This is a genomic window from Nitrospiraceae bacterium, assembly GCA_035623075.1.
Taxonomy (GTDB): Bacteria; Nitrospirota; Nitrospiria; order Nitrospirales; family Nitrospiraceae; genus DASPUC01.
The window spans coordinates 1-56,459 of record DASPUC010000023.1; the positions used below are offsets into that span (position 1 = coordinate 1).

General features: G+C 57.8%; 60 protein-coding genes. 48 read left to right on the forward strand and 12 right to left on the reverse strand.

Annotated elements, in window-relative coordinates:
• The coding region (locus tag VEI50_06115; GenBank protein ID HXX74683.1) for a hypothetical protein at positions 1 to 335 on the forward strand (335 nt) is incomplete at its 5' end.
• Positions 336 to 484: 149 nt separating this feature from the next.
• Here the strand turns inward: VEI50_06115 and VEI50_06120 are convergent.
• Positions 485 to 2,311, reverse strand: a complete 1,827-nt coding sequence (locus VEI50_06120) for a M3 family oligoendopeptidase (protein HXX74684.1) — start codon at positions 2,309 to 2,311, stop codon at positions 485 to 487.
• Positions 2,312 to 2,424: 113 nt separating this feature from the next.
• On the opposite strand from VEI50_06120, the gene VEI50_06125 reads away from it, so the two are divergent.
• Together VEI50_06125 and VEI50_06130 are read left to right on the forward strand one after the other, a co-directional pair.
• Positions 2,425 to 2,781, forward strand: coding sequence for a hypothetical protein (locus VEI50_06125; protein ID HXX74685.1), 357 nt, complete (start codon positions 2,425 to 2,427; stop codon positions 2,779 to 2,781).
• A 3-nt stretch (positions 2,782 to 2,784) separates the two neighbouring features.
• A complete protein-coding gene (locus tag VEI50_06130) occupies positions 2,785 to 3,633 on the forward strand; it encodes a hypothetical protein (protein ID HXX74686.1) in 849 nt (282 codons plus the stop codon).
• A gap of 57 nt (positions 3,634 to 3,690) precedes the next feature.
• Here VEI50_06130 and VEI50_06135 read toward each other — a convergent pair whose 3' ends face one another.
• Positions 3,691 to 4,008, reverse strand: a complete 318-nt coding sequence (locus VEI50_06135) for a tetratricopeptide repeat protein (protein ID HXX74687.1) — start codon at positions 4,006 to 4,008, stop codon at positions 3,691 to 3,693.
• A gap of 11 nt (positions 4,009 to 4,019) precedes the next feature.
• Here VEI50_06135 and VEI50_06140 point away from each other — a divergent pair, with 11 nt between their 5' ends.
• From VEI50_06140 to VEI50_06175, 8 genes are all read left to right on the forward strand, one after another.
• Entirely contained in the window at positions 4,020 to 5,057 is a 1,038-nt protein-coding gene (locus VEI50_06140; protein ID HXX74688.1) for a histone deacetylase, read from the forward strand.
• Positions 5,054 to 6,343, forward strand: a complete 1,290-nt coding sequence (locus VEI50_06145) for a multiheme c-type cytochrome (GenBank protein ID HXX74689.1) — start codon at positions 5,054 to 5,056, stop codon at positions 6,341 to 6,343. The genes VEI50_06140 and VEI50_06145 overlap by 4 nt, the downstream gene beginning before the upstream one ends.
• 33 nt (positions 6,344 to 6,376) lie before the next feature.
• Positions 6,377 to 7,258 (forward strand): sulfurtransferase, encoded by an 882-nt coding sequence (locus VEI50_06150; GenBank protein ID HXX74690.1) that lies wholly within the window; start codon positions 6,377 to 6,379, stop codon positions 7,256 to 7,258.
• A gap of 99 nt (positions 7,259 to 7,357) precedes the next feature.
• On the forward strand, positions 7,358 to 7,705 hold the full coding sequence (gene smbP / locus VEI50_06155) for a small metal-binding protein SmbP (GenBank protein ID HXX74691.1): 348 nt from the start codon (positions 7,358 to 7,360) through the stop codon (positions 7,703 to 7,705).
• 74 nt (positions 7,706 to 7,779) lie between these two features.
• The gene (locus tag VEI50_06160) at positions 7,780 to 8,568 is read left to right on the forward strand and encodes a nitrilase-related carbon-nitrogen hydrolase (protein ID HXX74692.1); all 789 of its coding nucleotides are present in this window, start codon (positions 7,780 to 7,782) and stop codon (positions 8,566 to 8,568) included.
• 60 nt (positions 8,569 to 8,628) lie between these two features.
• A complete protein-coding gene (locus tag VEI50_06165; protein HXX74693.1) occupies positions 8,629 to 9,192 on the forward strand; it encodes a YqgE/AlgH family protein in 564 nt (187 codons plus the stop codon).
• Between the two features lie 105 nt (positions 9,193 to 9,297).
• Positions 9,298 to 10,551, forward strand: coding sequence for a CsgG/HfaB family protein (locus VEI50_06170; GenBank protein HXX74694.1), 1,254 nt, complete (start codon positions 9,298 to 9,300; stop codon positions 10,549 to 10,551).
• Positions 10,552 to 10,585: 34 nt separating this feature from the next.
• Positions 10,586 to 11,965 (forward strand): DUF3422 family protein, encoded by a 1,380-nt coding sequence (locus VEI50_06175; protein HXX74695.1) that lies wholly within the window; start codon positions 10,586 to 10,588, stop codon positions 11,963 to 11,965.
• A gap of 128 nt (positions 11,966 to 12,093) precedes the next feature.
• On the opposite strand, the gene uvrA is transcribed toward VEI50_06175, so the two are convergent.
• Complete coding sequence (gene uvrA, locus VEI50_06180) at positions 12,094 to 14,886, reverse strand: excinuclease ABC subunit UvrA (protein HXX74696.1); 2,793 nt, start codon at positions 14,884 to 14,886, stop codon at positions 12,094 to 12,096.
• 215 nt (positions 14,887 to 15,101) lie between these two features.
• Here uvrA and VEI50_06185 point away from each other — a divergent pair, with 215 nt between their 5' ends.
• Complete coding sequence (locus VEI50_06185; GenBank protein HXX74697.1) at positions 15,102 to 15,680, forward strand: hypothetical protein; 579 nt, start codon at positions 15,102 to 15,104, stop codon at positions 15,678 to 15,680.
• Positions 15,681 to 15,769: 89 nt separating this feature from the next.
• Here VEI50_06185 and VEI50_06190 read toward each other — a convergent pair whose 3' ends face one another.
• The 4 genes from VEI50_06190 to VEI50_06205 all read right to left on the reverse strand — a co-directional run bounded on the left by VEI50_06190 (position 15,770) and on the right by VEI50_06205 (position 19,982).
• A complete protein-coding gene (locus VEI50_06190; GenBank protein HXX74698.1) occupies positions 15,770 to 16,294 on the reverse strand; it encodes a PilZ domain-containing protein in 525 nt (174 codons plus the stop codon).
• A gap of 374 nt (positions 16,295 to 16,668) precedes the next feature.
• The gene (locus VEI50_06195) at positions 16,669 to 17,688 is read right to left on the reverse strand and encodes a hypothetical protein (protein ID HXX74699.1); all 1,020 of its coding nucleotides are present in this window, start codon (positions 17,686 to 17,688) and stop codon (positions 16,669 to 16,671) included.
• Positions 17,689 to 17,697: 9 nt separating this feature from the next.
• Positions 17,698 to 18,414, reverse strand: a complete 717-nt coding sequence (locus VEI50_06200; GenBank protein ID HXX74700.1) for a CPBP family glutamic-type intramembrane protease — start codon at positions 18,412 to 18,414, stop codon at positions 17,698 to 17,700.
• An 8-nt stretch (positions 18,415 to 18,422) separates the two neighbouring features.
• Positions 18,423 to 19,982, reverse strand: coding sequence for a TolC family protein (locus tag VEI50_06205; GenBank protein HXX74701.1), 1,560 nt, complete (start codon positions 19,980 to 19,982; stop codon positions 18,423 to 18,425).
• Positions 19,983 to 20,070: 88 nt separating this feature from the next.
• Between VEI50_06205 and VEI50_06210 the strand changes: the two genes are divergently transcribed.
• A complete protein-coding gene (locus VEI50_06210) occupies positions 20,071 to 20,481 on the forward strand; it encodes a hypothetical protein (protein ID HXX74702.1) in 411 nt (136 codons plus the stop codon).
• A gap of 81 nt (positions 20,482 to 20,562) precedes the next feature.
• Here VEI50_06210 and VEI50_06215 read toward each other — a convergent pair whose 3' ends face one another.
• Positions 20,563 to 22,119, reverse strand: coding sequence for a M28 family peptidase (locus VEI50_06215; protein HXX74703.1), 1,557 nt, complete (start codon positions 22,117 to 22,119; stop codon positions 20,563 to 20,565).
• A gap of 172 nt (positions 22,120 to 22,291) precedes the next feature.
• On the opposite strand from VEI50_06215, the gene VEI50_06220 reads away from it, so the two are divergent.
• The 5 genes from VEI50_06220 (at position 22,292) to uvrB (ending at position 27,426) form a co-directional block, all read left to right on the forward strand.
• On the forward strand, positions 22,292 to 22,546 hold the full coding sequence (locus VEI50_06220; protein HXX74704.1) for a hypothetical protein: 255 nt from the start codon (positions 22,292 to 22,294) through the stop codon (positions 22,544 to 22,546).
• A gap of 1 nt (position 22,547) precedes the next feature.
• Entirely contained in the window at positions 22,548 to 23,366 is an 819-nt protein-coding gene (locus tag VEI50_06225) for a hypothetical protein (GenBank protein ID HXX74705.1), read from the forward strand.
• Positions 23,367 to 23,634: 268 nt separating this feature from the next.
• Positions 23,635 to 23,934 (forward strand): RNA-binding protein, encoded by a 300-nt coding sequence (locus tag VEI50_06230; GenBank protein ID HXX74706.1) that lies wholly within the window; start codon positions 23,635 to 23,637, stop codon positions 23,932 to 23,934.
• A gap of 150 nt (positions 23,935 to 24,084) precedes the next feature.
• The gene (locus VEI50_06235) at positions 24,085 to 25,392 is read left to right on the forward strand and encodes a DEAD/DEAH box helicase (protein HXX74707.1); all 1,308 of its coding nucleotides are present in this window, start codon (positions 24,085 to 24,087) and stop codon (positions 25,390 to 25,392) included.
• A gap of 24 nt (positions 25,393 to 25,416) precedes the next feature.
• Positions 25,417 to 27,426: an excinuclease ABC subunit UvrB gene (uvrB, locus tag VEI50_06240; protein ID HXX74708.1), complete on the forward strand. Its 2,010-nt coding sequence runs from the start codon at positions 25,417 to 25,419 to the stop codon at positions 27,424 to 27,426.
• On the opposite strand, the gene VEI50_06245 is transcribed toward uvrB, so the two are convergent.
• Positions 27,423 to 27,683, reverse strand: a complete 261-nt coding sequence (locus tag VEI50_06245) for a DUF4321 domain-containing protein (GenBank protein ID HXX74709.1) — start codon at positions 27,681 to 27,683, stop codon at positions 27,423 to 27,425. The two genes, uvrB and VEI50_06245, sit on opposite strands and share 4 nt — an antisense overlap.
• A gap of 224 nt (positions 27,684 to 27,907) precedes the next feature.
• On the opposite strand from VEI50_06245, the gene ffh reads away from it, so the two are divergent.
• The 11 genes from ffh to VEI50_06300 all read left to right on the forward strand — a co-directional run bounded on the left by ffh (position 27,908) and on the right by VEI50_06300 (position 36,682).
• The gene (gene ffh, locus VEI50_06250) at positions 27,908 to 29,254 is read left to right on the forward strand and encodes a signal recognition particle protein (protein HXX74710.1); all 1,347 of its coding nucleotides are present in this window, start codon (positions 27,908 to 27,910) and stop codon (positions 29,252 to 29,254) included.
• A gap of 116 nt (positions 29,255 to 29,370) precedes the next feature.
• Entirely contained in the window at positions 29,371 to 29,655 is a 285-nt protein-coding gene (rpsP, locus tag VEI50_06255) for a 30S ribosomal protein S16 (GenBank protein HXX74711.1), read from the forward strand.
• Positions 29,656 to 29,668: 13 nt separating this feature from the next.
• On the forward strand, positions 29,669 to 30,196 hold the full coding sequence (gene rimM / locus VEI50_06260) for a ribosome maturation factor RimM (protein ID HXX74712.1): 528 nt from the start codon (positions 29,669 to 29,671) through the stop codon (positions 30,194 to 30,196).
• Entirely contained in the window at positions 30,186 to 30,986 is an 801-nt protein-coding gene (gene trmD, locus VEI50_06265) for a tRNA (guanosine(37)-N1)-methyltransferase TrmD (GenBank protein HXX74713.1), read from the forward strand. The genes rimM and trmD overlap by 11 nt, the downstream gene beginning before the upstream one ends.
• Positions 30,973 to 31,404 carry a 50S ribosomal protein L19 gene (gene rplS, locus VEI50_06270; protein HXX74714.1) on the forward strand — a complete coding sequence of 144 codons (432 nt, stop codon included), beginning with the start codon at positions 30,973 to 30,975 and terminating at the stop codon, positions 31,402 to 31,404. The genes trmD and rplS overlap by 14 nt, the downstream gene beginning before the upstream one ends.
• A gap of 53 nt (positions 31,405 to 31,457) precedes the next feature.
• A complete protein-coding gene (locus VEI50_06275; protein HXX74715.1) occupies positions 31,458 to 32,099 on the forward strand; it encodes a ribonuclease HII in 642 nt (213 codons plus the stop codon).
• 51 nt (positions 32,100 to 32,150) lie between these two features.
• Positions 32,151 to 32,537: a YraN family protein gene (locus VEI50_06280; GenBank protein ID HXX74716.1), complete on the forward strand. Its 387-nt coding sequence runs from the start codon at positions 32,151 to 32,153 to the stop codon at positions 32,535 to 32,537.
• A 7-nt stretch (positions 32,538 to 32,544) separates the two neighbouring features.
• Positions 32,545 to 33,213 (forward strand): cell division ATP-binding protein FtsE, encoded by a 669-nt coding sequence (ftsE, locus tag VEI50_06285; protein ID HXX74717.1) that lies wholly within the window; start codon positions 32,545 to 32,547, stop codon positions 33,211 to 33,213.
• Positions 33,210 to 34,109, forward strand: a complete 900-nt coding sequence (gene ftsX, locus VEI50_06290) for a permease-like cell division protein FtsX (GenBank protein ID HXX74718.1) — start codon at positions 33,210 to 33,212, stop codon at positions 34,107 to 34,109. Before ftsE ends, ftsX begins: the two co-directional genes overlap by 4 nt.
• Entirely contained in the window at positions 34,106 to 35,290 is a 1,185-nt protein-coding gene (locus VEI50_06295) for a peptidoglycan DD-metalloendopeptidase family protein (GenBank protein ID HXX74719.1), read from the forward strand. The genes ftsX and VEI50_06295 overlap by 4 nt, the downstream gene beginning before the upstream one ends.
• Before the next feature lie 24 nt (positions 35,291 to 35,314).
• Positions 35,315 to 36,682: a S41 family peptidase gene (locus tag VEI50_06300; GenBank protein ID HXX74720.1), complete on the forward strand. Its 1,368-nt coding sequence runs from the start codon at positions 35,315 to 35,317 to the stop codon at positions 36,680 to 36,682.
• Here the strand turns inward: VEI50_06300 and VEI50_06305 are convergent.
• Entirely contained in the window at positions 36,679 to 37,137 is a 459-nt protein-coding gene (locus tag VEI50_06305) for a histidinol-phosphatase (protein HXX74721.1), read from the reverse strand. The genes VEI50_06300 and VEI50_06305 overlap by 4 nt on opposite strands.
• Positions 37,138 to 37,263: 126 nt before the next feature.
• On the opposite strand from VEI50_06305, the gene thiS reads away from it, so the two are divergent.
• The 13 genes from thiS (at position 37,264) to VEI50_06370 (ending at position 49,696) form a co-directional block, all read left to right on the forward strand.
• Positions 37,264 to 37,530 (forward strand): sulfur carrier protein ThiS, encoded by a 267-nt coding sequence (gene thiS / locus VEI50_06310; GenBank protein ID HXX74722.1) that lies wholly within the window; start codon positions 37,264 to 37,266, stop codon positions 37,528 to 37,530.
• Positions 37,527 to 38,303, forward strand: a complete 777-nt coding sequence (locus tag VEI50_06315; GenBank protein HXX74723.1) for a thiazole synthase — start codon at positions 37,527 to 37,529, stop codon at positions 38,301 to 38,303. Before thiS ends, VEI50_06315 begins: the two co-directional genes overlap by 4 nt.
• A gap of 53 nt (positions 38,304 to 38,356) precedes the next feature.
• Positions 38,357 to 38,992, forward strand: coding sequence for a thiamine phosphate synthase (gene thiE / locus VEI50_06320; protein HXX74724.1), 636 nt, complete (start codon positions 38,357 to 38,359; stop codon positions 38,990 to 38,992).
• A gap of 287 nt (positions 38,993 to 39,279) precedes the next feature.
• The gene (gene arc, locus VEI50_06325) at positions 39,280 to 40,893 is read left to right on the forward strand and encodes a proteasome ATPase (GenBank protein ID HXX74725.1); all 1,614 of its coding nucleotides are present in this window, start codon (positions 39,280 to 39,282) and stop codon (positions 40,891 to 40,893) included.
• 11 nt (positions 40,894 to 40,904) lie between these two features.
• Positions 40,905 to 42,404, forward strand: a complete 1,500-nt coding sequence (gene dop / locus VEI50_06330; protein HXX74726.1) for a depupylase/deamidase Dop — start codon at positions 40,905 to 40,907, stop codon at positions 42,402 to 42,404.
• A 33-nt stretch (positions 42,405 to 42,437) separates the two neighbouring features.
• Positions 42,438 to 43,265 carry a proteasome subunit beta gene (prcB, locus tag VEI50_06335; GenBank protein ID HXX74727.1) on the forward strand — a complete coding sequence of 276 codons (828 nt, stop codon included), beginning with the start codon at positions 42,438 to 42,440 and terminating at the stop codon, positions 43,263 to 43,265.
• Between the two features lie 2 nt (positions 43,266 to 43,267).
• Complete coding sequence (gene prcA, locus VEI50_06340) at positions 43,268 to 43,954, forward strand: proteasome subunit alpha (protein ID HXX74728.1); 687 nt, start codon at positions 43,268 to 43,270, stop codon at positions 43,952 to 43,954.
• A 293-nt stretch (positions 43,955 to 44,247) separates the two neighbouring features.
• Positions 44,248 to 45,624 carry a Pup--protein ligase gene (pafA, locus tag VEI50_06345; GenBank protein HXX74729.1) on the forward strand — a complete coding sequence of 459 codons (1,377 nt, stop codon included), beginning with the start codon at positions 44,248 to 44,250 and terminating at the stop codon, positions 45,622 to 45,624.
• On the forward strand, positions 45,621 to 46,625 hold the full coding sequence (locus VEI50_06350) for a M23 family metallopeptidase (GenBank protein HXX74730.1): 1,005 nt from the start codon (positions 45,621 to 45,623) through the stop codon (positions 46,623 to 46,625). The genes pafA and VEI50_06350 overlap by 4 nt, the downstream gene beginning before the upstream one ends.
• A 164-nt stretch (positions 46,626 to 46,789) precedes the next feature.
• Complete coding sequence (locus VEI50_06355; GenBank protein HXX74731.1) at positions 46,790 to 48,193, forward strand: dicarboxylate/amino acid:cation symporter; 1,404 nt, start codon at positions 46,790 to 46,792, stop codon at positions 48,191 to 48,193.
• 185 nt (positions 48,194 to 48,378) lie between these two features.
• On the forward strand, positions 48,379 to 48,834 hold the full coding sequence (locus VEI50_06360; GenBank protein HXX74732.1) for a hypothetical protein: 456 nt from the start codon (positions 48,379 to 48,381) through the stop codon (positions 48,832 to 48,834).
• Between the two features lie 320 nt (positions 48,835 to 49,154).
• Complete coding sequence (locus VEI50_06365) at positions 49,155 to 49,385, forward strand: addiction module protein (GenBank protein HXX74733.1); 231 nt, start codon at positions 49,155 to 49,157, stop codon at positions 49,383 to 49,385.
• Positions 49,382 to 49,696, forward strand: coding sequence for a type II toxin-antitoxin system RelE/ParE family toxin (locus tag VEI50_06370; protein HXX74734.1), 315 nt, complete (start codon positions 49,382 to 49,384; stop codon positions 49,694 to 49,696). The genes VEI50_06365 and VEI50_06370 overlap by 4 nt, the downstream gene beginning before the upstream one ends.
• Positions 49,697 to 49,893: 197 nt before the next feature.
• On the opposite strand, the gene VEI50_06375 is transcribed toward VEI50_06370, so the two are convergent.
• A complete protein-coding gene (locus tag VEI50_06375) occupies positions 49,894 to 50,151 on the reverse strand; it encodes a hypothetical protein (GenBank protein HXX74735.1) in 258 nt (85 codons plus the stop codon).
• Between the two features lie 177 nt (positions 50,152 to 50,328).
• Between VEI50_06375 and VEI50_06380 the strand changes: the two genes are divergently transcribed.
• A complete protein-coding gene (locus VEI50_06380) occupies positions 50,329 to 52,416 on the forward strand; it encodes a GAF domain-containing sensor histidine kinase (protein ID HXX74736.1) in 2,088 nt (695 codons plus the stop codon).
• A gap of 147 nt (positions 52,417 to 52,563) precedes the next feature.
• Here the strand turns inward: VEI50_06380 and VEI50_06385 are convergent, their stop codons facing one another.
• On the reverse strand, positions 52,564 to 53,763 hold the full coding sequence (locus tag VEI50_06385) for a YncE family protein (GenBank protein ID HXX74737.1): 1,200 nt from the start codon (positions 53,761 to 53,763) through the stop codon (positions 52,564 to 52,566).
• A 524-nt stretch (positions 53,764 to 54,287) separates the two neighbouring features.
• Between VEI50_06385 and VEI50_06390 the strand changes: the two genes are divergently transcribed.
• The 5 genes from VEI50_06390 to VEI50_06410 all read left to right on the forward strand — a co-directional run bounded on the left by VEI50_06390 (position 54,288) and on the right by VEI50_06410 (position 56,429).
• Positions 54,288 to 54,578 (forward strand): nucleotidyltransferase family protein, encoded by a 291-nt coding sequence (locus VEI50_06390; GenBank protein ID HXX74738.1) that lies wholly within the window; start codon positions 54,288 to 54,290, stop codon positions 54,576 to 54,578.
• 38 nt (positions 54,579 to 54,616) lie between these two features.
• A complete protein-coding gene (locus VEI50_06395) occupies positions 54,617 to 54,928 on the forward strand; it encodes a HepT-like ribonuclease domain-containing protein (protein HXX74739.1) in 312 nt (103 codons plus the stop codon).
• A gap of 702 nt (positions 54,929 to 55,630) precedes the next feature.
• A complete protein-coding gene (locus VEI50_06400) occupies positions 55,631 to 55,855 on the forward strand; it encodes a hypothetical protein (GenBank protein ID HXX74740.1) in 225 nt (74 codons plus the stop codon).
• 63 nt (positions 55,856 to 55,918) lie between these two features.
• Positions 55,919 to 56,218 (forward strand): BrnT family toxin, encoded by a 300-nt coding sequence (locus VEI50_06405; GenBank protein HXX74741.1) that lies wholly within the window; start codon positions 55,919 to 55,921, stop codon positions 56,216 to 56,218.
• On the forward strand, positions 56,199 to 56,429 hold the full coding sequence (locus VEI50_06410) for a BrnA antitoxin family protein (GenBank protein HXX74742.1): 231 nt from the start codon (positions 56,199 to 56,201) through the stop codon (positions 56,427 to 56,429). The genes VEI50_06405 and VEI50_06410 overlap by 20 nt, the downstream gene beginning before the upstream one ends.
• Positions 56,430 to 56,459 lie beyond the last annotated feature (30 nt).

Here is a 56,459-nt window from a genome sequence, read left to right on the forward strand (position 1 = left end):
AAGTATTATCCGCAAAGCCAGGCTCTGTGAATCTGCGATATACGGACGGTGACCCCGAAGCTCTGTATCTGGCAATACAGCTAGAACATATCTTGGTAAAATCACATTGGAAAATCGGCGTGGGGGCCGTCAAGCCTGCTAACGGAATTGTATTTGGAATTAATCTTCCTGAGGCAGATAATCCAGACCGACAGACTCTCGGAGAAGCACTATTAGCTGCAAAAATATCCTTCGGTTCGCAGCCGATGTTACCTATTGCTATAGGGTTTGGGATGTCCAACATTCCTGACGCCCCAATACTGATGATCGGCTCAAGGGCGCCTGTACTGCCATAACTTCCCACGAAAATAAGCAATAAAAGAGTAGCCCAGAATAGTCGATTCCGTTTATGGGTGTCAAGTGCGTTATAATCGCCATAATTTTGATGGCTTCTAGGCTGGAGATGAGGCCTCAACCGGCCCACTGACTCTGTCGGCAAGTGGCCCTAGAGCGTGTGTTCGAGTTGCTGGACCATGCCTCGAATCGTATCGAACCCTGATTGCCAGAAAGCCTCCGAAGTCATGTCGACTCCCACCTTGGCCAGGATAGTTTGCGGGGGTTCTGACCCACCGGTACTGAGGAGATCCAAATACTTGGGCACAAAGGACGCACCTTCCTCCTGATACATCCGATACAAGGCCAGGACGAGGAGATTCCCAAAACTGTACGCGTAGCAATAGAACGGGCTGGCGAATATGTGGGGGATGCTGAGCCATTCCCATCGAAACTCGTCGGGAACTTTGACGGCTTTCCCAAACTGTTGTCGCAGATCGGTCAAATAGGTCTGGGCCAAGTCCGTCACGGTCGAGCCTTGTGCAACCATCTCGTGCGCTCGATTCTCAAAGAGGACAAAATACGCTTGCCGGAGGACTGTCGCATAGATGTCATCCAATTGGTTTAGAAGGAGTCCCTGTCGCACGTTTGTGTTTGTTTCCTGTTGCATCAGCGAATCGGAGAGAATCCGCTCGCCAAAGACAGAGGCTGTTTCCGCCAAAGGCAGCGTAGAGTGGAACGTAAATACGGAATGGCGCTCCGCCAGCATGCCGTGCACAGCGTGACCAAGTTCATGGGCCATGGTTGCAATGTCACGGGCCTCACCAGTGAAATTCAAGAGGACGTAAGGAGTAAGAGCAGGCACGACGCTGTAGCAATAGGCTCCGCCAATCTTGCCTGATCTGGTCGGGGCGTCGAGATGTTGCTCATCAATGACACGGCGAGCGAGATCCGCGAACTTCGGCGAAAAGCCTCGATAGGCTTCGAGCACCATTCGGACGGCATCTTCGTAGCGATAGGTCTTTTGTTCTGTTCGATGAGGAGCATAGATGTGATACCGACTCATTGGCCGGATCTTGCAAAGGCGACCCTTGATGCGGAAGTATTCCTGAAAGATCTCACCGTTGCGGCGGCAGACGGCGAGCAGCGAATCCACGGCCTTGTCAGGGATATCATTGCCGAGATTGCGCGTGGCAATCGGTGTGGAGAATCGTCGAAGCTGGAGATTCTCCGACTTCCAGTCGTGTACAAGAGTTTTGTAAATCTCCCCCAGCAAATCATGCTGTCCAGCGAATACACGATAGAGCTCCCGATAGGCGGATTCGCGCAGGCGGGCGCTCGGATGGCGCAGATAGGCCGTTAGTTCCTCGCGCGTCAGCGCGAGCCGTTTGCCCTTCACTGTGAGGGTAAACGTCAAGCTGTTGGTCACGATGTCATACAGTTGATTGAGTGCACTACGGCCGGTGATGTTCTTGATATGAATGATCTTTTCTTCTGGTTCGCTCAGAGTGTGGGGCTGGTATCGGCGGATCGTTTCCAGGTGGTATCGGAGAGATCCCGTTCCTGCCATGAGCCGCCGTGCGTTATCCTGATCGACCCCTTGCCACCAGAGATCGAAGAACAAGAGACGATTACTAATGGCGGTCAGCCGTTCTTCCACTTTCGTTTTGAAGGAGCGGGCTTCGAGATTCTTGGTGTTCTCCGAGAACCAGAGATACGCATACGCTCCAAGGCGTGATGATGAATGTGCAATCTCCTGGCTGAGGTCGAGCAGCTGACGAAAATCTTCACGGGCCATCGTCGGGGCAAGTTTAGGACGCCAAGCCTCGAACCGTGAAACCTGGGCTTCAAGATCCGCGAGGTATGCGTCAAATTGACCAACAGGGTCTTTGACGAGATCTGCGAGGTTCCATCGGTCTGAACATGTCTGACCGGCCGCTTTGGATGACGTTCGACGCATGTGCTGGCGGCGAGACGAAGCAAGGGTCATGATGGTCATCTCCGTGAGGTGCTAATCCATTCTCTGTCATCATATCATTCCTGTTGGGTTGTACGAGCACAATTTCTCCGGCTGGTCGTGAGGGGAACTTCATCAAGGGTCTCGCAACAGGTATGATATCGAAGACGTTCGGACAAAATATGACTGGCCAGGAGCTCAATCGTGCAATTCAATATGTCACGGCGAGTACATCGTACAGTCGGGAGATTGTGGCAGAGATCCTGCGTACTGGGCTGGGCGAACTGACAGCGCTGGCAACTCAGAGCGCTCAGCGCTTTGAGCGCGAGCCCTTGCTGGAGTATGTGTCGCAGTGGACGATCAAACGCACCGGCCATCCAGAGCCGCTGGTTCGGGAAATCTTAGGCTGTGCCGGACGCTGGCTGGACGAGGTGTATGAAGAAATCTCGAAGCATCAGCCGGAATTGCTTCATGAGCCGTCGAAGGATGATGAAGGGGCCGAACCGGTGTGATCTATGGCAAGATGGCGACCACGGCGGACGGTGCGTGTAGTCTCTCGTTTCCACGAGTCGCAAGAAGGTCTTCGCGCATCGCTGCGGTCCGAAGAGCCGCAGCGGCTTTCCCGGCACGTCGAAGACAGCTATACCGCCCTTCGTCGACACTGTGTCGATCATTCCAGCCTTCTTTGTCTGGGGCGCCTCCTCAACCGATTAACCCATCACGATCCCGGTGTCCAAGAATCCGCATTAGCCGAACTCGAACTCGCCATACAACTGATTCGTGTGGGGACCAGGGTCAGGTTCCTGCCAGAATCCCAGGCGAGGACCGCCGATCTCGAATGTCATCTCGGCAGAGACTGCTTCTTTGTGGAAGTCACAGCCATGGTCGGCTCGGCAGAACGGCGACGGCTTCCCCTCCGTGGTCTGATGGATGAGGCGGAACAGGGGAAGGAGGAGGACCGCGGCGTGATTCTCGTCCATCGGATTCTCGCCAGGATTTCGCAGAAGGCCAAACAGTTCGCGGATTATTGCTACCCGGTGATTCTCAGCATCTCGATTCCGCGAGCAGATTTGAAAGGATTACGCCAGAGCAGGCGGGAGGAGATCAGGTTGGATCTCAAGAATCTTTCAGGGGCAGTTACGCTGCTGTTGCAGACGGTGCCGCATCTGAGCGCCGTGTTGATCGCCTTATGGGATGTCATGCCGCTGCCGGCACAGGCTGCAACCAGATTGGCCAATGTGGAGTTCGTAGAGCGGACGAAGTACCAGAAAGGATATCCACGAGTCCGCTTGCTGATTGAAAATCCCGGTGCCATGGCAGCGCTGACTGAACAACAGAGCGAAGCGTTCCGACAGCTTTTGTAATGCAATTCTCCGAACACAGACGTCCTCGTGAGGGAAACTGGAGAGGATGGTGTTTGACTAGGTCCGCAGGGAGCTGGCGAGTGCTTCGAGGTTCTTCGTCACCATGGCATCGCCGTTGTTGGTAGAGACGTTGATGCCGCTTGTGCACACCGCACGACATTCATCGATGCGTCCGAGTTTGTGAAGCGATTGGGCCAGTGCAAAATAGGCGGCAGAATAGCTGGGCTTGACCGTGACACATTGTTGGAGGGCCTTGGCGGCTTCGTCAAAATTCCCATCCTCCATATAGGCTTTCCCCAATCCGAACCAGGCCACATCGTCATTCGGATCGATTGCGAGAACTTTCTTTAATGGCTCGATTCGTGGATTGGGCATCGTTCCCCCTGGTGAACTCTGATCGACGGTACCACGCATCTCCGCTGATTGTCTATGCCGCTCATCGCGTGCTACGATTTCTTTTCGTTCCGGAGGACTGTTCTATGGGCAAGACTGGACTCGTTTACGATCCGCGCTACCTCGAGCACGATATGGGGATGGGACATCCTGAATCCCCAAATCGTCTTCGCTCGATCATGCAGCGGCTGGAGCAAAGCGGAACGCTCCAGCGGCTCATTCGGATTGAAGCTCGAAGAGCTGAAGACGAATGGATAACACAAATACATCAGCCGGGATACGTCGCGGCGCTGGCGAAACATGCACCGACACAAGGTCGCATCTCGCTCGATCCCGATACGTCCATGTCGCCGGGATCGTTGACCGCTGCTTATCTCGCAGCAGGTGGGACACTCGCCGCTGTCGATGCAATCATGAGTCGCCAGGTCGAGCATGTGTTCTGTGCGGTGCGTCCGCCCGGACATCACGCCGAAGCAGGTCGTGCGATGGGATTTTGCCTCTTCAACAATGTCGCGATCGCAGCCCGTTACGCGCAGAAGCGATACGCACTTCAAAGGGTTCTCATCGTTGATTGGGATGTGCATCACGGGAACGGCACGCAACATAGTTTTGAAGACGATCCCTCGATCCTGTTTTTTAGCACTCACCAATACCCCCACTATCCTGGGACGGGGCGTGGGACGGAGCGGGGCACCAGTGCTGGAGAGCAATTCACGATCAACGTGCCGATGGAGGCAGGTGAGGGAGATGAAGACTACCAGGCCGTTTTTAACAAAACGCTTGTTCCGGCAGCGGATAATTTCAAGCCGGACTTCGTGATGATTTCAGCCGGCTTTGATGCGCATAGAGACGATCCGCTTGCAAGTATGGGGTTGACGGAGGCCGGTTATGCAGATCTGACTGCGATCGTCGCCGGAATCGCCAAGCGATATGCTCACGGGAGAATTCTCTCGACGCTTGAGGGGGGATATAACCTGACGGCGCTGGCTGCCTCTGTCGACGCCCATCTCACAGCACTGTTGAACGCATGACCCGTGGACTCACAATCGGTCTTGGTGCGGCGCTTGCCGTCGGAGCGGTGTATGTCTATTACACCGAAATCAAGCCGGTTGTGATCTTCGGCTTGCGATCCGACTACGCCCATGCCATTCCTTTTCAAAAAATTCCTGCCGGACTCGACAGTCTCAAGGCCGAGTCCTGCGGCACCTGCCACCGCGAGATTTACGATGAGTGGAAGACGAGCATCCATGCGCACGCCTTCGCGGATCCGTTCTTTCAAGCATATTGGAAAAAAGACAAGAACATCTGGGTCTGTTTGAACTGCCATACACCGCTCGAGAACCAGCAGCCGACGCTCATCAAGGACATTCCTCGGGGGCGCGTCGAGAAGGCGATCGAGGAACCGAATCCCCGCTATGATCCGGAATACCAAAAGGAAGCCATCACCTGTGCCGCCTGCCATGTGCGTGACGGGATCATTTATGGGCCGTTCGAGGATTCAGCAGCCCCTCATCCGACAAAATTTGATCCCAACTTTCGTACGACGCAGATCTGCTATCGTTGTCACAACGTCGTATCCGGCCCGGCCCAGTTCTATAATGTGGCCCCCTGCGGCACCTATGCTGAATATGAAGGCAAGTTCTTCATGCGGGAGCGGGGTTTCATCTGCCAGAGCTGTCACATGCCGGAGATCGATCGACCGGTTGCTACAGATGGCCCGATTCGGCGTGGACGCCAGCATCTCTGGCGCGGAGGGCACGATCCGGACATGATCAAACGGGCCGTGGCGGTGCAGGTCAAGGCCGACCCACCGGATCCGAAGCCGGGCGAACAGGTGACCTTTACCCTGACGTTGATCAACGCCGGTGCCGGCCACAAGATTCCGACGGGGGACCCCGACAGGCATTTTACGATCGAGTTTCTGATCGAGGATCGCACGAAACAGGTGGTTCACCAGGAAAAGTCGACAATCGGACGATGGATTATGTGGCAACCGGTCGTTGCAGAGTTGTACGATAACCGGCTGCTGCCACTGGCCAGCCGCGAATACCGATTTGCCTATCGAATGCCGGCTGAATCTGAGGGCTTGGCCCTGAAGGCCCGCGTGCAGTACCATATCCTCACCGATGGGCAGCACGAGATGCTCCGTACGAAGTACGGATTGGCGGCCAATGATCCGTATCGATTCGAGATTTATGTCCGAGAGTTTCCGCTGGCCACGGATCTGGCGGACGTATTGAGCCGGGAGAGCAATCGACTGGCGACCGCCCTTGCTCAGCCGGAATCGGTGAGCTGTCGCGTGAAAGCTGATAGCTGATCAACAAAAGCTGATCGCAAGAAGGGGAGTACCATGACGCATCCGTTCTTGATCGATACTGAGACGCTCCAGAAAGGCTTGGGACAGCCGGGCCTCGTTGTCATCGACGTCCGCGGACGTGCGGCCTATGAATTCGGCGGTCACATTCCCGGTGCGATCAATTCCACCTGGCACGAGTACAGCGATCCCACTGCCGTCGCGAAGGGTGTGCTCGATCCCGATCTCGATCGCATGCGGCAGAAAATTCGTGCTCTGGGAATTAATGACGACAGTGAGATCGTGATTTACTCCAATCCCTTCGACAATTGGGGCGACGAAGGTCGCATGTTCTGGATGTTGGAGTATTTGGGACATCAGCACCTACGGATTCTCGACGGGGGATGGGTTAAGTGGGTGGAAGAGAGGCGCCCGTTTGAACATGGGCCTGTACGACCGAAACCGGGAAACTTTACGGTCAGGGTGAAGGCCGAAGTAATGGCCAACAAGGAAGAGGTGAAGCAGCTCGTTAAGCAGCCGAGGCCGGACACGGTGATCATCGATGCCCGTAGCCTCGAAGAATATCTTGGCAAGGAAATCTCGGGGATTCCACGTCCCGGGCATATCCCTTCGGCCATGCATATCGGATGGAACGGATTTTTGCAGCCTAACGCGACCGTCAAGGATGTCGAGGCGATCAAGGCCAGTCTGGACGAGAAAGGTCTTCACCCAGATCAAGCCGTGGTGTGCTATTGCACTGGCGGAGTTCGCTCGGCCTGGCTCTATTTTGTGCTAAAGCTTGCCGGTTATCGGAAGGTACGTAACTATCCCGGCTCGTGGTGGGAATGGAGCCGGGACTTTGCCTGTCCGGTGGAAAAGGATTTTAAAGGCTTGCAGAAGGTACTGGGTCTTGTCGATGAGGCAGCCCGGCCTTCTTGACAGGCAAAAAATGCCTGTGTAAGGTGAATCAAGTTCTCGGGACTTTTCGTTATCATCGTCCATTTCACCCTGCCAATCTCAACCACGGAGGAGGGACTCATGAGAATTCAACGCGGAGCACTTGTTGTCGCGGCGGTCGCAGCACTGGTCGGCGTACCGCTACTCGGTGGGCTGGCCTTGGCCGACAATAAGCATGTGAGCGAAGCGCTCGAACATGCGAAGGAAGCCGTGTCTCATGGGAAACAAGGCCATGCCGATGCCCTCGTAAAACATGCGGAGGGGGCGCTTAAGCATGCAGAGGCGGCCCAGAAGGATGTGAAGAATCCGCACTTGGACGAAGGTGTCAAAGAACTCCAGGCAGCCGTCGAGCATGGGAAGGCCGGTCATGCGGATGTGGCGACCAAACATGCTGAGGGAGCCGTCACGCATCTGTCCGAAGTGAAGTAACTAATCAGACCAGAAGCGAGTTCAACGGGCAGGGGAGTTCCCCCTGCCCGTTGTTGTCTGAAGAGGTTCCAAACGTGCGAGTCGGGTACTATCAAAATAATCCGCGGTTCGGGGAAGTCGCCCAGAACCTCGATCAGATCGAGGCGAAGCTCGAACAGGCTGAAGCAGACCTGCTCGTCCTGCCCGAGTTCTGTGTGTCCGGCTACCAGTTTGCCTCCCGCGAGGAGGTGCGACAACTCTCGGAACCGGTCCCCCATGGCCCGACGACTAGGCGCCTGCTCGACATCGCAAAGAAGCGTCGCATGGTGATTGTCGCAGGACTTCCAGAGCAGGCAGGAGCAGCCTCGTATAACTCGGCGGTCGTCGTCAGTCCGTCTGGCTTCCTCGGCTGTTATCGCAAAACTCACCTCTTTTTCGAAGAGACGTTGTTTTTTACCCCGGGTGATACGGGATTCCAGGTATGGGACATCGGGCCGGCCAAGATTGGGGTCATGGTGTGTTTCGATTGGTACTACCCCGAATCGGCACGGACACTTGCGCTGAAGGGAGCCGAGATTCTCTGTCATCCGTCGAATTTGGTCCTACCGAATTGCCCGGACTCCATGCCGGTTCGATGTCTGGAGAATCGTGTGTTCGCCGTGACCTGTAATCGGATCGGGACTGAAGCGCGCGGAGGTAAAGATCCATTGGTCTATATCGGCAACAGCGAAGTCGTCACTCCTCGGGGCACGATTTTGCATCGTGCCCCACGAGATCAGGAAGAACTCTGCATCGTCGAGATCGACCCAGCGGACGCGCGAAATAAATCCGTCACCCGGTACAATGATCTCTTGCGCGACCGACGTGAATCCCTCTACAAGTGAGGCGACAGGGTTTCTGCCTACGGCTTGCACGCAGGTCGGCGCCGCGGTAGGATCACAATCATGAAGAGCCTCCCTCTCGGAAAGGGAATTTTTTTGGTCGCCGCTCCGTCCTTGCGGGATCCGAATTTTCGGCAATCAGTGGTCCTGCTCTGTGAACACGGGGCGGAGGGTGCGCTGGGCGTGATCGTCAATCGGCCGACGGCCATGTCGGTGTCCGAAGCGCTACCTCAGGTGCCGGTGCTCGAAAGTCAGCGGCACGTCCTTTTTCAAGGCGGGCCGGTCCAGACGAATCAGGTGATGATGCTCTATCGACTCGAGCAGTTGCCGGATAATTCCCATCACGTTTTTGATGGGGTCTGCCTCGGCGGCGACATGGCACTGGTCGATCAGATCCTGACTGGCAATCCGGGTAAGGATGCATTCCGCGCATATCTTGGCTATTCCGGCTGGGGCCCTGGACAACTGGAAGCCGAAATGAAAACCGGATCCTGGATTACGATTCCGGCGGATCCCAGCCTGGTGTTTGACAAAGATCCTGCTCGGATCTGGCCGGATATCTTCAAGTCGCTCGGTGAAGGCTATCGCCACTATGCCGATATGCCGTTCGATCCATCGCTAAATTAGCCAGCGTTCTTCAGCAACCCTTCTGCCTTTTCCTCTCACATGTCGCGCACCTTTTTGAAACAGCTCCATTGAAGCTCTGTTCATCCGGTGTTAGGCTCTCACTCCATGCGATGCCTTCGTCAGGGCCGATTGAGCGTCGGTTTCATGATCGACATGACGGGATTGCTATTGACTGTATACCTGTCGAGCGGCTGCGGTGTCGCCTATACCGTCATCAAGTCTGAGGCAAAAATGGATCGCTTGACAGTGCCGATGACGAAAGCTCAAGTCGTCGAAGAAATCGGCTGGCCGGATCGAGTCCTGCGCGACGATGGGCGGATGTTGGTATGGGAATATTCGCTGACGGCTCGGAACCAGTGGCTCTATGAACTGGGTCTCTGTCCTTTTTCGATCCTGATTGGCGGGTGTCTGATCTATCCCTTTACCAACATTGCCATGGAAGATGAGCGCGAATATCCACACCATGTCGTGCTCGTGGACGACGAACTCTGTGCCTGGGGTCCGCCAGCCGCTATCCTCCAGCGACGTCGGGCCTGTGAAACGGTGGGGATTCCGCATGCACGAAACGGCGGAACACCGGGACGGCCCGAGCCGGTCGTGACGGGCCTTGGTCCTATCAATCGGGAAACCATCGATCACTATCGCACCATGGCCGTCATGCTCTTCGAGGACGCCGCCGGTGCGCCGGGGTCCGGGTCGCGCGTGGCGGGAATCATCACGACACTGCTGCTCGACCTCGACATCAACGCGGTTGAACGGGCCAAACTGGATGAGGTGCTCAAGGAACAGGTCATCCAGTTAACCCATACCGATGATGCCAACGTGCTCAAGGTCGGCAAGCTGGTCGGCGCGCAGGCTATTCTTGTCGGCGGGGTCCAGCAGTGGGAACGCCATGAGGAGGCCGTCACCAGTAGTGTGTCCCTCTCGCTCCGCATGATCGATGTGGAAACCGGGCAGCTGCTTTTCAGTGGCGAAGGTCACTTGACCGATCCGACAAGCGACGATCCGGAAGGATCAGCGAGATTAATCGCCCATCGAATTCTGGCCCGATTCGGCTCACAGACCGGTCTCTTGGGATCGGGTCGTATCGGGGTGAATTGGGAGCTGCAAGAATCGGCCGGTAGACGGTTTTATCTGGTGCGTGAACTGAGGAGCGGTCTGCCGGCTGAAAAGGCTGGTCTCAAGGTCGGCGATCGTGTGGTGGCCTGCAATGGCTCGTCGCTTGCGACGGTGAAAAAGGAACGAGATGCCAAGCGGCTTTGCCAGGTCGAGGCGGGGCAAACCCTCCACCTCGAGGTACAGCGTGCCGATCAACCGATTGAAGTCGTAGTAACTGCTGAAAGACGCCCGGGACTATAGCGAAGCGATGTGTACATAGGAGCAGGAGAGAAGCATGGATCATTCAAAGACGCCACAGTCCGGAACGGATGCGTTGCTAAAGAAAATACATGAGCGGCCGCAAATGCCGCTGGCGGAATGGCTCCGCGCACCGGCCCATGCCCATTATATGGCCTTCCGCATGTCTGACCCGCCTGCCCAACGTGCGGCCAGCCGGGCGGAATTTCAATCGCTGCTCGGAGCCTTCAAGATCGCCGAAGAAACCACGGTCATCCGGGAGACATTTGGCTACGGTATCAAGGAAGCGGAGACCGGCGACCGATTGATCGTGGTCTGGCAGGCGCACACCGAATACTACAACTACCAGCTGTGGCATCTGCCGCCTGAAGGAAAACCAGAGGTTTCGTTCGGGCCGCTGACGTTTCCCAACTACACGTTTCCCATCACACCGCTCGGCACAGAAGTCTGTCGCCTAGATATCCTGCTCACGGCGGATTCGACGCCTTCGCGCGAACGGATGCGGGTGTTGTTGCCTGGGCCGGTTCTCTATGGGAGCAGGATTTTTGACGGGGAGACAAGCCTCGTCACCAGCTTTACACCTGATGAACAAGGACGGGAGCGCTATTGGGTCGGCCTCGGATCGCCACAGGCGCAGGCTTCACGACTGAAAGACATCGTCGATGCTATCGTGAGAATTGAAACCTACTACCATCTGCTCTTGATGCAAAAGCCGCTGTTCTCCTCAGCCATCGACCAGGTCTACAAATTCGAGCAAGTTCATTTGAAACAACGGGAGATCATTACGGGCCACATCGCGCACGCGAATTCAGAGACACTTCAACGATGGCTCAACAGTCTCACGCAAGACCTGCTGAAAACGAACCGCATTGCCGGGAGGCTGCACTTCGAACTGTCTGCCTCGTTGCCTTATGACAAGATCGTTCATACCACGATTGCGTCGTTGTCAGAACGGCCGATGGAGGTTTACCGACCTGTGTCCGACTATGTCCTCAGCGGGATCACAGGAGTGGCCGAAGGCTATCAGCAGCTCCTCAAGCGCATCGAGACATTGCGAGGCGGGTTTGAAGGGATCATCTCAATCATCCGTGCCCGCGTCGATCTGATCTTGGAAGGCCAGAACCTCACGCTGTTGCAAAGCGTCGACAAAACGACGAAGAGCCAGGCCATCCTGCAACATACGGTCGAAGGACTGTCGGTCATCGTGATTGCCTATTATCTGGCCGGGCTCGCCGGAGTGATCTTCAAGGGATTCTACGATATGGGATGGCTCAAGAACGCCAATATCGCATCAGCAATCTTTGTTCCGATCGCGATTGGCCTTGCCTTCGTCATCACGACGGTCAGTAAGAAGTATCTACACAAGAAACTGTCGAGAGAACATTCGCCAGAGAAAATCGATAGGCCACAGCCCTGACTCCTTGGAAACAGGGAGGATCGTACGGAATTGAGCAACCTGACACCATAGTCTCCACTGTAGCAAACGGTGTTGATGTATTTCCGGAGGGTCGATGAGATTAGAGGGAACAGCGAAGACGGATTGATCTAGCTCCTAAGAATATGTGTATCTGACAGAAACTTGCCGGTGTGAGAGGTGGCAATCTTTGCCACCTGTTCCGGTCGTCCCTCCGCGACAATCTCTCCGCCTGCCGCACCGCCTTCCGGGCCGAGATCGATAATCCAATCCGCTGATTTGATCACGTCCAAATTATGTTCCACCACGACGAGAGTATTCCCCGCGTTGACGAGCTTGTGCAGGACGGACAAGAGCTTCTTGATGTCTTCAAAGTGCAAACCGGTCGTCGGCTCGTCCATGATGTACAGCACATCCTTGGCGGCGGAATCCTTCAGCTCCGCCGCAATCTTCAGGCGCTGCGCTTCTCCGCCGGATAGCGTGGTGGCGGATTGGCCCAATCTCACATAGCCGAGCCCGATTGAAGAAAGGAGATGGAGTTTCGCGGAGAGTCTTGGCGCGTTCAAGAAGAAGGCCAGGGCCTCGTCGACCGTCAGGTCGAGGACATCGGCGATGGTTTTCCCGCGATGTCGGATGGCGAGGACTTGCGGTTTGAACCGTTTTCCCTCGCAGGTCTCGCACGGGACATAGATGTCCTCGAAAAAGTACATCTCCAATTTTTCAACCCCGCTGCCCTCGCAGCGTTCGCACCGGCCCTCCGAGGCATTGAACGAGAAATGGGTGGGCGTGAGTCCCTGACGAAATGCGTCCCGTTCTGAAGCGAAGATGGAGCGAATCTCGTCGAACGCTTTGAGATAGGTGATGGGATTCGACCTGGGCGTTCGCCCGATCGGTTGCTGATCGATCAGTCGGACTCCTTTGAGATGTTCCAATCCTCTGATGGCCTTGAAGCGTCCCATAGGCAGCGACCCTACACGAAAGGCACGAGCGACGGCACAGTAGAGCGTGTCTTCCACCAGCGTACTCTTCCCGGATCCGGAGACACCGGTCACGCAGACCAACATGCCGAGCGGAATGCGCACGACCAGATCCCTCAGGTTGTGTTCGCTGGCTCCGGCCAACACGAGCACCTTGCCAGTTCCTGAGCGGCGCGATTTCGGCAATGAAATGGAAGCTTCGCCGCGAAGGTAGCGGGCGGTGAGGGACCGGCGATCTGACAGAAATTCTTTTGTTGGAGCTGCACAGACGACTTCACCTCCCTTTTCTCCGGAACCGGGTCCCAATTCCACGATGTAATCGGCCGACTCGATTATGTGGCGGTCGTGCTCAACGACAACGACCGTGTTGCCTGCCACAGCCAGGTCATTGAGAATGCCGGCCAACAAGTCTGTATCTCGCGCATGAAGTCCGATCGTGGGCTCGTCGAGCACGTAGAGCGTCCCGACCAAGCCGGAGCCGAGCTGATTGGCGAGGGATACTCGTTGAGCTTCACCGCCGGACAGGGTTTTTGTCTGGCGCGTGAGCGTCAGATAGCCTAACCCGACTCGCCGGAGAAACCTCAGCTTGGCATTGAGCTGGCGCAGAATGTCCTGCGCGATAGTCTGTTCGAAGGGCCTCAACGTCAGCGACTCGATCCAGCTTGCGACCGCGTCGATGGTGAGTTCGGAAATATCATGAATGTCACGGCCTGCAATCTTGACGTACCGTGCGTCAGGTTTCAGCCGGCTGCCTCGACAGATCGGACAGGTGTAGGGTGTGCGATAACGACTCAGCAGCACACGGACGTGAAGTTTGTAGCGTTTCCCCTCCATGTATTCGAAGAAATCATGGATCCCTTCAAACGAGTCGTCACCGTCCCAGAGCTTCTGTTGAACGGCGTGAGGCAGCTCCTTGAAGGGAATCGTAGTATCGATCCCCTGACGTTTCACGGCCAGGAGCATTTGCTTCTGCCACCAATCCGTTCCCGCCTTGCTCCAGGGTTCAATCGCCCCTTGAGCGAGAGACTTGGCGTGATCCGGTATAACAAGGGCATGATCGTAGCGGAGGATGTTGCCGAAGCCTTTGCATTCGGGGCAGGCGCCGAGCGGATGGTTGAATGAGAACAGGATGGGCCTGAGGGGTTCGAAGGTTCGCCCACACCGCTGGCAGCGAAACCGAGTGCTGTAGACAACTGTGCGTTGTCCGATCACATCGACGAAACATTGGCCTTCGCCTTCCTGAAACGCGGTTTCGATGGCTTCGACCAATCGAGAACGGTTGTCGGACCGAATGAACAGACGATCGAGCACGACCTGCATGGGCTGGTTTTTCCCAAACGAGTGAGCCCCGGCTTCGTGAAGATCGAGCACCTCCTCTGCGACCTTGATACGTGAGTATCCTCTGGTCAAGAGCGATTGCACGAACGGGTGTTCTTGTTTGTGGGCCGGCGGGGCGATGGGGAACAGGACCATGGCGCGTGCTCCTGAATATCGATCGAGTACGTCCTGTGCAGCCGTATCGGGCTGGAAGCTGCAGGCCTCTTCGTGGCAGTCGGGGCACGTCGGTCGTCCAATCTTCGAAAAGAGCAGGCGCAGGAGATCGGAGATTTCCGTGGCCGTTCCAACTGTGGAACGGGCTGTCCGGACTTGGTTCTTTTGCTCGATGGCGATGGCGGGACGAATGTTGAGAACTTTGTCTACGTCGGGCCTCGCTACCTTGTCCAGAAACATGCGAGCATAGGTCGAAAGGGATTCGACGTAGCGCCACTGGCCTTCCGCGAACAGCGTATCGAAGGCCAGGGAGGATTTGCCGGAGCCGGATACACCGGTAATGGCCGTCACCTGATTATGGGGAATGCGGAGCGAGATGTTCTTCAGGTTGTTTTGTCTGGCGCCCTCGATCAACAGGTCTCGATCCTGATCGGGGGAGAGAGGGATTGATCCCATGTGGAAGAGCCCCCATATTTAAACGTGTCATGGTAGCAAGGCTGCCGCCATGCTTCAATGGGACGCCGGGGGCCGGATTTGTAGATTCGCTTGGGAATTCTTGTCGGGAATGAGACGATGAGACGATCTGAGTTTTGCCGATGCCGAAAGAACCGTCTTCCATTCCATGGGTCAATCACGTAACCTGATTTGCGCGGAAGGGGATCACCCGCTCCATGACACAGTCCTCTGTGCCAACCGATTACCTTGAGCTTGGACGTCAACTCGCGCAGTTGCTCGGGTCGAGTCTCCAAGGCGACTCCGGCGAGGCGTTGAAAGAATTAGCTCGCGCCTTTGACCCTTCGGCGAACGAGTCACGGATCAGCGCGGAGGTGTTCCTGTTTCACAAGTATCTCGTCGTACAAACCTGTGTGGGGGTTTTTCCTGAGGCATACGTCGGACATGTGATCGGCGGACTCTTTGCGGCACTCAATGAGAAGGCTCTGGGACTCGATCTCAACCAGGACCGGCAGGATGCGATGGAGCAGATGTGGCGAATGCGCGCCAAGCAATTCGATGAGCCCTTTGCGCGAGATCGGGAGCACTTTCTGGATGAAGGGAGCGACCCGACTTACTGGAAACAGAGCATTATGCAGTTCTGCCAGAATGTTCGTGCAACCGACAATCCTCCCGATATCTGGGCCGGCGGCGAAGGACCTTCTCACCATGCCAGCCGGTGCGTCATGCACACCGTTGATACGCTCGTGACGGCGATGACGCAAATGAAGCGCGTGCACTTCGGCGACGAAAGCTAAGGCCCCCACCTCCGGCTCTACCATTACTCCGCTGACAAGCTACTCCGCGACGACGCACACGAAAGTCGTTGAGACGGGACATCGCGCGGTTAGTTATAGGCGAAGGGAGAGAGGGGAGGGAGAGGCTTTCCGTCAGGCTGAGGGAAATGAACGGACAGATAGTCTCTGAGCCTCGTTGCGGCGTCTGGGCGGAGGCTGAGCAATTCCACACCGAACTCGGTGCTGTCTGTCCATCGAACAATGGCTTGATGAATGTCCAAGGGAGCCGGTTGATCTTGCAAATAGAGTCTCAGCGAAAGCACGGTTCCTCGTGGGAGCGGCTGTTCACTCTTGATCCGCCACCCCTCTCGCGAGAGGTTGATAAGGGCACCTTTCCCTGCCCCCTGAGGGGTCAAATATTCCAGCTCGCAATGGAGGTAGTGTCGAGGGGCGCGGCGTGGCGAATGCCACGATCCTGGGGAAGGTTTGCCGGCTGTCTCCTCTTGATTCGATGGTGCTGAGGGTTGTGATCGAGTGGGCCGAGGGATCCGAACACGCCAGAACTCAGAGGAAATCCAGGCGGCCGTGCTGATCGCCAGTCCGATGATCAGCACAAATTCGACAAGGCTTAGCATGCACGACCTCCTCGTCTAACGGCCTTCTCGCCTGCTCACGGAGTAACCATAACCAGGGGCCAGATTGTTGGTCAGTCCCCAAATTGGGTACATCCAAGGTAGGGGAAAGTGCGAATCGTCGCTCCAGCAGAGTGGTCTGCACGTGTCGGAGGGTTGAGGGGATTACCCTGCTGTGGTAGGGGACTTCAGCGGAGTGCGACTTTCAGGACTCCCACACGTCCGATATAGAGTGCCAAGGACAGACCCATCGTCGGCCAAAGTCCGATGCGCGGCACTCCAAGGATCATGGCGGTGACATTGACGAGCCAGGGTCGGGCGAACCAGAGAAGGTTTTTCGCATAGCTCAGGAGATGATCGGAGCCGCCGGGCTCCCTTCACTCTTCTCGGAAAGCCTCCATGGCCTCCCGTTCGATCGCGTCACCCTGTCCCGTATACCGTGACGAGAAGTGGAACACGATGAGGTCGCGCACAGCGGCCTTCCGTGCCAGCCATCCGGCCTGTCTGGCCGTCAGGTGATACCGGTCGAACGCCTTCTCACGGTCTGCGTCCAAGTAGGGTGATTCGCAGTAGAACATATCGGCTCCGTGCGCGAGGTCGGCGATCTTCGCTTCATTTTCTTCATCAAATCGAGCGTCGACGACGTAGGCGACCTTTTGGCCTCGCGAGATTGTGAGGAACCTTTCCTTGATCTCACCGAGGACAAACTCGCGCTCCTCCGGGCGATGTTCAAAGTAGAGGATGACGGGAAACCGAAACGTGTCCGGCTGGCCTTGCCAAAGATACTGTTTCACATCCTTGAGCCACGATCCGACCGGTAAACCCGCCTCATGCAGTTTCTGCTTGTTCACGTTGATATGGAAGGGCTCCTCCAGCGAATAGGCGAACGACGGAATACGGTGGTTCAACGCCACCGCTTTCACGGTGAGTCGGGGTTCCTCCAGAATGGTGAAGGGATTGTTGCCTTGTTGTGCGGGGAAGGGTTCGCGTTCGATTTCGTGCAACATGAATCCATCCGTTGCCCGAAACGTTGCGCGGTGAATGTCACCCGGATGAAACTCCTTGACCTCGATCGTCAGTGGATAGCCGTCCACGAGATTCCAGGTATAGCCGTTGAGTTTTCCCTTGACGTTGGCAATCAGGCTCGGAGGTCCGTACAAGCGGACAGTCTTCCCTCTGCCGAGAGCAACTCGGAGGACGGCGTCGAACCCGATGAAATGGTCCATATGGGTATGGGAGATGAAGATATCGTTGGCGCGAAGCAACCGTGTCGGTCCCAGTGCGCTGTTCTCACCGAGATCGAAGAGCAGGGCGCGTTTCGACCATCGGACTTCGATGTAGACTCCGGGATCCCCGAAGACGTCATTCACAAGGTAACTTGAGAAGGATGGATTCATCGACGCCCGTCAACCGAACAAGACAGTTCGTATGACACTATACATGATGATGACTTCAACCGCATGGGCGATGATAGTGAGGTAGAGATTGCGTGTTCTCACCCACAGGAGACCCCAGATCACACCGTCCCATAGTGCGATCCAATGGAGGTGACGGAATGTGTGTACCATAAAGGGATCGAAGGCAAACACGAAGGCGCTGACTCCGATCGCTCCACCGGATAGCCACGACCTCGCGCGGGTTCCGAATATGGTACGACCCAGGGCGAGTAGACGTCCTAGCAGAAAGCCGCGGAAATTCAACTCAACACATACGGCAATCGCAGAAATAAACCACGGGATCATGATAAGTAATGGAATCTGAGCGTGTGGCGTGTCTTTCAGGAACGTAATGTCCTCGCCGAGTCGCGGCACGGTCTCCAAGATGATGAACGTATTGAAGCCCCCCAACAGGAGTCCGGTGATCAGACCAACGCGCAGGCCTGCGCCCAGCCCGTCTGGCTGTAGGCCTAATCGAGGTATGAGTGTCGTATTGTGCTGTGCCCACAGAGCCAGCGCGAGATAGCTCAGAATCTGAGGAATAAACTGGATGAGGGTCTGTGCCTGTAGGGATTCAGGCAGGATGTAGAAGTTGAGCGTAGCCGCGATGGGGAGCAGGGCCAGGCCTGCCCCCCGTTCTTCAGTCTGAGTCGGCCTCTGCGAGGCGTTCGGCTCAGGTTCCGCCATTGCGGTAGTTACTGGATCTGAAGGTTATAGCGATCGAGCGTGCTGGCCTTGTGTCGCGCGAGATTCGAGAGCGACTTGTTGTAATCCACGGTAGCGCGCAATTCATTCCCTTGGGCCGTGGCCAGATCGCGCTGAAAATCCAGGACGAAGCGTGTCGTGCTGAGTCCGACCTTCAGGCGCTCTTGCTCAGCCTGCAATTGCTTTTCCGCCATGATCCGCGCCGACCTGGTCGTTTCGATCCGTTTGAAATCGGTTTGAACCCGTCGTACGGCCTCGCGCACGCCGATGATGATCTGCTGCCGAACACTGACGACCGTCGCTTCCGCGTTCTTCATCTCGATCTGCCGTTTGTTGAATGTACTCCAAGCCGAGCGATTTCCCAACGGATAACTGAGGACGAGCCCGGCGCCGTAGTTGTAGAAGTCGCCGCTGAAGTTATTGTTCACGGAATTGGGGTAATTGCTCCCCAGTCCAGCCATGCCCACCGTCCCTTGGAACGACAACGTCGGCAGCAACTGGTTTTTGGCGAATTTGGCGTTAAGATTGCTTGTCTCCATGTTTTTCTTGGCCTGAACGATTTCCGGGCGTCGTTCGATGGCGATGTCGATGGCTTCTGGAAGGCTGATGGGTTCCAACGTGACGACCGGTGGGTCGAGCAGAGTTAGTCGTAGATCCTCACGGAGTTCTTCTTCAGCCGGGTTGAGTAACCGGCGCAACTGATCTTCCTGGTCGCGAATCGCTTTTTCCGCCACGATGACCTGTTCCACACGAGACGCCACGGCAGCCTCTGCTTGCAGGACGTCGACGATCGACATGACTCCGGCTTTGGCTTTTGCACGGTTACTCGCCAGCAGTTCTTGCGCGGCTTTCAAGGCGGCTTCGGCAACCTTGAGGTTTTCATTGGCGAAGACGACTTCCCAATACGTTTGCTCGACCGTCGCCACGACGGTGAGCACACGGTCGCGAAACACGTGCTCTTCCACCGTTGCGTTGTTCTGGGCAATGTTGATGAAAGTTTTGGTGAGCTCGATGCCAGCGTTTCGCAGTAACGGTTGTGTCAGTGTCAGGACCAGTCCTCCGGTATAGGCTGGGTTGAATAAGAACCCGGTCGCCACACTCTGATTGACATTGGTTCGAGCTGGACTGTAATTCAGGTCAATATTGCCGCCCGTGAGCAGATTCGTCGTCGCATCGACCGTGACGGAATCGACTCGCTGATCAAATGTTTGGATCTCTGTGAGATTACCCGTCGTTCCTCCGAAGACCGGTCGGTTCAGCGGACTCACGGTTCTCGTATATTGGCCGTTGACACTGAGCGTCGGATCGAACTTGGCCTGCTCGACCGTGATATCAAATAAGCGGCTTTCCTTCGTCTGCCGGCTAATGCTGATATCAAGGTTATTTCGAAGGGCTCGCAGGGCCGCATCGGCAAGCGACATGGCTTCGCGACGTTCCGGAGCAGCCGGCTTTGTGTCCTCCGCAGCCTGGCTCAGGCCGGAAAATGCAGTGAGGACAAGACTGAGGAGAAAGCCCAACCACCATGGTCTTGTTGTGTTCCATCGATTCATAAAGCCCCCTTTGGTCGACAACATGCCTGGGAACATACTATAATGATATTTGGTTAGGCTGTCATGAACATAGTGTGAAGCTGCCGGTATGCGTGTGAAACACCTTTTTCCATTGCTGAGTGGGGTAGCGCTGTTCGTTGTTGGGGCGATGCTCCCATTGGATCACGCGTGGGGACAAACGGTATCGGGAGTCCGCTCGTTCGACGGCGGAGTTGGACCACTGTTCAATCTAGTGGGGCCCGGAAATCTCTACTTGGACAATCAGGGCACACAGGGGTATCTCTACACGCCAGGAGTTAATTTCGAATCCTATAATTTTCGCAACCCAACAAGCGGCCAGGCCTGGTCTGGGGCCTTGATGACTCTTGGGCCGCAACTGTCGGTCGGACTGATCCAAGGGGCGAATCAATCAGGCACAGGTATTGTGTTGCCGCGGCCGCCACTTCAAACTCCACCACTCCTTCCGATCCAATCGACCATTCTCGAAGACATTCCATAATAAGCACGAAGGCGAGGGGCTAGAGGCTAGGGGGCAAGGAAGAGTTTCCCTTTGCCTTGCGCCTCTTGTCCCATGCCTCAGTCATGGTGCATTCGCGAGTTGCCAGGTGAGTGCGAGAACGTAACGGGCCGCAGAAACAAGAATCTCTTGATTGAGTGTCTCGACCGTGTCCGTCGGTTGATGAAAATGGGGGTGTACTCCCCCGCTCACGACGGTGACCGTGGGAACCCCTGCTTCTTTAAACGGCACATGGTCACCACCAGGGAAAAACCCGAACACATCCACGTTATCGGCGAGACCGGCGGACTGTCCTGCCTCCTGGACGACGTGCTTGTCTAACCCGGTTACGCCAAGAGTCAATCGTCCGTTTCCGATTCCCGCATGATCGATGTTGATCATCCCTTTGGTCTGGCCGAGTGGAATCACCGGTTTCGAAACGTAGAGCCGTGATCCAAGCAGGCCTTGCTCCTCGCCGCTAAATGACAGAAAGAGCAGCGTGCGTTTGGGTTTGATTGGTAGCCTGGCAAGAGTCCGGGCGACCTCCAATATGACGGCGGTTCCCGAGGCGTTGTCATCAGCGCCGGAGAAAAGTAAACCGGCTTGTTTCCCGAAATGATCTCGATGCGCCCCGATCACAATAGCCTCATCCGCCAATTTCGGATCGGTTCCGGGCAGCATCGCCACCACGTTGATCAAGAATCCCTGCTCCTGACGTACTTCCCAATCAAGCACCCCGAAGTAGTCCGTGCGAAAAGACCGAGGTGTGGGGGAACCATTCAGCTGCTCCTGGATTGTGCGCAGTTGTCTCGATTTGGAAGGATCGGTTCCCGTGAGGATGTATTCCGCTTGCGAGGTGCTGATCCAGGCGCCGGGCAGCCTGTCACCTTCTGCAGAGAGACTGTAGAAGGCGGTCGGCCGTCCTGTCACGCCGCGACGCATCTCATAGGCACTCAGGACCGGTCCTGTCGCGGTCAGGTATGCAATGGCACCTTTCTGGCGGGCGATCCGAATCTTGTCTGCATGGGTAATCGTTCCCTTGTAATGATCAGGCTTGCCCCTTAGAAACAGGACGATGCAATTGTTTACCTCGACTCCGTCGTACTCATTCATGCCGGCGGCTGAATCGACAATGCCGTACCCGACGAAGACGATCGGTGCACGAACGTGAGAGGACGGAGAATCGAGCACCGGCAGAAAGTCCGTTCCGAGTTCCTGGCTCAGCGGTACCCGTGCCGTCGAGATTTGCAGAACCGGCGCGGGGGCAATGATGACGGCCTTGTGGGGAGCCGACATGAAGCCGGTCGCCAGTGACCCAAGGCCTTCTCCAGAACCACCTAAAGTATTGAATCGATCCGATGGAACAGCAACAAGGTTCAGCTGAGATGCTCGGAGTCGATCTGCGACCCATTGTGCCGATCGCAGATCATCGTCGGTTCCGGTTTGCCGGCCGTTGAACGCTATCCCACTTAGGGTCGCCACATCGGCCATCATGCGTTCGCCTGATACCTGATCAATCGTTGAACTCAGCGCGCCACGTTCGTCGAGTGGGTGGACAGAGAAAGGGAAGACGACGAACGCGATAGTGATGATCAGAACGAAGGCCAAGTGCAGTACGAGGAATCCTGCTCTGACAAGCATTTTGCTCAATCCATGTCGTCGCCGGGTGTACATAGGAGCCTATATAGCATAGATTGAACGGTGATGGAGACCGGTTGCAGAGCCGCTTCCGGCCAGGGTAGTATCCTGCCTCATGAATGCAAGACGGCCGGTCTCAGCCGTCCCACCGCCGACCTAGGGAGGGGAGAGAATCGTGGGTGCCAGCGATCAGAGCAAGGGCCTATACGATCATCTGTATCGGCGGTTCTTCGAAAATCGTGATAGCCATCAGGGATATGAATTCCAGCATGCGCCGAGCGGGAGCGCACCAACGCCGGTTCTGTCGTTCGGTCGAAAACTCCGGTGGTGGACGTGGGATCGATGGCAACGCCGGAAGAAAATTCTGGCGGAACGAGATCGCCTTCAGCGGGAAATTCTTGAGATCAAGAAACGCTCTTCATCTTCCTAACATGTTGCGCACGTTCTCGGTAAAAAAAGCCTCCTGGTGCAAGAGGAAGACAGGGTTCTCCGTTGCAGGGGTGGCTTTTGTTCTGGCTGTCATGGTCGGTGAATGGGCGGCGCTCCACTCTACCGTTCAGGCATTGCAGGCCGAGAGCCAAACCGACAAAGAGGCCAACTTCAAGCGACAGGCGTTAGGAGGGTTGTTTAACCAATGGGCGTTCGATACGCAGAAGCCGGATGAACCTCCGAGCGGTTTTTCGCCCGTGGATTTCGGAGAAGGACCGGCTGCGATATGGCACGTTGCCGCTGATGCCGAAGCTCCGACCAAACCCAACGTGGTCAGGGGATCCTCCTCTTGCCAGGAGAGTACGTGCTATCGACTGCTGGTGGCGGATAAGTTCGAATATGAGTATCCCGACATTACCGTCAGGCTTCAACTCCCTGGTCAGGGGGCTGTCGGGATAGGAGGAGTTGTTCTTGGTGTCAAAGATGCGAAGAACTTTTACGCCGTGTCGGTCGATCTGGTCGGACAAACGCTCGAAATCTTTCGTGTGATCGATGGGAAGGAATCGGTCTTAGGCCGGGCTCCGATTAAACCGAAGGCGGTGGCGTGGCATACCATTCGGGTCCAGCGTAATACGATCATCAGCAAAGACTTTATGGAGACGTTTTTTGACGGGCAGTTAGTAGCCTCGGTGGAAGACCAGGCCCTTGGCCTTGGTCGAATCGGACTGCTCATTCAAGGGAAGACAACGTTATCTTTCGACAGCTTGCACGCAGTCCCGCTCTATTCTCACCGCCCCTTGTCTCCTCCTGCTGCATACTAGAGCTCTCATATGCTCGGTGGGAACTGTGTGATCGTGCTTGCTTTTGGACTAGTTGTAAGGTAGAGTGGAGTTGTGTATCACTGCGAAAGGCCTGGTAGTGGTGCAATAGAAATAGTGACAAGGCCTGAACTGATGTTGTTTTGGTCGTGCCCGGGAATCTGATCGGAAGCCAGAGCTAAGCCGCCACCGTGTTTGCGTCTTCGGCCCATTCCTTCCTCACTTCGTTCTCGAGTCCAAGACAACACCAATATCTCAAAGGAGGAACCCAATGGGTTCGAAGATTTATGTTGGGGGTTTGCCGTATTCCACAACCGAGCAGCAACTGAGCGATCTGTTTGCTGCACACGGGACAGTGGCGTCAGCCCGGATCATCACTGACAAGTTTACCGGCCAGTCCCGTGGCTTTGGATTCGTGGAGATGTCCGCGGATAACGAAGCGCAGGCGGCAATCACGGCGCTGAACGGCACCCAGTTGGGTGGCCGCACGTTGACGGTCAACGAAGCACGTCCCCAGGAGCCACGTTCCGGCGGCGGAGGCCGCGGCGGATTCGGCGGCGGGCGGCGATAAACCGCAACAAGAAGAAAACCATTGGGGCCACCGTCATGGTGGCCCCGCTATTTCCTTCCTAGAATTGCCCATCGTTTCGATGCCTCACTCGGCTGTCTGATTCGCGGCCGAACCGTGCAGTCCGAGGAAGTTCACAACACAAGGAGTGTTATGTCGACATTTGCTAAAATGAGTCTACCCCTGTTCCTCGCCCAGCGTCTGCAGCATGCTGGGATGATCAATCCCACGCCTGTCCAAAAGGCTGCGATTCCGCTGGGGCTTGAAGGCCGCGATGTTCTCGCCCAGGCCAAAACGGGGAGCGGGAAAACGTTAGCCTTCTTACTGCCGCTGATCGAGCGGGCGCTGCGCTGCGAGTTACTGTCGTTCGGGTCCGGGCAGTTTCCGAACACGGGAAGCAGTCCCGCCGGTGGACCAAAGTTTTTGGTTTTAGCTCCAACCAGGGAGCTCGCGCTGCAGATTGAAACCGAGTTGCGCAAGTATGCGCCAGCCGCCCTCACGTCCCTCGCCGTTTATGGGGGCACACCGATCGAGCGCCATTACCGTGCGCTGAAACGCCCGCCGATGGTCGTCGTGGGTACTCCCGGCCGTTTATTGGATCTGGTCGGATCCGGCCACCTGCGTCTTGGCGCCGTCACGTTTCTGGTGATGGACGAGGCGGATCAAATGTTGGATCGCGGGTTCTTGCCGGACATCAAGCGAATCCTGAATCTGCTCCCACGGGAGCGCCAGACGTTGCTGTTTTCGGCGACGTTCGCGTCAGAAATCCAGACCCTCGCGCAGAGCATGCAGCGCGATCCGGTTCGCGTCTCCGTCGACCCCGGTCTGAACAGCCCGACGTCGATCGTGCATGCCTACTATGTCGTGCCGGCCGAGCAGTCAAGGATGCAACTGGTTCATACATTGCTCCAGACGGTGAAGCCGGGAGAGCGATCGATGGTGTTTTGCGACCAGAAGTACAAAGTACGCCGCTTGGCGGCGCGACTGGGCGGTGAACCGGCCTCGGTCGGTTCGTTGACCGGCAATCATAGCCAGGCACAACGGGAACGTACGCTCGGTTCGTTTCGAACAGGTCGGCTCCGTTCACTCGTCGCCACCGATGTGGCAGCGAGGGGGTTGGACATACCCGATGTGTCACAGGTCATTCACTATGAATTGCCTGCCAACCCGAATTCGTATGTACACCGCAGCGGTCGGACCGGACGGGCGGAACGGCAGGGATCGACCTTTTTGATTCTGTCTCAAGCGGAAGAGCGAGAGTATTTGCACATGGTGCGTCAGTTGCGCATCAAGACAACGAAATTGCCTCTTCCCACACTCGCGACCTTACCACCGGCTGCCGCGCCGACGAACGAAGACAAGCTGGCACGCCACCCTCGGCCTCAGCACAGACCAGATCGCGGGCCGAGAGGATTTCAGGAGAAAAACGGCCGGCTATCAAGCTCGAGGTCCCGATGGTAAGATGACGGCGGGAATATCGCCGCCATGCCGTCGTTTCGCCTAGAAGCCCCGTTTGCACCTTGTGGAGACCAAGGGCCAGCAATTGACCAGCTGGCTGCAGGGGTTCGGGCGGGGACGAAACATCAAGTGCTCTTGGGAGTTACAGGCTCCGGCAAAACCTTCACGATGGCCAACCTGATCGAGCGTGCGCAAAAGCCCACGCTCGTGCTGGTGCATAACAAGACGCTCGCCGGGCAGCTGTACCAGGAATTCAAACAGTTCTTCCCCCACAACGCAGTCGAATACTTCATCAGCTATTACGATTACTACCAACCGGAAGCCTACATTCCGCAATCGGACACGTACATCGCCAAAGACGCGTCGATTAACGATGCGATTGATCAGATGCGCCATGCGGCGACGACCTCGCTCCTGCAGCGCAACGACGTGGTGATCGTCTCATCGGTCTCTTGTATCTATGGGCTCGGCTCGCCCGAGGTGTATCACGGTATGGTGGTCTACCTTGAAGAGGGAATGGAGATCAGACGAGAAAAGATTCTGGCGAAGCTGGTCGAGATCCAGTACGCGCGCAACGACATCGATTTCCATCGCGGAACTTTTCGTGCGCGCGGCGATGTCATCGAGATTTTCCCGGCTTCGAACGAAGCCGTGTCGGTACGGATCGAACTCTTCGGGGATGTCGTCGATGCGATTCATGAAATCGATCCGCTGACCGGAAAGTCGCTGAAGAAACTTCCCAAAGTCACGGTCTATCCAAACACGCACTACCTCATCGCCCCCGATCGGTATGAACGGGCCATCACGGGCATCGAAGAGGAGCTCGACGAGCGGGTCGCCTATTTCAAGACACACAATCAACTGGTGGAAGCACAGCGTATTGCGCAGCGGACGAAGTTTGATTTGGAGATGATCCGCGCGATGGGCTACTGCCACGGCATCGAAAACTATTCCCGCCACCTCAGCGGGCGGGCACCGGGCGAGCCGCCTCCTACGCTGATCGATTATTTCCCCAAGGACTTTCTGTTGATTGTTGATGAATCGCACGCGACAATTCCACAAGTGGGCGGCATGTACGAAGGTGACTATTCACGGAAAAAGACGCTCGTGGAATACGGATTCCGGCTCCCGTCGGCGGTGGATAACCGGCCATTGAAGTTTGCGGAGTTTGAACGTTGTCTGAATCAGGTGGTGTATGTCTCAGCGACGCCGGGTCCCTACGAATTGGAGCATGCGCGTGGGCATGTGGTCGAACAAATCATTCGACCGACCGGGCTTATGGATCCCGTGATCGACGTGCGGCCGGCAAAAGGGCAGGTCGATCACCTCCTCAGTGAAGTACGAGCGGAGGTCGCAGTGGGAGGGCGGGTGCTCGTCACCACACTCACGAAGCGGATGGCCGAGGACTTGACCGAGTATTATCATGACCTTGGCGTCAAGGTGCGGTACCTCCATTCCGACATTAAGACATTGGAACGGGCTGAGATTGTGCGGGACTTGCGCCGCGGGGTCTTCGACGTCCTGGTCGGCATCAATTTGTTGCGGGAAGGGCTGGATCTGCCGGAGGTGAGCCTTGTTGCCATTCTCGATGCGGACAAAGAAGGCTATCTTCGCTCGCATCGCTCCTTGATTCAGACCTCCGGTCGAGCGGCGAGACATGTGCGGGGTCGCGTCATCTTCTACGGCGATGTGATTACCGACTCGATGCAATTGGCCATTGACGAGACGGCGCGGCGTCGCCGGATCCAAGCCGAGTACAACCTGGTCCACGGGATCGTGCCCGAAAGTGTCAGAAAGGACATTCCGCCACTCGAATACGCCACGGCGGAGTTGGATTACGTCCAACTGGATCTGGCAGCCGAATCATCACCGGGCTATGAGAAGGATGAGGCAGTCGAGGAGACGATTCATCGCTTGGAGTTGGAGATGAAAGCGGCGGCAAAAGAGTTGGAGTTTGAGCGAGCGGCAGTGCTGCGCAATCGGATCCGAGACCTCAGACTCAGAGAACTGACGTTGAAAGAGGAGGTGAGTGATTAGACGTTCTTGTACAGGTAGATCCCCAGGAACATGCCCAACAGGCTGAGCAGATTGATCTTCAAGCTGAAGCCGATCGTGAATTTGGCCAGGATGAGATCGATGGTCAGCGGTGGGCTGATGCCGGGCGTAAAGTTCGTCGCAAAAATCGCTTGAATGGTGCCTTGCGGCGCCATGACCCGCAGGATTTCTCCCAAGATCCCACCCAGTAAGCCGCCGATCAGCACAAAAATGAGAAGGAGAAGAGGGGATTTTCTCACGGTTCCGGTCTCATGCAGTCGATGATTGTCTCGATGCGGTACTCATCAGGACCATAGCGAAAGGTCTCTAGTCTGTCAACAAGTTGCACGGTCTTTCTGTGCCGGATCGTCCCTTGACTTCTCCCCATCCGTCAATTAGACTGACCGATACTCTTTTGCTAGATTTTTCGAGGCGATCGGAGATCTGGGCGTAAGGCTTCGATGGCCTTTTTCTTTGTGAACCCATGCTGGACAGTTTAAGCGAGAAATTCGAGAAAATTCTGAAGAAGCTCCGCGGTTCCGGGGTGCTAACGGCACAGGACATCGCGGAAGCTTTGAAAGAGGTACGCCTCGCTCTGCTGGAAGCTGACGTCAATTTCAAAATCGTCAAGGAGTTCCTCGAGCGAGTTCGTGTCAAAGCAGTTGGTCACGAGGTCCTGCAGAGTCTGACTCCCGGTCACCAGGTGGTCAAGATAGTCTGGGACGAGCTGCGGGAGATGATGGGCCAGGAACGGGCCGGCCTCGCGCTCGTTTCCAACCCGCCCACCGTCGTGATGATGGTGGGACTCCAGGGGGCTGGCAAAACGACGACCTGCGGGAAGCTCGCCAGGTTGTTCAAAGGACAGGGGAGACGCGTGCTCATGGTTGCAGCGGACCCTCGGCGGCCGGCAGCCGGTGAGCAGTTGGCGAGTCTCGGGCGCGATCTCCAGATTGATGTCCACCGGGCTGAGCAGGCCCACGCATCTCAAGCGGACGTAGTCCGTATCTGCCAGGCTGGAGTGGAGCGAGCAGGGGATCAAGGATACGACCTCGTGCTGTTGGATACCGGTGGTCGACTCCACATCGACGACGAATTGATGAACGAATTGGTCGCGGTCAAGAGCGCGGTCCGCCCCCACGAAGTATTGCTCGTAGCCGACGCCATGACGGGACAGGATGCCGTGACCATGGCGACCCAGTTCGATCAACGAGTCGGACTCACCGGAATTGTTCTGACCAAGGTTGAAGGCGATGCCCGTGGCGGTGCGGTACTGTCCATCCGGGCGGTGACCGGCAAGCCGATCAAGTTTATCGGAGTCGGTGAAAAGCTCGACGCGCTCGAGCCGTTTCATCCTGATCGGATGGCCTCGCGCATTCTCGGGATGGGCGACGTGCTTTCGCTGATCGAAAAGGCCCAAGAGACCTTTACCCGCGAACAGGCCGAAGAAGCCCAGAAGCGGCTGACCAGTAATACCTTTACGCTGGCCGATTTCCGGGATCAGTTGGGGCAAGTCAATCGCCTCGGCTCCTTGGACCAGATTCTGGGGATGTTGCCGGGCGGCCAGAAGCTCAAGGGAGCGATGGAAGGGCAGCTGCCGGAACGGGAAATGAAGCGGGTGGCTGCGATGATCGATTCGATGACCCCGCGTGAACGGCGTGATCATACCATCATCAACGGCAGCAGAAAGAAACGGATCGCTCGGGGAAGCGGCACCAGCGTGCCCGAAGTCAATCGATTGATTAAGCAGTTTCTCGGAGCGAGAAAGATGGCGAAGGCGATGACAGGGGCTGGGAGCCGGAGGCAACTCGCGCAACTCCTGCGGTCGATGTGAATCATCATGGCATGCAGCTGCCAGCGATCAGCTTTCAGCCCCGTGCAGAATCCAATTTGACGTGTCAAGGAGCAGACAGCTGAAGGCTGAACGCTCATTAATCAAGGAGGACGATAGTGGCAGTTCATCTGAGACTCACGAGAACAGGACGACACAAGCGGCCGCTCTATCGGGTCGTGGCGGCTGATTCGCGCAAGCCTCGGGACGGGCGGTTCCTTGAAATCCTGGGAACCTTTGATCCGCTGAAGGAGCCGGCGGTGCCGGAACTCAAACAGGATCGAGTCCTCACCTGGTTGCGGCAGGGCGCACAACCGACCGTGACGGTGCGGACGCTGCTGCGCCGGTCCGGCCTGTGGAAACAGTTTGAGGGTGAGAAGGCGGCCAAGAAAAAGGGCGCGTGAAACCGTGGAAGCGATGTCGGCGGACCGAGTCACGATCGGGAGGATCGAGCGACCGTTCGGTGTAAAGGGAGAGGTCAAGGTTCGTTCGTTGAGCGACGTCCCCGGCCGTTTCGATCATCTGGAGAAGGTCAGCGTCGTGGTGTCAGACGGGAGAGCGATCGAGGCGACGGTCACGCACGTGCGGTCGGCTGGTCCCGGTTTCATCATGGGCCTCGAAGGCGTTACGTCCCCTGAGGAAGCAGGGGCATTCCGCGGAGGGCTCATCCAGGTGCCGCGTATGACACATTCCGGGTCGCCAGAACACACCTGCTATGAATGCGATCTTATCGGGATGACGGTGGAGAGTGACATGGGAGACGAAGTCGGGACGATCGAGGCGATCTGGGACGTGCCGGGGAATCATGTACTGGTTGTTCGAAAAGGGTCGCAGGAAGTGTTGATTCCCGCCGCCAAAGACCTGATCACGAAGGTTGACGTGGCAGGGCGCCGGATGACGGTCCGCGCCATCGACGGATTAATCGAGTATCACGATGCGGTGTGACGTTCTCACATTATTCCCGGACATGATCGCCCCGGTGCTCGACCAGAGCATGCTCAAGCGCGCGCAAGAGAAGGGGCTCCTCGAGGTGCGCATCAGGAATCTGCGTGACTACACGCTGGATCGCCACAAAGTTGCTGACGATGTGCCCTACGGCGGAGGGGCCGGGATGGTGATGAAGGCCGAGCCGATCCTGCGTGCCGTGGAGACGATCACGGCCGAGTACCAGCATGCCGGGGAGCACACACGATTGCTCTTCCCGTCTCCGCAAGGCCGGCCCTTTACCCAGGACTATGCGAAGGAACTCGCCGCCGAGAGCCAGAGGCTCATCATCCTGTGCGGACATTATGAAGGGGTCGATGAACGGGTGCGGCTTGCGCTCCAGCCGGAGGAGATGTCGGTAGGAGATTATGTCCTGACCGGCGGAGAATTGCCGGCACTCATCCTCATCGACGCGGCCGCTCGATTGGTTCCCGGTGTACTGGGCGATCCGGAGTCCATCGTCGAGGAATCGTTTTCAGATTCGACGTTGGAGTACCCGCACTATACGAGACCGGCGGAGGTGCGGGGGATGACCGTCCCGGAAGTTTTGCTCTCCGGCCACCATGAGGCGATTCGACTGTGGCGGCGGAAAGAAGCCCTGCGGAACACGTACCGCAGGCGCCCGGACCTCTTGAGGGATCGGGTATTGAATGCAGAAGATCGACGATTACTGGATGAACTTATTCGCGAGGGCGTAGGATCTGCGCCTGTTCGTTGTGGGGAGGGAGGATCACACCATGAATCGGCTTGAACGAATCCAACGCTCGTTGACGAAGAAATCGCTGCCTCGTTTTGAGATTGGCGACACGGTCCGTGTCCACGTGAAAGTCATCGAGGGAGAAAAGGAGCGGATCCAGGTGTATGAGGGCGTAGTGATCGCCCGCAAAGGGACGCTGAACACCGAGATGTTCACCGTGCGCAAAGTGTCCTATGGTGTGGGAGTCGAGCGGATTTTCCCCGTGCACTCACCGATCGTGACGCGCATTGAGGTCGTACGCCAAGGGAAAGTCCGCCGCGCGAAGTTGTATTACCTGCGCGGGAAGAAGGGCAAGTTTGCCAAGGTCGAAGATCGCGAGTTCGTGGGAGAGTCGAAACGCCAGCCCGGAGCCGCTCAGACTGAGCGAGTCTCCGAAGAAACGGCTGAGCCTGCAGGCGCTGCAAAATCATAGTCACAGGCGCTCCGAATCGTTCGCGAGCCTGATCGCGAGTGCCCGCTGGTAGTATGACACCCCAGGGCGATCTCGTGGAACCCACCGACGATTTTGAAGTAGAAGCTCGGAGATGCGGCTATCGGCGTGTCGCCGGTCTTGACGAAGCCGGTCGAGGTCCCCTCGCCGGTCCTGTCGTGGCAGCCGCGGTGATTCTCCCCGCACGCTGCCGTCTTACGGGAATCAACGATTCCAAACAGCTCTCAGAGTCCGAGCGGGAAGGGCTCTACGACGTGATCGTCCGACGGGCGATCGGAGTCGGAATCGGAATTGCCACCGAGCGGGAAATCGACAGCCTGAACATTCTCGAGGCCACACGAACGGCGATGCGTCGGGCGATCGATGCGCTCGCCGTGGCGCCGGATTGTCTGTTGACCGACGCCATGGACCTCCCGGGCCTCGGCATTCCCCTGCGCGCCATCATCAAGGGCGACGCCTTGTCACGCTCGATCGCCGCGGCGTCGATCGTGGCGAAAGTGACGAGGGACCGATTGATGGCGGACTATCATCGGACCTACCCCCAATACAATTTTCTTTCCCATAAGGGATACGGAACGGAAGAACATTTGCAACGATTGGCCGAGTACGGCCCCTGTTCGCTTCATCGGCGGACGTTCGCACCGGTTGCGGCTGTGCTGACAGGACGTGATTCCTGAGGCAGACCTCCGCTGCCTGAAGCCTACATTCCTACGGACGATTGAGCGGCAATGCTTGACCCCCGGCGACTCTTTGGGCAAGAAGGAGAATCAGTAGCGGAACGGTACTTGCGTCGGAAAGGCTATCGGGTCCTTGAACGCAATGCACGTTCCTCGGTGGGGGAACTGGATTTGGTCGTGGAGGATGGCGCGGTGCTGGTGTTTGTCGAAGTCAAATCGCGCCACAGCGATGCCTACGGTGGCGCCGTCCATGCTGTGCATCAACGCAAGCAGGACAAACTGATCCGATTGGCCGCCCAATATCTGGCCCGCCATCACATCACCAATCGGCTGTGCCGGTTCGATGTCGTATTGGTGCAGGGGACGGAAGCGAGCGAGGCTCAGATTCACCATATTCAAAATGCCTTCGAAGTGTCGGGAGACGATCTCCGGTGGTGACACCCAGATGATTCAACTGATTCACGTCTTCAAGTACTATAATCGGAGAGCGGCGCTCACGGATGTCACGCTCGACATCGAAAAGGGCGAATTCGTATTGCTGATGGGACCGAGCGGGTCCGGGAAATCGACGCTCCTCCGGATGCTGATCGGGGCCGAACAGCCGGACGACGGACATGTGTTCGTGCAGGGCAAGAACGTCACGAAACTCAAGTCTTCGGAAATCCCCTATCTGCGCCGAAAGATCGGGACGGTCTTTCAAGACTTCCGCCTCTTGCCGAAAAAGTCCGTCTTTGACAACGTGGCGCTGCCGCTGGTCGTGCAGGGAGCCTCGGCGGTCGACATCCGCCGCAAGGTGACCGAGGCGTTGCGAGCGGTCGGTGTAGACCACAAGCGAGACCAGTTGCCCGTCGGTTTGTCGACAGGAGAGCAACAGCGCGTCTGCGTTGCCCGGGCGATTGTAAACGGTCCGGTGGTGTTGCTGGCCGATGAGCCGACCGGGAATTTGGATCCCGGACTTACCAGCGAGATCATGGAACTCTTCAAACTCATCAACGCCCGTGGCACGACGGTCGTTGTGGCCACTCACGATCCGCTCGTCATGGCGCAAGTTAATCGACGGGTGGTCAAGCTGGAGCAGGGGATGTTGCTGCCGGAACAGCGGGTGCTGGCATGAGAACCATCTTCTACCTGTTACGGGAGGCGTGGGCCAACCTCCGGACCAACCGGACCACGACGATGGTGGCCATCCTGACCACGGCCTTTACACTGGCCTGTGTCGGCATTTTTCTGTTGCTCTTTGTGAATCTGCGCGCCGCGGCCGGCTGGCTCCAGGAGGACGTCAAGATTATGGTCTATCTGGATGATCGGGTCTCGCGCGAATCGGCGGCGACGATCGAACAACAGTTGCGAAGCGATCGTGCGCTCGCGTCATTAGTGTTTATCTCCAAAGAACAGGCGCTCGGTGAATTCAAAGCACAGTTTCCGTCAGAATCCCATCTCCTCGAGGGGTTGGGGCAGAATCCGTTGCCGGCCTCGTTTGTCGTCACCTTATCCCCGCAATATCGCGCGCCGGATGCCGTCAAGCGCTGGGCGGAACGTGTCCGGACTATCACAGGGGTTGCGAAGGTCGATTATAATCAGGATTGGATCAATGCCTTGGCGACCGTGATACGGTCCATTGAGTTGATTGCCATCGGAGTGGGAGTCGTGTTGTCGGCCGCGGCGGTGACGATTATCGGAAATACGATACGGCTCACGCTCTATGCGCGGCGTGACGAATTGGCCATTCTTCGGCTCATCGGAGCGACCAGGACCTTTATTCACATCCCCTATCTGCTGGAAGGAGCGGCGCTGGGTGCCTTAGGCAGTACGGTGTCGCTGATCATGTTGAAGGTCGTCTACGAAGTGTTTCGACAACAAGTGCGTGCGATGGGCCGCCTGGCCGGTTTGGAGCAGATGGTGACATTTTTCTCTCCTGAGATCTGCCTAGCATTGATCATCGTCGGGATGGGGCTCGGCTGCGCCGGCAGCTTCGTCTCGCTGCGGCGTTTCGTGGAGGCGAAGGTATGACGAGGTCGAGGCAGCTGTTGCTCGCCGCCGTGATCGCGGGAAGTCTCTCTCCCATGGTATCGATCGGAGCCGGAACCGACACGCTGAGCGACAAGATCGAAAAGGAACGCAAGACGCTCGATCAACTCAAGGATCAGATTGAAGAAAAGCGCAAGCAAGCGGATGAGGCAGGCAAAAAGCGCGATTCGGTGTTACAGGGGCTTCAATCATTGGACGAACGACTCGTCCAATATCGACAGGCGCATCAGGATATCAGCCGGAAGGTCCGGAAGAAGGATCAGGAAATCGACACGCTCACGCGGCAGATGTCGTCTCTCCGGGAGCACATCGACGAACGTCGGGATGCGATCTTAGCCCGCCTGCGCATCCAATATATGGAAGGGCGGCTGGGCCATTGGAAAACGCTGCTGGCCTCGGATTCGTACGGTGACTTCCAGCGGCGGCTTTTGTATCTTTCTGCCGTCTCGGAACGGGACTATGCACTGATGGAAACCTTCCGCGCCGATGTCGAGCTGATGCAACGAGCGGAGCGCCAACGGGAGGACGCCCGTACCAACATGCTGGTCTATAAGCAGAGCACCGAAAAACACCTGAACGATATCAAAGCGCTCAAAAAGGAAAAGAGGGTGTATCTGACCAGCATCACCCATGAAAAGGAATCGTACGAGCGAGCCCTGCAGGAGCTTGAGCGATCCGCCTCGCGGGTCGACAGCCTCCTGCGCGAACTGGAAAACCGCCGTCGCGCTGCGATGGTCAAGCCCCCCGCCGGGAGCCTGCCGCGCGGATTGAAAGGCCTACTACCCTGGCCGGCGGAAGGGAGCGTCATCACGTATTTCGGCCGGCAGAAACATCCGACCTTCAATACCTACGTGCAGCGGAAGGGCATTGAAATCCGGACGTCCGAAGGGAGCAGCATCCATGCGGTCATGCCGGGCACCGTGGTCTATGCCGACTGGTTGAAAGGATACGGACTCGTTATAATTATCGATCATGCCAACGGGTTCTTTTCACTCTACGCCCATGCGTCCAAGATTCTCACCTCGGTAGGAGCGCAGGTGACGGCCGGTCAGGCGATCGGCGAAACCGGAGATACGGGCATGACGGGCGAAAATACTTTATACTTCGAGCTGCGAGAGGGGGCGGACCCCGTCGACCCCCTCCAATGGTTGGCGAAACGATAACGAACGCGAAAGGATGTGAGAACCATGGAACAGTATCCACGACGACGTTTCTGGCTGATGGCACCGCTGATCGCGATCGCGATCGCGATCGTGTTCGGGGTCCTCATCGGCAAAGGCTGGGAGCGAACGGGGCATGCGACGGAAACGTATGAGGAACTGAAGACCTTTTCAGAGGTCCTGACCCAGGTGCAGAAAAATTATGTCGATGAGACCAAAGTCAAGGACCTCGTGCAGGGAGCGATTCGCGGCATGTTGTCGACCCTCGATCCCCACTCGGCCTATATGACGCCCGAGATGTACAAGGAGATGCAGGTGGAGACGAAGGGTGAGTTCGGCGGCGTCGGGATCCAGATCGGCGTGAAAGAAAATCGCCTGGCTGTGATCGCGCCGATCGAAGGCACGCCCGCTCACCGTGCGGGTATCAAAGCCGGCGACTTCATCACCAAGGTCAACGATGAGTCCACCAAAGATCTGACGCTGATGGATGCGGTGCAAAAGATGCGGGGACCGAAGGGGACCAAGGTGAACCTGACCGTGCAACGGGACGGCACACCGGACCTCCTGCAGTTCACGCTCATCCGCGATACGATCAAGATCGAGAGCGTCAAAGCCAAAACGATGGAGAATATGGGGTACGTCCGGTTGACTCAGTTTCAGGAAGCGACCGGCCGGGATCTGAGCAAAGCGCTGAAACAGTTCAAAGAGCAAAAAGTTCAAGGGACGATCTTGGATTTGCGGAATAATCCGGGCGGGTTACTGACGGCAGCGGTGGAAGTGTCCGAGCAATTCCTCCCCAGCGGGAAGTTGGTGGTCTACACGAAAGGGCGCGAGAGTAAGAAGGACGAATGGTTAGCAAAAGGCAAGGATCAGATGGAAGACGCCCCTATGATTATTCTGGTGAACGAAGGGTCGGCCAGCGCGTCTGAAATTGTTGCCGGGGCGTTGCAGGATTGGGGACGGGCGGTGATTGTCGGGACGACGTCGTTTGGGAAGGGTTCGGTGCAGACCATACTCCCGCTCGGGGACGGGTCGGGGCTGCGCCTCACCACGGCAAAGTACTACACCCCGAAGGGCCGGTCGATCCAGTCGACGGGCATCACGCCGGATATTGTCGTGAAGGTGCAACCAACGACCACGGCGAAGGCGGGCGAGGGGAAGTCGGGTGAAAAAGAAGCTGACGCCAAGACCGCAAAACCGCCGGCCGCGAAAGACCAACCGGCTACGAACGGGAAACCGTCGGAAGAGGGAACCAAGAACGGGACGACACCGGCGCCGCTATCGTTTGATGTGGCGGGCGAGCCTTCACTGGAGCAAGACGTGCAGCTGCAGAAAGCCGTGGAGCTCTTAAAGAGCTGGAAGATTTTCAAGGGACTCCCTCAGGCGCAGTCCTAAGTACGCAGCCGTCGAATGGCCTCCAGAAGCGTCTCCTCCGACCCGGAAAACCCGGGGATCGTCCGAAGCAGGTGCGATCGCACAAGCTGTTCGAGGGCGGGCAGGGTTCGAATGTTGAGACGGGTGTACAGGTAACTCACGAGTGATTCTGAGAGGCCCGGCAGGCCCGCCCAGTGTTTGACTTCGTCGGGAAGCGGGGTCCGCAACGCCTCATACGCTTGGAAGGTCCCCGTCTGCAAAATCTCCACAATCTTATCCGCTAAGTCCCGGCCGACCCCGTCAATGTCTTCCAGCACCTGTCGTCTCGCGACGTCCGCCACGTCTTCCTCAAGCCCCTCGATGCTGTCCGCCGCCCGGTGATAGGCTCTGATCCGATAGGGATTGTCGCGCCGCGCCGCCAAGAGGTCGGCCATGGATCGAAAGAGTGTCGCCACCTGTTGATTGTGCTCAAACATGGGGTGTACAAGGCAGATTCACAATAATAGTAATATTCTGCAACCGTGGAAGGGCCGGAGGCAAGGGGACCGGCGGGATATCGGGTTTGTTGACAACCGGTTTTCTGGTCCCATAGGATGACGGACATGGTCGAATCCATTCAAATCCAGGTGAACGGGGAATCGCGTCCCTGGCGGGCAGGGGCGACGGTCGGAGAACTGCTGCGCGAACTGGATATCACGAGCGAGCGCGTCGCGGTCGAGCTGAACCTGGAAATCCTGGATCGCAAAGAGTTTGATCGGCGCGGGATCAAGGACGGCGACCGGCTGGAGATTCTCAGCTTTATCGGCGGCGGCGGTGTAAATAGAGCAATCACTCCCAGGACCGTCGATAGTGTATGGAGTGGACGATGAACACGAATGATCGGCTGACGATTGCCGGACGAGAATTCAAATCCCGCTTGTGGGTGGGAACCGGCAAGTACAAGGATTTTATCGAAACGCAAAAGGCGATCGAAGCCTCGGGGGCTGAGGTCGTCACGGTCGCGGTCCGTCGGGTCAACATTACAGATCGTTCCAAAGAGAATCTGCTCGACTATCTCGATCCCAAGAAGTACGTCATCCTCCCCAATACGGCGGGGTGCTATACCGTCGAAGACGCCGTGCGCTATGCGCGGCTCGCGCGGGCGGCAGGCGTGTCCGATCTGGTCAAGCTCGAAGTGCTGGGCGATGAGAAAACGCTGTTCCCCGATACCGCCGGGCTGATCGAAGCCGCCAAAATTCTGATCAAGGAAGGATTCATCGTCCTGCCCTATACGAACGACGACCCCATCGTGGCCAAGAAGCTGGTGGATATCGGCTGCCCCGCGGTGATGCCGTTGGCGGCGCCGATCGGGTCCGGTCTAGGCATTCGTAATCCCTACAATCTCAAGATCATCATGGAGCAGGTCAAGATTCCCGTCATCGTCGACGCCGGTGTCGGGACGGCATCCGACGCGGCGCTGGCGATGGAGTATGGAGCCGACGCGGTGCTCATGAACACGGCGATTGCCGGTGCCCAGGATCCGATTGCCATGGCCGAAGCGATGAAATACGCCGTGCATGCCGGACGTCTGGCCTACAAAGCCGGACGCATTCCGCGAAAGTTGTACGCCACGGCCAGCAGTCCCATCGAGGGGATGTTATAGAGAAGTGCTGATTGAGTCTCAACACTCAGCACTTGCTGCGCAGTACTTCTCTCATGCCCGCCGTTGATTTTCGTCTGCTGCTCGTCACCGATCGTCAACAGACCGGTGGACGCCCGCTGCTCGATGTGCTGACGAGTGCACTCGCGGCCGGTGTCCGAGCCATTCAGCTTCGCGAACGCGATCTCTCTTCACGTGACCTGCTGCGTCTTGCACGGGACGTGCAGCGGCTCACGATCGCCTCAGGAGCTCAGCTCCTGATCAATGACCGCGTCGACGTCGCGATGACGCTCGACAACGTGGGCGTGCACTTGCGGGCGAATAGTCTGCCGGTCACCGTGGCGAGGAAACTGCTCGGAGGACAGCGTGTCATCGGACTCTCCGCGCATTCCGTCGACGAAGTGGTGCGCGGCGAAGCCGAAGGAGCCGATTATGTGGTCCTCGGGCCCGTTTATGAGACGCCGTCGAAAGCTATGTACGGCGCGCCGCTCGGAGTGCGTGCGCTCGAAGAAGCGTGTCGACGTATCCGCGTGCCGGTGATCGGCATCGGCGGAGTGACGGCGACGCGCGCGCGCGACGTGCGACGCGCCGGTGTGTTCGGCGTCGCGGTGGTAACGGCCGTGCTCGCTGCGGATGATGTCGAACGCGCGGTGCGTGAGTTGCTCGATGCAGTGTCGATGTCGTCGTCATGATCGTGATGTGCTCATATCGTCGTGCGAGATCTTGCAGTCCAGTTGACCGTGAAAAAAACGGATGATAGAATCCGCCAAGACTTGGACTTCTCGATCTTGATAAGGATTGACGCGAGTCCGCGAGCCTCTTCATGGGTGAGAAGAAAGAAAGTCCGAGCCGACTCCGGTCCCTCAGAGATTCCGTCAGGCACATCACGAATCGATTATCCGAGGGAGAAACGGACGTGATCCACCGAAACGACGAACATGCCCGTGAAGTCGACAAGCTTCGTGTGCAGATCCAGTCGATGGAAGACGAACTCCGCCGGCTGTATCAATCCCGGTACCAGCTCGACCAAGCCACCAAACAGAACGAGAAGTTGGTCGCCACGCTTCAGGAATCCAAGGCGCAGATCGAAGCCTTGCGCGCCGAAGTCGAAAAACTGACGGCACCGCCGTCCACCTACGCCATCTTTTCCAGTTTGAATCCGGACGGAACGGGGAACGTCTACGTCTCCGGACGGAAGATGAAGGTCAGCCTGCATCCGTCGATCAAAGCGAAAGCGCTCCGCAAGGGACAAGAGGTCGTCCTGAACGAGGCGCTCAACGTCATCGAGGCCAAGGCCTTCGACGTGCAGGGAGAAGTCGTCAGGCTGAAGGACGTGTTGGAAGGCAACCGCGCGTTGGTGACGCTGCATTTTGATGAAGAGAAAGTCGCCGAGCTGGGCGATCCGTTGTTGCTCGAGCGGCTGAGCGTCGGCGATCACCTGCTCTACGATCCGCGGTCTGGCTGCGTCATCGAAAAACTGCCGAAGTCCGAGGCCGAGGAGTTGGTCCTGGAAGAAGTGCCTGACGTCGACTATGCCCAGATCGGCGGGTTGCAGCATGAGCTCGAACAGGTGCGCGACGCCGTGGAATTGCCGTTCCTGCACCCGGCACTCTTCTCGGATTTCAAACTCAGTGCGCCAAAGGGCGTATTACTCTATGGGCCGCCGGGCTGCGGGAAAACATTGATCGCAAAGGCCGTGGCGAATTCCATCGCGAAGAAACTCGGGCATCTGACGGGCAAGGAAGTCCGCAGCTACTTCCTGCACGTGAAGGGGCCGGAGTTGCTGAATAAATATGTCGGCGAATCCGAGCGTCAGGTGCGCGAAGTCTTCAAGAAGGCGAAGGAACGGGCCGCGGACGGCAATCCCGTCATCGTGTTCTTCGATGAAATGGACGCACTCTTCAGAACACGGGGCACGGGGATTTCCTCCGATGTTGAGTCGACCATCGTGCCGCAGTTCCTGTCCGAGATCGACGGCGTCGAGCGGTTGCGGAACGTCATCGTGATCGGCGCGAGCAACCGGCAGGATTTGATCGACCCGGCCGTTCTGCGTGCCGGCCGGCTGGACGTGAAGGTCAGGGTCGGGCGCCCGGATGCCGTGGCGGCGAAGGATATCTTCTCCAAGTACCTGAGCCCGGACCTGCCGTTCGCCGAGGACGAGTTGAAGCGTCATGGCGGAGACGCCCAGGCGCTGGTCGAGCACTTAACCACGATAACCGTGGACGCGATGTACGCCGCCTCGGAGGAGAACAAATTCATCGAGGTGACCTACGCCAACGGTGAGAAAGAAATTCTCTACTTCAAAGACTTTGCGAGCGGTGCGTTGATTGAAGGCATCGTCGCGCGAGCGAAGAAGTACGCGGTCAAGCGCGCGATTGCGCAGGAAGGCCGCGGGCTGCGCTCCGAAGATCTGATCCGCGCGATCCGGGAAGAGTTCAAGGAGCACGAAGACCTCCCCAATACGACCAACCCCGATGACTGGGCCAAGGTCGCCGGCAAGAAAGGTGAAAAGATCGTCCACCTCCGGACGATCAGCGGCGGATCGACCGAGTCGCGACAGATTGAAACCATGACGACGGGCCATTATCTGTAAGACCTGACTCCATGCCAGACGTGAAACCGCCGACGACTTCTCGCGTACTGGGAACGGAAACGGAGTTCGGGATCGCGTCACGCGATGCCACTGCTTCCGATCCCGTGTCGAACTCGATCGCCGTGATCGGGCATTACCCCGGACTGCCGGCGCCGCAAGCCATCTGGGATTACGAAAACGAGAACCCGTTGCTCGACGCGCGGGGATTTGAGGTGGACGGGGAGCGGGAACGGCCCAATCCGGACTACAACCGGCAACTCAATAAGGTGTTGGCGAACGGCGGACGTCTCTACGTCGATGGCGCCCACCCCGAGTACTCGATTCCCGAATGCACCAACGCGCGGGAAGTCGTGGCGTTCGAGCGGATCGGGGAGCGCATCCTCGCCCAGTCTCTTGATCGCATGACGAGCGCGAGGGGCCGCGAACTGTGCGTCATCTACAAGAACAACTCCGACGGGAAAGGCAATAGCTACGGGTACCACGAGAACTATCTCGTCTCTCGATCGGTGCCGTTCGACCGTCTGGTCAAGGTGCTCGCGCCGTTCTTCGTGACCAGGCCCATCTATGCCGGGGCGGGGAAGGTCGGAGCGGAGAACCAGACCAGTCCGGCCGAGTACCAGATCTCCCAACGAGCCGATTTCTTCGAATGCCTCGTCGACCTCAATACGATGGTCCGGCGGCCGATCGTCAATTCACGCGACGAACCCCATGCCGACTACGGAAAATATCGCCGCCTGCACGTCATCGTCGGCGATGCGAACATGGCGGAGGTGTCAACCTATCTGAAAGTCGGAACCCTCAATATCGTGCTTGAGCTGGTAGAGGCAGGGGCGGACTTGCCGCAGTTCGACCTGGAAGATCCGGTCTTCGCGATCAAACAGGTGTCGCGCGACCTAACGATGAACGGCACGCTCAAGCTCGCCGGAGGTCGCGCCACGACTGCCGTGGCGATTCAGTGCGCATACCTGAAGGCGGCAATGAATTTCTACGCCTGCCACGAAATCAGCCAGGTCACCAAGGATATCCTGGTCCGATGGGAAGAGGTGCTGGAGAAACTCGAGCGGGACCCCCGGACACTGGTGCGCGAGCTGGATTGGGTGGCCAAGCGCCATCTCATCGAATCGTACATGGAGCGGAAGGGGTGCGGATGGGACGACCCGCGCGTGCGGCTCATGGATCTGCAGTACCACGACGTCCGTCAGGACAGGGGTCTCTACTACACGCTGGAGCGCAGCAACATGATCGAGCGTGTGGTGCAGGAGGCCGAAATCGTGCGCGCCGAATTCACGCCGCCTTCCGGGACCCGCGCCTACTTCCGCGGCCGGTGCGCCGGGAAGTTCGGCAAGTCCTTGTACGGTGCGAGCTGGACGTCTGTGCTCTTCGACATCGGCAACACCACCATTAAGAAAGTTCCGCTCATGGACCCGCTTCGCGGGACCGAGTCGCTGACCGCCGAACTGTTCGAACAGTCAGACAGCGCGGCGTCTTTGCTCGAGAGACTGAAGGCGTGATCGCAGTGGGCCACGTTCCCTCCTGACGCCACCATGAAGCTGCCATTTCTGCCAAACCATGACGACGCGAGTTTCTTCAACTTCCTGACCCGTCACCATCCCGACCTCACCCCTGCAGGCAGGAGTTGGACCGCTTCGACGCCGGCTCCGATCGAATCGCCTCGTGCGCAGGTGCCGATGACAGTTCCCCAGGCCACGACGGTTCTGGCGATCAAGTACCAGCAGGGGGTGGTGATTGCGGGCGATCGGCGCGCGACCGAAGGGTACCAGATTGCCGAGCGGCGGATCGAAAAGGTGTTCAAAATCGACGAGTATTCCGCCATGGCGATCGCGGGAGCCGCCGGGCCGTGCATCGAAATGGCCAAGTTGTTCCAAACCGAGTTGGAGCACTACGAAAAACTCGAAGGGGTCCAACTGTCCTGCGAGGGGAAGGCCAACAAGCTCGGACAGATGGTCAAGGCCAACCTGCCGATGGTGTTTCAGGGGCTCGTCGTGATGCCGCTCTACGTCGGCTACGATATGAAACGCACCGAAGGGCGGATCTTCAAGTACGATCTCGCCGGAGGACGCTACGAAGAGTCGGACTATCATGCCATTGGATCCGGCGGCAAAGATGCGCGCAATACGATGCGGGAACATTTCACAAAAGGGATGGCCGAACAGGATGCGCTGAAACTGGCCCTCCTTGCCCTTTACAACGCGGCGGATGACGATGTCGGGACCGGCGGGCCGGATCTTGTGCGGGGTATCTATCCGACGGCCAAAATCGTGAATGCCACCGGCATCACCGACGTGTCCGAACAACAGATCCGCGGAATCTACGACGGGGTCCTCGCCACCAGACGGTCCAAGGAGAGCTGATCATGCCGCTGCCCTACTACGTCTCACCCGAGCAGATGATGCAGGACAAGGCGGAGTATGCCAAGAAAGGCATCGCCAAGGGCCGGTCGATCATCGCCATGGAATATGCCGACGGGATTCTCTTGGCGGCGGATAACCCCAGCGCGTCGCTCCACAAAATTTCCGAGGTCTACGACAACATCGCCTTCGCGGGAGCGGGGAAGTACAGCGAGTTCGAAAACCTGCGCAAGGCGGGCATCCGTCACGCCGATCTCAAGGGGTTCATGTACAGCCGCGAAGACGTCACGGCACGGTCTCTGGCGAACGGCTATTCCCAGAGCCTCGGCACGATCTTCAGTCAGGAACTCAAGCCGCTCGAAGTCGAAATTCTCGTCGTGCAGGTCGGACATAACGGCCATACCAACGAAATCTACCGGATTTCCTTCGACGGGAGCATCATCGACGAAAAGAGTTTTGCGGTGATCGGTGGGAAATCCGATGCCGTCCAGACGGCGCTGAAGGACAAAGCGGCGGCCCAGCCGCCGAACCTCAAAGCCGTGCTGAGCCTCTGTGTCTCGGCGCTGGAACAGACCTCCAATCAGAAATTGCCGGTCGAGGGGCTGGAAGTCGCCGCGCTCGATCGGACCCGTGACGGCCGAAAATTCCGTCGGTTCTCTCCTGCCGAGATCAAGCAACTCCTCTCCGCGTAGCAGGATGCTGAAAAAGTCCGTCAGCTTTGTTCTCGCGTCGCTTAGAGGCTCACCGTACGGGACAAAGTACGCCTCGCCTCTTCGCTCACTGCGGCCGCGCTGAACGGCCTTTTTGACCATCCTGCAGGGTGCACTGATGCCATCCGCGATTGCGCGCCCCCTGTGTTTCCCCTGTGGTCACATCTTTTCCACCAACTAGCTAGTTCCGTTTGATTGCCATTCTCGACGTTCAGTTGAAGAAGGCCGGGCTCGCGTGTATTCTGTTAACATTAGTTATGATGCCCCCCGGACCCATGAAACAGCGGATCTTCGGCCTGGAGAATGAGTATGGCCTGATCTTCTCCCCGAACGGCCGCATCTATCTGCCGATGGAGAAGGTGCTGGGTTATATCTTCGAAGGCCTGATCCCCAACAGCTGGCCCTCCAACGCGTTCCTCGTCAATGGCGCGCGGTTCTACCAGGATACGGGGTGCCATCCGGAGTATTCGACGCCGGAATGCGACAACATCCTCGATCTCGTCGTGCACGACAAGGCCGGAGAGCGGCTGCTCGAAGCGTGTCTGCCGGCGGCGGAGGAACGGCTGCGCGAGGAAGGCCTCTCGGGCGAGATTTATATCTTCAAGAACAATACCGACTCGCTCGGCAACACCTACGGCTGCCACGAAAATTTTCTCATGCGCCGCGACGTCGATTTCTGGAAGGTCACGGAACAGCTGATTCCGTTTTTCGTGACCAGGCAAATTTACACCGGCGCGGGAAAAGTGCTGAAAGTTTCCGGCAAGCCGCAGTTTTTCATCTCGCAACGCGCCCAGCACATTCACGAAAAGACTTCCTCGTCGACGACCTCCTCGCGCAGCATCATCAATACCAGGGATGAACCGCACGCCGATGCCGAACGGTACCGCCGCCTGCACATCATCGTCGGCGATTCCAACATGTCCGAATATGCCACCTATCTGAAGGTGGGGACCGCCGCGCTGGTCCTCTCCATGATCGAAGAGGGCTTCACCGTGCACGGCATGGAGCTGGAAGATCCGGTCAAGGCGATCCGTGAAATCTCCCGCGACGCCACGCTCAAACGCAAAATCAAACTGGACGACGGCCGGCAGATGACCGCGATCGAAATTCAGCGCGTCTACCTGGACCGGGCGCAAGACTATCTGGCGCAGCAGGACCACGATCCGATCCACGACGATGTGTTCGAACGATGGGCCTCGATGCTCGATCGATTGGAAGACGATCCGATGCAGTTGGTCCGGGAAGTCGACTGGATCACCAAGAAACACCTCATTCAGTCGTACGCGGACAAGAAGGGATGCGGCTGGGACGATCCGCGGGTCTTCCTGCTCGATCTCCAGTTCCACGACGTGAAGCGGACGCGCGGGTTGTATTATCTCATGGAGTCGCGCGGGCTCATCGAGCGGATCGTCGGGGAAGAATCGGTCCAACGGGCCATGTCGACGCCGCCGCAGACCACGAGGGCCAAGGTGCGCGGCGATTTCATCCGCTTCGCCCGGGCGAAGAATCGCTCGTATACGGTGGACTGGACCTATCTCAAACTGAACGGCTATTGGGAGGAAACGATCCTCTGTATGGATCCCTTCAGCGCCGTGAATCGGCGGGTGGATGAGCTCGTGTCCCAGGTCTCGGGATTACGGTTCTACCGATGATTATTCCGGCGATCAAAAAAGCCCGACTGCGCATCTCGCAACTCGACCGCACGGTCGTGACGGCGGTCGTGCTGCTGGCCAGCGTGTTTCCCGTCGAGCTGTTTCCGAATACGCCGACGCAGCCGAAAGGCATCGACGGGCAGTACAGTGGCAAGCAGGGCCAGGTAATTGTAGTCAAGATCCCTGCTGATGAACAGGCCACGGAGGTCCGGGGAACGTTCCTCACGCGGGCGATTCCGTTTTTCCCCGATCCCCGGTCGGCAGGGGCGCCGGGCTATGTAGGTCTACTCGGGATCGACATGCAGGATGAGCCGGGAACCCATGAATTGGCGATCGACGTTCAATCGGGCGAGCAGGTTCGCAAGCTGAGCTTCAACGTACTGGTGGTCAAAGAAAAATTTCACGTCGAGCATCTCACGCTGCCCAAGGACAAGGTCGACCTCGATGAAAAAAGCCGGGCGCGGTGGAAGGCCGAGCAGGAACAGGTGAAGCTAGCCCTGGCGGAAAATTCACGTCTCCGGTTGTGGCGGAGCGACTTCATCGAGCCGGTCAACGGCAAACGCACCGGCATCTTCGGCAGTGTCCGGATCATGAACGGCCAAGCCAGGAGCCCCCATAACGGCGAAGACATCGGCGCGCCGATCGGCACCGACGTGGCGGCCACCAACGACGGGATTGTGCGGATCACCGTCGATCACCTCTTGTCCGGCCGGGGAGTCTATGTCGACCATGGCCTCGGCTTCTACTCGATGTATTTCCATTTGTCGGAAGTTCTCGTCAAAGACGGCGATTTAGTGAGGGCGGGCCAGATCATCGGCAAGGTCGGTGTGACCGGCCGTGCCACCGGGCCGCATCTCCATTGGGGCGTCAAATTGAACGGTGCTCGTGTGAACCCCTATGCGTTGCTCGATCTCCCGTTCAAGAACGGCTCTTCCCCCGCCACGACGGTCGCTGCTCCGGAAACAGCCGCTCCCGTGCCGGCCGTTCCAGTGAAAGATTAGCCTGCATCACTTCGAGCGGGCTGAAGGCCGGATAGGCCCAGATACTCCGTCCGTGTACGCCATGCGTCATACGCGCCTAGCGTTCGGATCTAGGGCGATGTCTTGAGGGGAAAGCGGTATGCTGCATCAGCTCTACCGATAAGGCTCCCTCAGAAAGATCTTCGGTGACCAGCACCGACCACTTGCAAGCGGAACAAACTCCAGCAGAGGACCAGGTACCGAACCGCCGTCCGCGGTTGCCGCTCTACACGCAAGTCCTCATCGCCGTGGCCTGTGGAACGGCATTCGGAGCCGCGTTCGGCCAGGAACCCTACTGGGGCGGACTGCGCAACGAAGACCTCGGCCAGCTCGGCCTGTTCGTCGTCACGCTGCTCAAGACGCTGGCGATTCCGCTCATCTTCTTCGCGATCGTCGATGGGTTCATGCGCACCAACATCCCGCTGGGCCAGGGCACCAGGCTGCTTGCCATCTGCCTCATCAACGTCTCGGTTGCCATGACGATCGGCCTCGTGATCATGAACACCTGGAAGCCGGGTCTGGCCTGGTCCGACCACATGGATGAGCTGCTGAATGTCATGCCCGGCTCAACAGCATCGTCGGCCGCCTCGTCCAAAGGGTTCGCGTCGGATCAGCTGAAACCGTTTGAAAGCCTTGTCGCCTATATTCCGCAGAGCATGCTGCGCCCCTTCGCGACGAATAACGTGATCGGGGTCGTGATACTCGCGCTCGTCACGGGCGCCCTCCTTCGCCGAGTGCGGACCGCGAGGGAATCGAGCGGGAGGGGGGCAGGCAGACTCGCGGAGGGAATCGAGCACGTCTATCGCCTGCTCATGCAGGCGCTCGGCTGGATCGTCCGTGCCATCCCCTTCGCCGTCTTCGGCGTCCTGGCCTATGTCGTCGGGAGGGCCGGGATCGGCGCGTTCTCCGTCCTCTGGATTTTTCTCGCCGCGACGCTGCTCGGCCTCGGGCTGCATGCGCTGGTCTACTATCCCGCCGTCGCCTGGCTCGTCGGCAAGAAGCCGCCCAAGGAATTCTTCGGCCAAAGCGCCGATGCAATCATGACCGCCGTGTCGTGCAACAGCAGTCTGGCCACCGTCCCGGTCACGCTCCGGTGCCTCGAACGGATGAAGGTCTCACCCGAATCCGCACGCCTCTCCGCCTGCGTCGGCACCAACCTCAATAACGACGGCATCACCCTCTATGAAGCGATGGCCGCGCTCTTTCTCACGCAGGCGCTGGGGTTCCATCTGCCGATGGCCAATCAGCTCCTGATCGTCATGGCATCGATCGTCGCTGGCGTCGGGGTGGCGGGAATTCCGGAAGCGGGCCTGATCGTCTTGCCGCTCGTCCTCTCTGCGGCCGGGTTGCCGAATCACATCATTGCCGCCGCGATTCCATTGATCCTCACGGTCGATTGGATCATTGCCAGAGCCCGCTCAGGCGTGAATGTCCTGAGCGATATACTCGTTGCCATCCTCCTCGACATCGGGCGTGACAAGCAGACTGCCGCCGAACCCATCCCGTTGTTGTCCGGATCCTCGGAGCCCAACACCACGATGTCCCGCTGAGCGCGTCTCGCCAGTCCTGTTGCTCGCGCTCGTCCATCTGGTTTATGTGGTTTGTTTGGTTCGTTTCGTTGGTCCAATCGATGGACGAAATTAACCAGATAAACCAGAACAACCAGACAAACGAAATAAACGGGACAAACCAGAGAAACCGCCATTCAGATGGATAATTCCGGTTGTACAAGCGGGTGGCGGCCAGTAAGCTGGATGAGGGCGTGTGGGACCGCCTTGAGAGCGTGAGAAAACCGAAGACCAATATCTGGACGCTGGTCCTCGCGATCGCCTTCGCCTGTGCCGTGGCAGCGCTGGACCTGCAGCCTCGATTTCAGGGCGTGCCCTGGTATGGATTCTTCGTCGTCCCGGTCATCTGGGTCGCCCTCTGGTCTGCGGAGGACGATGTCTGTCCACTCATTGCCGTGGCTGTTATCGTCACGGGTCTCACGATCGTCCGAAGCCACATCTCCCTCCGCATCCTGGCGCTGGCGCCGGTCGTAGACCGCCTCATCGTCGTGAGCATCGTATGGCTCACCGTTCTCCTCGCCATTCTGCGGAAACGCACGCGCCGCACGTTTAAATGGATCACCCTTGCCGGGAGGCAGTGGGAACCGGACAACTCCGGCAACCAGACACACAAGACCAACTAAACGACCCGGACAAACCAGACAAACCCGCCTCCCGCCTGCCCTGAGCATGTCGAAGGGCCTCCCGTGTCGCAAGCTATTAGCCATCAGCTCTCAGCTCTTCAGCCCCCCTCGCATCACGCGTCACGTTTCACGTCTTGCAAGCTCTCAGCCATCAGCTCCTTGGTCCTGCCATACGCCATACGCTCTTATTCCCTGACGCCTCCCATCCGCGACGCTCGTCCCGCTCTTCTCTGTTGCACCATCCGCACGGTCAGCAGAACCCATTGCAAAGGGCATGAAATCGCCGTACAGTTAGGCCATCACCTTGGAGGGTGGCGCCTATGCCAAAATCAGTAGCAGAACTGGAGCGGGAAGCCCGGCGTTTGCCGGCACAAGAGCGTGCACTGCTGGCGCAACACTTGATTGCCAGCATCGATCCCGGAGAGGATATCGATGCGGAAGCAGCCTGGCTGGAAGAAGCTGAACGCCGCTACCAAGCCTACCGTCAGGGTAAACTAACTGCCAAGCCAGTCGATCAAGTCTTTCGTGAAGCAAAATCCCAACTCAAATGACCGTCGTCGTGTTTCTTCCCCCCGCTCAGGAGGAAATGACGGAGGCGGCACGGTTTTATGAAACCGAATCAATGGGGTTAGGAACGGAATTTCTCGCTGAGGTTGAACGGACGGTTGCAGCAATCACCTCCCATCCAAAGGCCGCTCCGAAAGTAAAGCAGGACATCCGACGTCGTTTATTGAAGCGATTTCCTTTCGGCATCTTGTATGCCGCCACCATGGACGAAATCGTGGTCCTCGCCGTCATGCATCTCCGCCGCCGCCCCGGTTACTGGCAAGACCGCCTTGGCTCATCAAACCCATCACAGTAAAGAGCCGTTCACAGACCCCGCGCCTGCCCCAGAAGAATACGTGCATTCCATCTCCTCAGTCCGATCAACGAGATAGACCGATCTCGCCATTAGCTATCAGCGATCAGCCATCAGCACTCTGCTTGTGTCATACGCGATACGCCATACGCTCTGGCTCCCTCGGCCAGCAGCACTCAGCACTTTCGGGTCCTCTGCTGCTAGGCTTCCTGAATCCGCACGAACTGGCGCGCGCCGCGCAAGTCATCCATCGTGCACAGATTCAGTTCCAGCAGCAGATGCTCCAGTGCTGCAACCCGGGCCGTCACCTCCGGCAGCACGATGTCGATTCGATCGATCAACTCGTCCAGTCGGCGATGGAGCCCAGTTCCTCCGCTCTCAGCCGACGGGCCCTTCCTCACCCGCCCTGCCGGCCGACGTGGTCCCCGCTTGCGCGGACCTTTCCTCTTGGGTGGCATAGGTCCCTCCTCGTTCGATCGAATCCTCTACGCGTCTTTCCATAATTGGTCAAGCGCCATCGTGATGAAGACGCGGTCGTCTGACCAAGCTGAGCCGTCGGCTTGACCTTTATTCCATCTCGTCGTAATGTCCCTGACTCGTTCTGTTAACTGCCGGACGCGCACGGGGAGCCTGAGATGAAACGCCCGCCGTTCATGCACCCGCTCATTCCGGTCTGTCTCGCGCCTGTCGCGCTGCTGATTGGTCTGCTCATCCATCTTCTATGGCCTCAACGCATCTGGGTCGACGCGCCCCTGCATGCTGCCATCGAAGCGGTGGGCGGCTTGGCGGCGATCCTCACGGGGCTGGTGTTACTCGCGCGGAAAGGGGAGTGGGAAGACGAGCGGCTCCAGGGAGTGGCGAGCGGATTACTGGGCATGGGGATACTCGAAGAGTTCCACGCCGTGTCCTCGATCGGCGAGGGCTTCGTGCTCCTGCGCAGCGCAGCCAGCCTCCTCGGGGGCGTGGCCTTCTCGTTTGTGTGGCATCCGCGGGGACTGTTCGGTGAGCGGACCAGAGAACTGATTCCCTATCTCGTCACCGCCGTCGTGGTCACCTTCGGGACGGTCGTCATCGCCGCTCCCCAGCACCTGCCCCGGTTCACGGTGGAGGACCAATTCGCGCCGATCGCCCTCGCGGTGAACGGCGTCGCCGCCCTCTTGTTCCTCGCCGGTGCGGCGGGGTTTTGGCTCGAGTCCAGACGGACCGGCAGGCCGGAACATCAGCTCTTGGCATCGTTGGGGATCCTGTTCGGTTTGGCCGAAACGATGTTCCTCTTTTCGGCCCCGTGGCATAGCGAATGGTGGGTCTGGCATTTCGTGCGATTGGCCGCCTACGTGCTGGCGCTGACGTATGTGAGCCGCGGCTATCTGCGAATGGTCGGAGAAACCCGACGCGCGCTGGCGGAGGCCAAACGGTCTGGACGGCGTCTGGCCTCGGAGTACGCGGTGACGCGAGTCTTGGCCGATCCGGTGAGCCTCAAAGACTTCGGCCACACCGTGTTGCAAGCGATATTGCAAGCGATCGGGGAGAGCCTCGACTGGGAATTGGGTATGTTCTGGGGGGTGGACGAGCCGCAACAGGAACTCCGGCTTGTCGATCTGTGGCATGCGCCGCAGATGGAGGCGGAGGCGTTCGTGCAGGATAGCCGCGGCCGGACGTTCCGGCGCGGCGAGGGACTCGTCGGACGAACCTGGGCGGCCGGCAAGCCGATCTGGATTCCCGACGTGGTCGCGGACCCCACGTTCCGGCGGGTCACGATGGCCGAAAAGGTGGGCCTGCGCGGCGCATTCGCCTGTCCGGTTCAGAAAGGCGACGAGACCTACGGCGTCATGGAATTTTTCTTCCGTGAAGTCCGTGAGCCGGATCAAGACGACTTCCACATGGTGGCCAATCTCGGGATGAGGCTCGGTCTGTTCATTGACCGCAAGCGGATCGAAGAGGAACTCCGCCGAACCGAAGCCCGCCTGGTGGAGGAGCAGCGGTTGGCCGAAGTGGCGCGAGTGGCGGGCGATATCGGCCACGATCTCAAGAACTTGCTCATGCCGATCCAGAGCGGAGCCGCACTCCTGGAGGGAGAATTGCGGGACTGTTTCACACAGTTGCCGGAGCCAGCGGTGAACGCGATGAAGCCGGGGTACGAGGTGGCGCAGGAGCTCATCGAGATGATCAGACGATCGTCACACCGCATTCACGACCGGGTCAAAGAGATCGCCGATTCGGTGAAGGGCCTGACGCGGCCCCTGCAGTTTGCCCCCTGCCGCGTCACCGACATCGTGTCGGGCGTGTACGCGACGCTCCACATCCTGGCCGACGAACGCCAGGTCCTCCTTCGCACGGAGAGGCTCGAGACCCTGCCGGTGATTCAGGCCGATGAAAGCCGGCTCTTCAACGCCATCTACAACCTGGTGAGCAATGCGATCCCCGAAGTGCCGTCGGGTGGTTCGGTGACCGTGCAGGGCCGCACGGATCCATCAGGGAAAAAGATCGTGCTGTCGATCATCGACACCGGGAAGGGCATGTCGCCCGAGGTCCGGGACAGTCTCTTCACCTACCAGGCGATCAGCCGCAAAGTCGGCGGGACCGGACTCGGCACGAAGATCGTGAAAGACGTGGTGGACGCCCATGGAGGCACGATCACGGTCGAAAGCAAGGAAGGGATGGGCACGTCATTCCATGTCACGCTCTCGGTCGACGGTCCCCCCGCTCGCTCTCGCCTCGCCTAACGCCTCACGTGCCGCAAGCTCTCAGCCATCAACTCTCAGCTCTTTGGTCGTGCCATACGCGATAAGCCATAAGCTCCTATCTGCAGTTCCCGTTCGTGCCATACGCTATACGCCATACGCTCGTATCCGCAGTTCCCGCCAGTCTCTCTATTGGGCGCTGGCCCGCAGCCCGTTCTTCTGAAAATGATTCGGCAGCGGCATGATGCAGTTCGGGTTGAACCCCGCCGCCTTCAGAGTATCGATGCTGCCCAGGACTTTGTCCTCCTGCAGATCGATCACCGTGATGGACCCGTCGCTCATCCCTTCCAAATTGAGAAAGCTGTTTTGGACGAACAGGTACCGTTCGTCAGGCGACAGGACCGTATGATGGGCGCCCCCCGCCGTTGAGACAGCTTTGAGAAACTTCGGCTGCCGCGGATCGGTATTGTCGTACAGATTGACGAACCCCGGCTTGGCCGTGGTGACGAACAGACGGTCTCCCTTCTTGTTGTACATCATTTCCAACGGCATCCCTTGTTCACGTGGACCGAAGTCATCAATCTGATTGAACGAGAAGGCCTTGGTCTTAGGATCCCAGACCCCCACCCATAGCGTCCCTTCCAACATGTTGGTGACGTGTACGACCGGCGGATTCGCGTTCGGCGAGAACATGACCTCGACGGGAGCCGCCTTGGCGGGAGACGGCTTCGATGAGACCTTATAGGTGGACAGGACTTTCCCGGTACTCGCTTCCAACATAGTAACCGTCTCACCCGCCTCCGACATGTCCGGTTTGACAGTGCTCGTGACCAGAATGCGATCAATGCCGTTGTGAATGGCAATGCCGTGCGGATAGAGGATAAAGGCCTCCGACGGCTGGGCCGCGCTGATCGTTTTGATCGGCTGGTCCTTCACGGCGTCTCCCATAATCACGTTGCTCGAGCCCATGCAGGTCAGAAACCATGTCTTGTTGTCTTCCGACACCACGATGTCTTCGCCGAGCTGACAGTCCGGCACGGGGATGGCGCGCAGCCGGTAGGGAAACTGGGTGAGATTGACGACGTGGAGGAGGGGTTTCCCCAAGGCCGTGATGTAGGCTTTGCTCTTATCGCGGTTGAAAAAAATGTGGTGGGCGACGAGGTCGGACGGAAGCGGGATCTCCATCAGGATCTTCCCGAAGTCTGACGACGCGGGATCAATGTCCATGATCGCGATCCCTTCCCGCCTCACCTTCTGATCAGGCTTACTCTCAAAGTTCAACAGGGCCAGAATCTCCGCCGAGGCCAGAGACGTACACGCAAGACACAGCCCGACGGCGAACGAGCAGAGTCGGAGCAGTTTCATCGAAGAACCTCCAGTGACAGACATGCGATGCCTCCTTTGGATGTAAGATCCGGTTGGAAAACGTTGTCAGGATCGTTGATACGACATGCCGCACTATAGCGCGATCACATGGGTGGAGTCTTATCCGAGCGTCTGGGTCTCTTGATCGTGTGATGCTCGGCCGCAGCTCACTTGACTGAGCGTCCGAGAGACTTTGCTGATGAACACAACGAGCGAGCTTGGAAGGACCATGTTATTCAACGCCCGCATGGAAATCCCTCCGACATCTTCCCAACCATCAAGCTCTGTACTCCTCTCCGAGGATTGAATCAACAGCTGCCGGATCCCTCACGCCGCTCGCTCTTAGCTATCAGCCATCAGCGATAAGCCCGTCCCGCGAGTCGCGCCTGTCCCGCCCGTCTCGCTCTCAGCGATCAGCTCTCAGCACTCAGCACTTCCGGCCCGCCTCCCGCTCAAGGTTCTTAGGCGCAACCTTCCTAGAGTTGGAGGCGGGGAGGTAGCTGGCGTTCCCAGGATGAATTGGCTAGACTACGGACAGGAGGTGAGTGATGAGTATCCGGCAATTGCTCCGGTCTAAGAGAAGGAAAATTCTTGAGATTGCCGCGCGCCATGGGGCACGGAAAGTGCGTGTGTTTGGATCGGTGGCGCGGGGAAAGACTCGGCGAGGAAGCGACATCGACCTCCTGGTTGAGATGGATGAAGGCCGGAGCCTGCTCGATCATGCCGCACTCATTCTCGACTTGGAGCGTTTACTCAGGCGCCCGGTCTACGTGGCTTCGGAACGGGGGCTCCGTCCACCCGTCCGGAAACAAGTGTTGAAAGACGCGATCACCTTATGAGGGATGATCGCTAGCGCATTCAAGACATTATCGACGCGATTAAACGGATCGAACGCTATGCGAAGCGTGGCCGGCGCGTCTTCGAGGAAGACGAACTGGTCCACACATGGATGATTCACCACATTCAGATCATTGGCGAAGCAGCCAGCAAGCTCACCCCTCCCTTCCGCAAAACGCATCACGGCATACCGTGGCCCCAGATTATCAAAATGCGCCATGTCTTGGTTCATGACTATTTCGGAATCGATCTGGCCGAAGTCTGGGCCGCTGTGGTACGGGACCTGCCCACCCTCAAGAAACAAATTAGTAACATCCTCAAGCGCCCGACCAAGCGCCCGTCAAAGAACTAAGCTGACATTCCCCCCCCCTTGCCCCTCCCTCGACTGGGCTCGGCCTGCGACGAGCTCCCCTCGACATGCTCGGGGCCTGAGCTGGTCGAAGGCAGTCGAGTCGGACGGTGAGCCGCCCATCGACTTCGCTCAGGGCTGTGAGCTTGTCGAACGGTCAAACCGTCGAAGGGCCTCACGTCTCGCAAGCTCTCAGCTCTTTGGTCCTGCCATACGCTATAAGCCATACGCCATACGCTCTTGCTTCCCGGCCTTCTCACTCCTTACTTCTCACTGTTCACACCGCGTTCCACTCGCCTCGCCCAACGCCTCGTAAATACTTCCATTTCGGCCTCCTTCCGTTGATTTCGCGGAGTGAAAACGGTATCTCCATGCACGCTGAAAAATGCGCTGTACAGGCCGGGGAGGGAGTATGGGTGTACTGATACCTCGCGAGCAAATTGAGCAGAGAATCCTCGTGATCCGGGGTCATCGGGTCATGTTGGATTCGGATTTGGCTTCTCTGTATGGAGTCACAACCTTCAATCTCAACAAGGCCGTAAAGCGAAACATCGATCGGTTCCCGGAAGACTTTATGTTTCAATTAGCGACCGAAGAAGCCGCGGCTTTGAGATTCCAAATTGGAATATCAAAGAGCCAAGGAAGGGGAGGACGGCGATATCCACCTTATGTTTTCACAGAACAAGGTGTGGCCATGCTCTCTGTGTGCTGAGGAGCAAACGGGCTATTCAAGTCAACATCGCCATCATGCGCGCATTCGTGAAGCTCCGCGACCTCGCCGGAAGCCATAAAGAGTTGGCAGCCAAATTGCAACAACTCGAACGAAAAGTTGGTGGACATGACACGCAGATCCGATCCCTCTTCGAAGCCATCCGCCAGCTCATGGAGCCGCCCCCGCCGAAATCCCGCCGCATCGGATTCAAGACGTGAAGGGAAGCGATCACGCCTTCCAAAGCTGCCGCTTGAACAACAGGATTGAATTAGCGTATATACATGAATACGTTTGCCTGGGATATCGCCAAAGCGATAGCCAACTTTGAAAAACACGGTGTTCCGTTTGAGGAAGCAGCCACCGTCTTCGGTGATCCCGACGGAATGGACGGGGTAGATGCGGCGCACTCGACACATGAGCATAGGCGCCAACGCATCGGGCAATCGGTGACAGGCCGTATTCTGTTTGTCGTGTATACCGTGCGGAGGATCGCCCATGAGAAGAAAACGACGCTTCGCATCATCAGCGCCAGGCAGGCGAGCCGGCGCGAGCGTGAAGCATATGCCGGATTCAGAGATTGATTTCTCCGATATTCCCGAACTGACCGAGGCAGAGCTCAAACGCATGCGTCGGGTCGGCAGACCGTCCACCGGCATGGCCAAGCAACTGATTGCGATCCGGCTCTCACCGCGTCTGCTTGCTCAGCTACGGAAGATGGCAGCGAAGCAGAAGAAACCGTATCAGACGCTCATCCATGAGCTCTTGGAGAAAGCCGCCTCACACGCCGCGTGACATCGTGTGTTTGGTTCTTCTGGTTTATGC

Coding starts and splice junctions, on each gene's coding strand:
- VEI50_06305 (HXX74721.1), bottom strand. CDS start 37,137: ATGTTTGAGCACAATCAACAGGTGGCGACACTCTTTCGATCCATGGCC.
- rimM (HXX74712.1), top strand. CDS start 29,669: ATGTCGGCGGACCGAGTCACGATCGGGAGGATCGAGCGACCGTTCGGT.
- pafA (HXX74729.1), top strand. CDS start 44,248: ATGAAACAGCGGATCTTCGGCCTGGAGAATGAGTATGGCCTGATCTTC.
- ftsE (HXX74717.1), top strand. CDS start 32,545: ATGATTCAACTGATTCACGTCTTCAAGTACTATAATCGGAGAGCGGCG.
- VEI50_06385 (HXX74737.1), bottom strand. CDS start 53,763: ATGTCTGTCACTGGAGGTTCTTCGATGAAACTGCTCCGACTCTGCTCG.
- VEI50_06195 (HXX74699.1), bottom strand. CDS start 17,688: ATGAATCCATCCTTCTCAAGTTACCTTGTGAATGACGTCTTCGGGGAT.
- prcB (HXX74727.1), top strand. CDS start 42,438: ATGAAGCTGCCATTTCTGCCAAACCATGACGACGCGAGTTTCTTCAAC.
- VEI50_06235 (HXX74707.1), top strand. CDS start 24,085: ATGTCGACATTTGCTAAAATGAGTCTACCCCTGTTCCTCGCCCAGCGT.
- VEI50_06315 (HXX74723.1), top strand. CDS start 37,527: ATGAACACGAATGATCGGCTGACGATTGCCGGACGAGAATTCAAATCC.
- uvrB (HXX74708.1), top strand. CDS start 25,417: ATGCCGTCGTTTCGCCTAGAAGCCCCGTTTGCACCTTGTGGAGACCAA.
- VEI50_06390 (HXX74738.1), top strand. CDS start 54,288: ATGAGTATCCGGCAATTGCTCCGGTCTAAGAGAAGGAAAATTCTTGAG.
- VEI50_06215 (HXX74703.1), bottom strand. CDS start 22,119: ATGCTTGTCAGAGCAGGATTCCTCGTACTGCACTTGGCCTTCGTTCTG.
- thiE (HXX74724.1), top strand. CDS start 38,357: ATGCCCGCCGTTGATTTTCGTCTGCTGCTCGTCACCGATCGTCAACAG.
- VEI50_06230 (HXX74706.1), top strand. CDS start 23,635: ATGGGTTCGAAGATTTATGTTGGGGGTTTGCCGTATTCCACAACCGAG.
- trmD (HXX74713.1), top strand. CDS start 30,186: ATGCGGTGTGACGTTCTCACATTATTCCCGGACATGATCGCCCCGGTG.
- VEI50_06275 (HXX74715.1), top strand. CDS start 31,458: ATGACACCCCAGGGCGATCTCGTGGAACCCACCGACGATTTTGAAGTA.
- VEI50_06150 (HXX74690.1), top strand. CDS start 6,377: ATGACGCATCCGTTCTTGATCGATACTGAGACGCTCCAGAAAGGCTTG.
- VEI50_06185 (HXX74697.1), top strand. CDS start 15,102: ATGACACAGTCCTCTGTGCCAACCGATTACCTTGAGCTTGGACGTCAA.
- VEI50_06170 (HXX74694.1), top strand. CDS start 9,298: ATGCGATGCCTTCGTCAGGGCCGATTGAGCGTCGGTTTCATGATCGAC.
- VEI50_06190 (HXX74698.1), bottom strand. CDS start 16,294: ATGCTAAGCCTTGTCGAATTTGTGCTGATCATCGGACTGGCGATCAGC.
- VEI50_06365 (HXX74733.1), top strand. CDS start 49,155: ATGCCAAAATCAGTAGCAGAACTGGAGCGGGAAGCCCGGCGTTTGCCG.
- VEI50_06225 (HXX74705.1), top strand. CDS start 22,548: ATGTTGCGCACGTTCTCGGTAAAAAAAGCCTCCTGGTGCAAGAGGAAG.
- VEI50_06175 (HXX74695.1), top strand. CDS start 10,586: ATGGATCATTCAAAGACGCCACAGTCCGGAACGGATGCGTTGCTAAAG.
- VEI50_06295 (HXX74719.1), top strand. CDS start 34,106: ATGACGAGGTCGAGGCAGCTGTTGCTCGCCGCCGTGATCGCGGGAAGT.
- VEI50_06410 (HXX74742.1), top strand. CDS start 56,199: ATGCCGGATTCAGAGATTGATTTCTCCGATATTCCCGAACTGACCGAG.
- VEI50_06405 (HXX74741.1), top strand. CDS start 55,919: ATGAATACGTTTGCCTGGGATATCGCCAAAGCGATAGCCAACTTTGAA.
- VEI50_06350 (HXX74730.1), top strand. CDS start 45,621: ATGATTATTCCGGCGATCAAAAAAGCCCGACTGCGCATCTCGCAACTC.
- ffh (HXX74710.1), top strand. CDS start 27,908: ATGCTGGACAGTTTAAGCGAGAAATTCGAGAAAATTCTGAAGAAGCTC.
- VEI50_06380 (HXX74736.1), top strand. CDS start 50,329: ATGAAACGCCCGCCGTTCATGCACCCGCTCATTCCGGTCTGTCTCGCG.
- VEI50_06200 (HXX74700.1), bottom strand. CDS start 18,414: ATGGCGGAACCTGAGCCGAACGCCTCGCAGAGGCCGACTCAGACTGAA.
- VEI50_06145 (HXX74689.1), top strand. CDS start 5,054: ATGACCCGTGGACTCACAATCGGTCTTGGTGCGGCGCTTGCCGTCGGA.
- VEI50_06120 (HXX74684.1), bottom strand. CDS start 2,311: ATGACCATCATGACCCTTGCTTCGTCTCGCCGCCAGCACATGCGTCGA.
- arc (HXX74725.1), top strand. CDS start 39,280: ATGGAAGACGAACTCCGCCGGCTGTATCAATCCCGGTACCAGCTCGAC.
- VEI50_06370 (HXX74734.1), top strand. CDS start 49,382: ATGACCGTCGTCGTGTTTCTTCCCCCCGCTCAGGAGGAAATGACGGAG.
- VEI50_06205 (HXX74701.1), bottom strand. CDS start 19,982: ATGAATCGATGGAACACAACAAGACCATGGTGGTTGGGCTTTCTCCTC.
- thiS (HXX74722.1), top strand. CDS start 37,264: ATGGTCGAATCCATTCAAATCCAGGTGAACGGGGAATCGCGTCCCTGG.
- VEI50_06130 (HXX74686.1), top strand. CDS start 2,785: ATGGCAAGATGGCGACCACGGCGGACGGTGCGTGTAGTCTCTCGTTTC.
- VEI50_06125 (HXX74685.1), top strand. CDS start 2,425: ATGATATCGAAGACGTTCGGACAAAATATGACTGGCCAGGAGCTCAAT.
- VEI50_06210 (HXX74702.1), top strand. CDS start 20,071: ATGCGTGTGAAACACCTTTTTCCATTGCTGAGTGGGGTAGCGCTGTTC.
- VEI50_06280 (HXX74716.1), top strand. CDS start 32,151: ATGCTTGACCCCCGGCGACTCTTTGGGCAAGAAGGAGAATCAGTAGCG.
- prcA (HXX74728.1), top strand. CDS start 43,268: ATGCCGCTGCCCTACTACGTCTCACCCGAGCAGATGATGCAGGACAAG.
- ftsX (HXX74718.1), top strand. CDS start 33,210: ATGAGAACCATCTTCTACCTGTTACGGGAGGCGTGGGCCAACCTCCGG.
- dop (HXX74726.1), top strand. CDS start 40,905: ATGCCAGACGTGAAACCGCCGACGACTTCTCGCGTACTGGGAACGGAA.
- VEI50_06375 (HXX74735.1), bottom strand. CDS start 50,151: ATGCCACCCAAGAGGAAAGGTCCGCGCAAGCGGGGACCACGTCGGCCG.
- rplS (HXX74714.1), top strand. CDS start 30,973: ATGAATCGGCTTGAACGAATCCAACGCTCGTTGACGAAGAAATCGCTG.
- smbP (HXX74691.1), top strand. CDS start 7,358: ATGAGAATTCAACGCGGAGCACTTGTTGTCGCGGCGGTCGCAGCACTG.
- uvrA (HXX74696.1), bottom strand. CDS start 14,886: ATGGGATCAATCCCTCTCTCCCCCGATCAGGATCGAGACCTGTTGATC.
- VEI50_06135 (HXX74687.1), bottom strand. CDS start 4,008: ATGCCCAATCCACGAATCGAGCCATTAAAGAAAGTTCTCGCAATCGAT.
- VEI50_06300 (HXX74720.1), top strand. CDS start 35,315: ATGGAACAGTATCCACGACGACGTTTCTGGCTGATGGCACCGCTGATC.
- VEI50_06165 (HXX74693.1), top strand. CDS start 8,629: ATGAAGAGCCTCCCTCTCGGAAAGGGAATTTTTTTGGTCGCCGCTCCG.